Here is a 40,621-nt window from a genome sequence, read left to right on the forward strand (position 1 = left end):
CCGAGATAGCCGCTCTGGAGTCCATGAGCGCCAATGCTGCTGCGACCTTCTCACGGGTCAACAACAGGTGCCCGTCCAACCCCACGACAGCATCACCTCTCAGCCTCCGTAGCCGGTTGGACTGCACACGCTGTGCAACGTCCGGGGGAAGGGTCATCACAAGCGGGGAAATCCCGTTGTGTGCCCTCGCACCAGCGGGCAAGCGGATAGCGGTCTGTCCGGGGTCACCGGGTGGGGAGTCAGGCGCGCCGGGGTCACTCACCGGCAACCACAACACCCGCTGTGGGGTGCCACCATCCGCGTCACGGAGAAGTCCACCGGCCCGGCGAGGCTGTATCCCCATCACGACACACAGCCGGTAGGTGTGAGCCTCAACGTTGCGTGTCGTCGCCGAGGTCGCGCCGGTATGGCCTAACGGCTCGCCCATGAACGCCTGCCGAAGGGTGGGCAGAACTGTTGCCTCTCGCCGTGACGCTGCCGCGCTCAGCGAGTCAATCTCAGGCACCCGGAACAACACCCGGTCTGGTGTAGGGGTCACTGTTTCTCCGTCGCCGGGGAAGTCGCGCCGGGTGAACAGTTCGGCGATACCTTCACCGGAACCGAGGGGAAGTTCTGGAACCTCTACGGGGTTGCCCCGGTCGTCCTCGACGGTGAACAGGCTGTGAGCGATGGCCTCAGCGGTGCCCTTGCCGCCGCCGGGGTCACCGACCAGCCCCACCAGTAGGTTCAACGACATGTGCCCACCGACCAGTGGGGGAAGTTGGACATGGGGGCCTGTTGCCGCGAGGGTGCGGGCGATAACGCAACCGAGGACGGCCCACGGCGAACCGAGCCTCGACCTCGCCGCCTGCCATACCTTCCGGGTAGTGGGGGAGTGAGTGAACACGATCTTCTCCGGCCCGTCCGGTAGATCGTCCGGGGTGCTTGCCCGGCGCGTTGCCGCTACCGCTTCGGCAACCGGGGTGTCCGGCCCGTGGGATGCTCTGACGCTCTCACGGGTGCCACGGGGTGCCGGGGTGTTGTCCAACCGCTCAGATGGACGCTCAGCGCCGAGGGTTTCGGGGGTGTCCATGAACTCCAGTTGATCTAGGTCGCTCATGCCGTCCTCCGTTCATCGTCGCCGTCAACACCGAGGTCCGCCGCCGCTGCCAACCGGGGTAGGTGTTCCAACCGGCGTAGCGACTCTGCGAACCGCGAAGGGTCCCGCGTCTCCGCCGTGCCGATCAGGTCACGGCCTGCCGAGTCCAGCGCCCGGAACAGTCGGGCACGTTTCACCGCCTGCCACAAGTCAGGGATGGTCCATGTGTTCGCTCCGTAGGGTGTCGTCCGGCGAATCTCCGCTAGCGCCTCTAGCATCTCCGGCCCGTCGTAGTCCATGACTTCCGCGTTTACCGAGTGGTGAGCAACGGTATCGTCTCCGTGCCCGTCCTCGACTTCTCGCCGGGAAACTGTCACCAGTGCTCGCAGTGCCACCCGCCGAGGTTCGGCGTACAGCGCGCGGGGGTCCTGGTCCTCGCAAAAGTGGAGTACATCGGCGTACCTGCAGTGCATGAGGCACCACAGCAACGCCCTCTCATTGTGAGCGTCCATCTGTGACCACTGCTCAGCAGTGGGAACGTCCGATGTGGGGGTGATATAGTCAGGCTCAGACGGCCCCCCCGTCTGCCCTGTTAGACCCCCACTCGCTGCCCTGCTGGTGGGGGTTTCATCGTGTCGGGGGAACATTCACGCCACCACCTTCACGCGGTGGCCTGCAAGCATTGCGTCAATGTCGTTCAGGTCAACGCGTAGGAACCGGGGGCCGTACCCGTAGCCGTTGATCTTCCCCTGCTGCACCCACCGCCTCACGGTGTTGGTGCTGGTGGACGCGTATTCTGCAGCGCCCTTTATGGTGGCGTAGCGCCGTTCAATATGCCGAGGCATGGAAAACTAGCCCTTTCGGGTCGTCGTTTTCCGGGCCGCGACTCCGCGTGTTCGCCTGCCTAGGCGCGCGCTGATTATGGTGACTAGCGTACCCCATATGTGTGATGTGGGCACATGTGGCACCGGCTACAGCGATAAGGTGACGCGCTTAGACCTCGCCCGCCGCAAACGCCTAGCATCATCCTTGACCTGCTGTTTCGTGACCGTCCACCCTGTATGGTGCTCACAGTTCGCATGGATACGGTGACCGTCCGGCCAATCAGCGAACCTCTCACACTCCCACCCGCCCTGTACCGGCTCAGGGGTTAACTGTGCGGACTCTCTCAGACTCTCCGGTCTGTAGCCCGGTGCTGGCACTTTGCCCTCGTCCAGCCACCGGCGGCGAGGAACAGGAGGCTCCCCATGCTCGGGACGTGTGCATGGCTCGTCTAGCCATCGGTCTACAGTCGCAATCGCACGCGCTGCGGCGTCCACGTTTACGCCGTCCGGGACTGCTCCAGCACTCCAATCCTGCAGGTCGTCACTGTCTACCACCGCGATAGCACGGTGTTGCCGCCACATGAAGTAAAACGTGCCCTCGACCTTCACCAGCGCCGCTAGAAGATCCTTGTGCCTACACCGGTACTCCGCCAGCGCCGCATTTCTGAGGCGCCTACTGTCCAGCAACCAACCGCCGCGTATCCACTCCCCTACCTCCTGCTGCCGCCGTAGGCTCTCCAGCCACGCTTCATCTTTACTGGTCATCGTCGCTGCCCTTCCCGTTGTCCTGGTCGCCGTCCTGCTCCGTTGTGCCGGGTGTCCCTGCCATCGCCAGCGCCGATACCGCCGCCGCCAACAACTCTGGTCTGTTCGCCGCCGTGTGCTGGTACATCATCGCCACCTGAGGTGTCTTATGCCCCATGAGGTCCATTGTCTCCCTCACGGTCGCACCCGCCTGCGCATACGCCGTGCCCCCGAAATGCCGCAACGAATGAGGTGAAGCCTTCTCGCACCCCGCCAACTCCGCACGCAACTTGAACGCGTTGTAGTACTTCTGCCGCGTCAACTGCTCACCCCTCTCGTTTGGGAACAGCAACCCGTCCCGGCCCGGCTGTGAGAACCGGCGTAACTGGTCGTCCAGCACTGCCACAAGGTGCCCCGGCATGAGCACCCGGCGCGTCTTCCCGCCCTTTGGCAACGTCACAACCCACTCGCTGCCCTTCCGGTGCGCCTGCCTATCAACGTGCAGCACCACCCGATCAGGTTGTGCTACCCCGTCTATCGCTGGTTGTGGGTGACGCTCAACGTCCCGCCGTCGAAGCTCTTGCCACTCCGCAGGACGCAGGCCGCACCATGCCGCGACCTGTGTGCCTGCCCTCATGTGCTCTGGCATGTTCGCTACGATCACGTGCAACTGCTGCAGGGTGGGGACCGCCTTCTCCGCTGGTTTCGGTACCTGAGTAGCGCCCTTGACCTGGCACGGGTTCACATCCAGCGTGCCCTGGTCTACCTGAGCCTGAAGCGCCGCGTGTAGCAACTTGTACGCGTCACTATTGCGCTTTTTCCTGCCGCCGTGGCCCCGGCGAATATCGTCAACCCACTTGAACGCGTGAGACCGGGTGAACTCCGACAGGGGAACTTCCGACAGGTACGGCTCAATGCGGTTGCGCCGGAGCGACTGGTACAAGACGCGGGATGACTCCGCTAAATGCCCCGCGTCCCGTATCCAGCGGTCTACCGCCTCATTGACGGAGATGTTCACCGCCGCGTCTTTAGCTTCTCGCTCCGCCGGTGGTGACCAGTCCCCCCGATCAATCAGCCGTTCCTCGTTGTCTAGCCAACCCTCAGCCCTGCCCTGAGAAAGGAACGTGCGCGGGGAAGTCCACCGACGGCCACGGTAGGTGTACCTTGCCCGGTACTTTCCTGACTTCAGTTGCTCCGTCGCGCCGAACCGTCGCTTCTTCGGCTTGCCCTTCGGTCTGCCCACTTGCCGCCCTGCCCTTGTGCCCTGTCGTCCTCTGCCCACCGTGCCCTGAATCCGTGGGCAATACGTGGGCAATGAGTTTGGATATGTGGGTACTTGTGTACCTCTATAGGGCACCGTACCATGGGTAGTGACCTGCCATAACAACGGAAACAGCAAGGTAGCGACGGTGGGGGCAATTCCCGAAATGCGGAATCCCCTCGTCTCCGCCAGAGTTTCATTCATGCTCTACGTTTGGTGCAGTGGGGAAGGGATAACCGTTCCCCACTGCACCCAGAGCGCCTCGAGTCAACCGTATCCACGTAGCCGGCAGCCGTGCTGATGCTCTCGATGAACTGTGCATTGTCGAGGCGGTACACCGGCTCGGAATGCGGACACGGGTCCCGCACGCCGTTGAGATAGTCCATTGCCGCATACAGCTCACCGCGGTCACGCTTGCTGCGTACCCTCCCGGTGAACCCACCTGCCGCACCGTGGCCTGATACTGGGTGCTCAGTAGGAACCGTCAGATACCGTACATGAGTTCTGCTACGATTTTTCCACCGGGAGTATCTGGCCCGCCGGCGGCGGATACCGCCTTTTCGAGGTTTCTGATCATCTGCCGGTTGTTCCCCGGAGAGCCACATGGCGTCGGCCGAACGCGTCCGGTATCTGTGCAGTCCCTCGGGCGAGATCCATACCTCCAACTGGTCTGCAGTGATCCGGTTCATCTGAGGGACGGTAGCACCGTGAGGTTGACACAGTGGGAGAGGTCGGGGCACTACACTAAGTGAAAGCTCCGGGACGATCCCTGGTTTGACTGGACTGCACGGTCTGGAATACGAACTAGACTGCCGGGCGAATGAATCTTCTAGGGGCAGGTCACCAGTAGTGGAGGAGTGGCTCCGGTAGGCGCTGCCTCCAGTATGGTCTTGATGCCGAAGAAACAGAGTGCGGGACATCCAAAATCCTCAGTGCCAGTGATACTGGTCAGAGATATCGGGCATACGGCCAGTGGTGTTGGAGAAGGAAACTTGTAAAGTCCGCCGTGCGGCCGCAACAGTGCCATTGCGTCTGCACACTTCAGACCCTGCGGGTGGACCGTAACAGTGGATTTGTTCTGAAAGCTACGGCAACGCGCTCGATGGCCTGTCGGGGGCCTAGTTCGGTCCTGGCCATGACCCGTACTGCACAGACGGTCAGCAGTACGGCTTCATCGGCAGCCATAAGAGTCTCGTCGTGATCTTCCGGTAGGTCCAGCGATTGAGCAAACGTGGGCCATAGTAGATGCGGTAAGTCCTCATTGGACTCCAACCACACCCGGCGCAGTGCGGGAACGGTCAGGATGAGCTGTAAGAGGTGGTGGCCCCAGGCGAAGCTTGTCGACGTCATCGTCTCATCGAATCCCCCGACTATGGCACCCAAGTAGTCAGACGTTCCCTGCTCGAGGCGCAGGGAAAGAGCGTTGGCGAAACTCAGGTTGCCCGCGTTCAGAAGCGGGCGCAAGCTTTCTTCCTTCGTCGGGAAGTACCGGAAGAAAGTGCGTTCGGACAACCCGGATGCCGCGACCAGTGCGCCTGTGGGCGCATCACCGTCGTGGTCATAGAAGGATTGAGCGCATCGCAACGAGATTTCCAGGAGCGATTCATCGGATAGACGTGCGCGTGCCATGCCGCCCAGTATAGGTGACAGAAATGCTTGACGTTAGCGCTGGTTACTGTCACTATGGTGATGCAAGCCCGACGTGCGACCCCTCCGAGAAGACGCGCGATCACTGGCCCGATCAAAGGGGAACGTCCCATGCTCACTACTGACACCCGCATAGACTCCTTCAAGGATGTTGACGTTAAGAACCCTCAGAGTCTTCATCTGCGGCTAGTGCTTCGACAAGCCCGACGACATCTGGCAAAGACTACAGGTGGCGTCGTCGAAGCTGGGGCAGCGTCTGTGGTCGCATTTGCCGCCGATCAGAACGTATCGTTCACGCTCACGATCGACGCGGCTCAGGCGGAGAGGTTTCAGACTTCGCACACCAGGTACGTTCTGCCCGTTGACTGTACGAAACTTGTCGATTGGCAGGCAGCGAGTGAGTAAAGGACTTGGCACCGATGCACCGTATTTGGTGGGACTGTTCGCGCTGACAGCGGCCACCGGTGTCGTAGATGCTGTGAGTTACTTGGCCCTGGATCACGTATTTACCGGAAACATGACGGGCAATGTGTTGTTCGTCGGCTTTGGTCTGGCAGAGGCGGGGAGTGTTCCCCTGTTGAACAACGCGATTGCACTGCTTGGATTTCTCGTAGGTTCTGTACTCGCAGGCAGAGTCGTGCGGGGCCGGAGCCATCACACACGCCTCCCGACGGTGCACTTAGCGCTGTTGGCGGGGATATCTACAGTGATTCTCTTACTCGGACTTGCTTGGCTATTGCTGGGGTCGCTCGCCAACTTGTGGCTAGTGGCCTTGACTGCGGTGCTTGCCATGGCCATGGGGATCCAGGCGGTCGCTGCTCGGGGTGCGCGAATCTCGGACGTCACGACGGTCGTCATTACGAGCACGCTGGTGAACTTTGCGTTGGACTCGCCAGTGGCTGGCGGGAGTGCGGAGAAGTGGGGACGCCGCGTCGGAGCGATAGCGTCTATGTGTGCCGGTGGAGCTTTGGGGGCGCTGCTCGTCACAGCCTGGTCAGGAGCTGGAGCACTCCTGGTTGGTGGTGTGTGTATGGCTGCTGGCGCATTGGTATTGGCCTGGGCGAGAAACAAAGAATCCGCAACGATGAAGAACGATCAAGGAGGAAACTAATGAGTGAAGTACAAGTAGCAGTAGTAACAGGCGCTGCCCGAGGAATTGGACGTGCGACGGCCGTCGCTTTCGCGAAGGCAGGATATCGGGTCGCGGGCGTTGATATTGCGGCTCTGGCCAGCAGTGCGATGGACTATGCACCAGCGACCCCCGAAGACCTAGAGGAGACGGGTCGTCTCGTGAAGGCGGCCGGTGCGCAATGGATGCCCGTGATCTTCGATCAGCGGGACAAGGACGCAGTGCGCGATGGATTCAATGGGATCGTTGAGCATTTTGGTGGGGTAGACGTCGTATTCGCGAATGCCGGTATTCAGGGATTCGCCTCGCTGTTGGAGATGAGTGATGAACTGTGGGATGACCAGATTGACATCAATCTAACGGGTACTGCCAATGTCCTTCGAGTCGTTGCCCCACTACTGATTAAACGGGGTGGGGGACGGATCATCATTACGTCCTCCACCCAGGGGCAGCACGGCACTCTCGACGGTACTGGTTATTCTGCCTCCAAATGGGGGTTGATCGGACTGATGAAGTCTGCAGCATTGGATCTTGGAAAGTACGGAATCACAGTTAACGCGGTGATCCCTGGGCTGATCAACACAGCACTCACTCGGCATGAGGATCGATACGCCCAGATCATTCGCGCCGGCGGGCATGAACCCAGCGGCAAACTCAGTGATGATGAAAAAACTGCAGCAGATGCTCAACTTGGCAAGCTCCCGCTCGGTGTGCCATGGGTTGAACCCGAGGACGTCGCGCCGTTAGTGGTCTTTCTCGCTTCTGAGGAAGCGAGGATGGTTTCCGGTACGAGCTTCGCGGCGACTGGCGGTGACAGTGCCAATATTACCGCCTGAGCACGCCCTTATCGGGCGTGACGGTCTTCGGACATATTCTGAACCCGCGTCATAGTTACATAGACAGGAGACCCACTCGCGAGTGGGGGTGGTGGCATTTTCCGAGGAGGTGATTGATGGTGTTTCTTCTGCGGGACGCCGAGTAGGGTGAGGAGCTATGGATTCTTACCCTGGTAGCTTGTCGAATCCGGTATGCGCGTAAACGTCAGACGGGTAGCGATAGTGGGGCAACGGCAAGGGGGAGAGAAGAAGTCGGAGAGCATCGACGGGTACACCGTCAAGTACCACGCCAATGGCACCACCCGCTGGTTCAAGGGGAAGACCACCGATGGTGAACCTTGAGGGGTACTGGGAATGGTACCGGCTCGATGGGACATTGAAACGGTCAGGACACTTCCGCAGGGGCGTGGCAGGGGGGGGGAATGGATCACCTATGACAAAAACGGCAACGGGTACAAAGCAGGCGACCGAGGCGACGACGACCTCGTGTCCTGAGTCAAACTGGGTCCGTCGCTGCAGGTTCAGTACACGGTGTTGAGCTTCTGTCGTGGTGCGGAGCAGCCTCTCCGCGATAGTGACAGCAGCCCGCGAAAACCAGTTCTAACCCCCGCCTCCTTGCATGGGCGAGCAGACTTACAGCGGAGCCTGCGATAAGCTGTCGAGGTGAGGTCTCGGTACGTCGCCTACATCGATGAGTCATCAGGACCACGCTCACCAACGCAGCACGAATACTTGGTGTGCGTACGCATCACCGACACCGACAAGCTGGGCGTCGTACGCGACGCACTTCATCCCTGCACTTACCCGGGCAGTTCGTACTGCGCTGGACCGACGAAAGCCATAAACGGCGGCAGCAGATGATCGGCCCCGTCTGCTCCATCGGCGCGATGCAGGCCGTCACCGCGCACCGCAGGAAACTCAACAGGAAGACAGAACGCTACCGCAGAAAGTGCCTGGGACAGCTCCACTTCGAGCGCACCGAGACGGGAGTCCAGGACATCACCCTGGAAGCCCAACAATCCACGCAGAACCGTCGCCGTACTCGAGCGCACCGGACATTGTGGTCGGCTGCTTCTCGCGCCTGCTGAGCCATCAGGATGGGCGAGTTGACCGGGGGCATCTGGGCCCGTTCTTGCTGCCTGAACTGACCGAATAGTTGCCGGTGAAGTTACAGGCTGCCGCTTTAGCAGAGTGAGCCGTTCGGGAGCAGGGATACTGAGCACACATTCTGTCCTTCTCTCAAACCATGGTGAGGCATGCCTACGCCACGACATCCACCACGTCGCCGACCTGCAGGGTGTTGAAGAAGGCGACGGCGTCGTCGTGCAGCAGGTGGATGCACCCGTGGGAGAGCACGCCGGGGTCGCCCTCATGGAAGGCGATGCCGATGTCATTGGGGTAGGACGTTCCCGCCGAGAAGAACACCGAGAACGGCATCGGGGCATCGTAGGCGCTGGACCACCAGTCGGCGTCCTTCCTGGTGACCTTGGTCGTGCCGGCGGGGGTCTCGTAGCCGGCACGTCCGGTGCTGGCGGGTACGGGGCCGCGGGTGATGGTGCCCGCACCGTCCTGCAGCCAGGCCGTCTGGTTCCCGAGACTGATGCAGGCCTTCGCCTCCACCGCGCAGGGTGCGTTCCGGGGCTGTGGTGTCGCAGGCGGCTGACCCGGAGTCTGACCCGGAGTCTGACCCGGTGACGGTACGACTCCGTCGGGGAGCAGGTCATCTGCCCAGTCCGGCAGGTCCGGCATGTCGGGCAGGCTCACGTCAGGTCCCGGCACCTCCGGAAGGTTCAGCGTGGGGCGGCGTTCGCGGGTGAGGCGAAAGCCAGGGCCAGCGCCGCAGAGCCGGCGAACAACGTCAGGATTCGGCCGATGCTCTTCATCGGGACGCACCTCCAGAAGTAGGTCAGTGTGACCCAGGTTACCCTTGCGCGGTGCGCAGGGATGCCACGGATTACGCTCCGGTGTGTCGCGCGCTACTCCAGCACCGTGACCTGCTCGACGACCGGAAGTCGCATTCTGCCGCCGTTCGGCCGGTCGACGACCAGCTCCGTCCCCACGGACGCCGACGCCAGCCGGGTCCAGGGCACCCGGTCGCGCTGCACCTCGCGCCGTGAGACGTCGAAGATCCACAGCGCGTGGTCCACCAGCACGGTCGTTCCGGCGTGCTCGTCCCCGGCCAGGCGGAGCAGGTACACATGGCCGTCCAGCTCGTCATGCCTCAGTCCGTCCAGGTCCGGGGCGTCGGTGATTGAATCCACCGTCGTCGTCAGGACGGTGATCCGGTTGACCAGGCCGAAGCGGTGCACGGTTCCCGCGGCGGACAGGACGCTGAGTGGTTGGCCGACCGCACACCGTCGGATTCCACCGTGTCGCCACACCACAGGTTGCGGCGCGTCCGTCTCCGGGCCACGGCGGGCGGGACGCACCGCCGCCCACCACGGGTCCAGGGTGACACGGTAGGACGGTTGCTCGGTCTCGACGAGATACCGGCCCGGGGAATCGGCGGTGAGAAGCGACGGGCGTTCCGCCGTCAGTGCCGAGAGCGTGTCCAGCACTTCCTCGTCGGTGGAGTTCCAGCCGATGCCCCGTGATTCCAGCACTCCGTAGAGCTGGGGCAGCGTCAGGTCGGGTTGGCTCTCCCATGCCCGGGCCAGTGCCTCCAGGACGTGGGGGATTCTCAGAGGGTCTTTCACTCTTTTCATGGTAGCTGTCCGTGTCCGTGTGGCGATGCGCGTATTACAGACGGATTGCGGCGCGGTACAGACGTACGCAGGCGTACACAGGCGGGAAACTGGCCTGAAACCCGTTTGTAATAATTGTCCCATTTAGTGGGAAACATGCGGGCGCATGATGGGAATGCGCAGCTGTATCGATATGGGACCCCTGGGGGGATAAGATACAAAGACAACCACAGATCGAGACGGATCCCGATACGACGATAAAACGTGTCCTGCATCACATGACCTCGCCGGCACCAGCGTCTCTAAGCCAAGCCTAATTTTGTGCCACCTCCGCAGGACCGTATCAGTAGGGCAAAAGCACCCCTACCGACGAAAGGCCACCACCCCTGGCCACGGAGAACCGCACTGCACGACCCGACGACCGGAGGATGACCACCCCGTGAACAACCAGCTGAAGAACTACCCGGCGCCCCAGGGGCTCTACCACCCGGCCCACGAGCACGATGCCTGTGGCGTCGCCTTCGTTGCCGACATGCACGGCCGGGCCACGCACGACATCGTCGAGAAGGGCATCCAGGCCCTGGTCAACCTCGACCACCGTGGTGCCGCGGGGGCCGAGAAGAACACCGGTGACGGCGCCGGCATCCTGATGCAGGTCCCGGACCGTTTCTACCGCGAGGTGCTCGCACACCAGGGCATCGACCTGCCCGCTCCCGGCGCCTATGCCACGGGTATCGCCTTCCTCCCGGCCGCCCGCATGGCCGCATTGGACGCGATGCGTGCCGTCGAGTCGATCATCCAGGAAGAGAACCTCGACCTGCTCGCCTGGCGGGAGGTCCCCGTCGACGATTCCGCCCTCGGCGCCATGGCCCGGGACGCCGAACCGATCTTCTACCAGTTGTTCATCGCCGGACGGGACACAGAGGGCAATGAGCTCTCCGGTATCGAGCTGGACCGCCGCGTGTGGTTCGTGCGCAAGCGCGCCGAGCGCGAACTCGGCTCGAAGGGGCCGGGCGAGGGTGCCGGTTCGGACACGGTCTACTTCCCGTCGCTGTCCTCACGGACCATCGTCTTCAAGGGCATGCTCACCACCCCTCAGCTGCGGGACTTCTACCTTGACCTGCAGGACGACCGGGTCGAGTCGGCCCTGGCGATCGTCCACTCCCGGTTCTCCACGAACACCTTCCCCTCCTGGCCACTGGCCCACCCGTTCCGCCTGCTCGCACACAACGGCGAGATCAACACGGTGCGCGGCAACGAGAACTGGATGCGTGCCCGCGAGTCCCAGATCCGCTCGGAGACCCTCGGCGACATCGAGCGTGTCCTGCCGGTCTGTGACCCCTCGGGCTCGGACACCGGACGGTTCGACGAGGCGCTGGAGCTGCTCCACCTCGCCGGCCGTTCGCTCCCACACGCCGTGATGATGATGGTTCCCCAGGCATGGGAACGTAACCCCTCCGTCGACCCGGACGTCCGCGCGTTCTACGAGTACCACTCCTCCCTGATGGAGGCGTGGGACGGCCCGGCCGCCTTGGTGTTCACCGACGGCACCGTCATCGGCTCGGTCCTGGACCGCAACGGTCTCCGCCCCGGGCGTATCTGGGTGACCAAGGACGGGCTGGTCATCGGTGGGTCCGAGGCCGGGCTGCTGCCCGTCCCGCCGGAGGACATCGTCCAGCGTCGGCGCATCGAACCCGGCCGTATGTTCCTCGTCGACACGGCGCAGGGGCGCATCATCCCCGATGACGAGGTCAAGTCGCGGTTGGCCGACAAGCCCTACCGCCAGTGGGTCGACAACAACATCGTTCGCTTCGCCGACCTGCCCCCGGTCGAGTACGAGGCGATGAGCCACGAACGGGTCGTCCTGCGCCAGCGTGTCTTCGGCATGACGGAGGAGGACGTCGACGTCCTCATCCAGCCGCTCGCGGTCACCGGCGCCGAACAGCTGGGCTCCATGGGCACCGACACACCCATCGCCGCCCTGTCGGACCGCCCCCGCATGCTCTTCGACTTCTTCGCCCAGCGCTTCGCGCAGGTCACCAACCCGCCGTTGGACTCCATCCGCGAGAAGATGGTGACCAGCATGTTCACCCAGCTGGGACGCCAGGTCGACGTCACCACCGAGGTTCCCGAGGCCGCACACCGCATCCACCTGGAGACCCCGGTCCTGCTCAACTCCACGCTGGCCACGTTGCGCCAGGCCGGTGAGCATGAGGGATTCGAGGACTTCCGCTCCGCCGTGGTCTCCGGGCTCTACCCGGTCGCCCACGGGGGTCGCGGTATGCGGCAGGCCATCGAGCGCATCCGGCGTGAGACCTCCCGTGCCATCGAGGACGGCGCGACCCTGATCATCCTCTCTGACCGCGAGTCCGACGAGCGGATGGCGCCGATCCCCTCACTGCTGCTCACCAGCGCGGTGCACCAGCACCTCGTCGCCGAGCGCACCCGTACCCGGGCCTCGCTGATCATCGAGGCCGGGGACGCCCGCGAGGTCCACCACCTCGCGATGCTGCTCACCTTCGGCGCTGACGCGATCAACCCCTACATGGCGTTCGAGACCATCGACGAACTCTCCAAGCGCGGCCAGCTCGGCTCGCTGACCACCGACGAAGGCTGCCAGAACTTCATCGACGGTGCCTCTGCCAGCGTGCAGAAGATCATGTCGAAGATGGGCATCGCGACCGTCGCCTCCTACCGTGGCGCGCAGCTGGCGGACGTCACCGGCCTGCACCAGCAGCTCCTGGACGACTACTTCACCGGCTGCCTCAGCCCCATCTCCGGCATCGGACTGGACGAGCTCGCCGCCGACGTGGCCGTGCGGCACCGTTTCGCCTTCCTCCCCCGACCCGAGGAAGCCGCGCACCGCGAACTCGAGATCGGCGGCGAGTACAAGTGGCGCCGTGAGGGCGAGTACCACCTGTTCAACCCAGAGACCGTGTTCAAGCTGCAGCACGCCACCCGCACCGGGCAGTACCGCATCTTCAAGGAGTACTCCGACAAGGTCGACAACCAGTCGAAGCGGCTGGCGACCCTGCGTGGACTGTTCGAGCTGCACAGTGACCGTCCGTCGATCCCCGTCGACGAGGTCGAGCCCGTCTCCGCGATCGTCAAACGCTTCTCCACCGGCGCGATGAGCTACGGCTCGATCTCCGCCGAGGCCCACGAGACCCTCGCCATCGCCATGAACCGGCTCAAGGGCATGTCGAACTCCGGTGAGGGCGGCGAGGACCCCGACCGTTTCGAGCCCGAGGCGGACGGCACCTGGCGCCGGTCGGCGATCAAGCAGGTCGCGTCCGGACGTTTCGGCGTGACCAGCCACTACCTGAACAACTGCACCGACATCCAGATCAAGATGGCCCAGGGGGCCAAGCCCGGCGAGGGCGGCCAGCTGCCCCCGCACAAGGTCTACCCCTGGATCGCCGAGGTCCGTGTGACGACCCCCGGCGTCGGGCTGATCTCCCCGCCCCCTCACCACGACATCTACTCCATCGAGGATCTCGCCCAGCTGATCCACGACCTGAAGAACGCCAACCCGGACGCCCGCATCCACGTCAAGCTCGTCGCCGAGCAGGGCGTGGGCACGGTCGCCGCCGGTGTGTCCAAGGCTCACGCCGACGTCGTCCTGATCTCCGGGCACGACGGCGGCACCGGCGCGTCCCCGCTGAACTCGCTGAAGCACGCCGGTGGGCCCTGGGAGCTCGGCCTGGCCGAAACCCAGCAGACCCTGCTGATGAACGGACTGCGTGACCGCATCACCGTGCAGTGCGACGGCCAGATGAAGACCGGACGCGACGTCATGGTCGCCGCCCTGCTCGGCGCCGAGGAGTTCGGTTTCGCCACCGCGCCACTGGTCGTCGAGGGCTGCATCATGATGCGCGTCTGCCACCTGGACACCTGCCCGGTGGGCGTGGCGACCCAGAACCCCGACCTGCGCAAGAAGTTCACCGGCCAGGCCGACCACGTCGTCAACTTCTTCACCTTCATCGCCCAGGAGGTCCGCGAGTACCTCGCCGAACTCGGTTTCCGCACCCTCGAGGAGGCCGTGGGCCATTCCGAGTGCCTGCGCGCCGGTGCAGTCGACCCTGGGCACAAGACCGCCGGGTCGCTCGACCTTTCGCCGATCTTCGCCCGTCCCGACAGCCCGTTCATGCACCAGGACCTGTACAAGACCAAGAACCAGGACCACAGCCTGGACGCGGCCCTCGACAACCGCATCCGTGAGGACGCCGAGGAGACCATCCGTCGCGCCGCCGCAGGCGAAGGCACCGCCATCGAGCTGAGCTACCCGATCACCAACGTCAACCGTTCGGTCGGTACGATGACCGGCTCCCTGGTCAGCCGGGTCGCCGGACGCGACGGTCTGCCCGACGGCACCGTGAACCTCACCTTCACCGGCTCCGCCGGAAACTCCTTCGGCGCCTTCGTCCCGAAGGGCATGACCCTGACCCTCGTCGGCGACGCCAACGACTACGTCGCCAAGGGCCTGTCCGGTGGCACCATCGCCATCCGGCCCCACGACCGCGACGGCGCGGTCGGCGAACACCAGACCATCGCCGGCAACGTCCTGGGCTTCGGTGGCGTCTCCGGCGAGATGTTCATCCGCGGTGCCGTCGGCGAACGCTTCTGCGTGCGCAACTCCGGTGTCACCGCCGTCGTCGAGGGGATGGGGAACCACGGCTGCGAGTACATGACCGGCGGGCGCGTGATCAACCTCGGCCCCGTCGGCGAGAACTTCGGTGCCGGCATGTCCGGCGGCATCGCATACCTCATGGATGACGGCAGCGGCGTCGACGGCATGGCACGGCGCATCAACCCCGGCCTCGTCGACGTCGAGGAGGTCGCCGACGACGAGCTCGACTGGCTCGTCGACACCATCGAGCGCCACCGGCGCCTCACCGGATCCACCGTCGACGTGGACCCCCGGTCACTGATCAAGGTCATGCCGCGCGACTATCGGCGCGTCCTGCAGACCATCGAACAGGCCCGCGACGCGGGACTCGACGCGGACGGCATCGCCGCCGCCATCATGGAGGGAGTCAAGTAATGGCTGATCCGCACGGATTCATGAAATACCCCCGCGAGGAAGCGGCCCACCGCCCCGTCCCGCTGCGCCTGCTCGACTGGAAGGAGGTCTACGAACCCTTCGCCGACTCGAAGGTGCAGACCCAGGCCGCCCGCTGCATGGACTGCGGCATTCCCTTCTGCCACGACGGCTGCCCACTGGGCAACATCATCCCCGAGTGGAATGACCTGGTCCGCCAGGGACGGTGGAAGGAGGCCTACGACCGCCTGCACGCCACGAACAACTTCCCCGAGTTCACCGGGCGCATCTGCCCCGCCCCCTGCGAGGGCGCCTGCGTGCTGGGCATCGAAGGAATCGGCGCCGGTGCCGGAGTCGGCGACCCGGTGGCGATCAAGACCGTCGAACTGCAGATCGTCGAGCACGCCTTCGAGGAAGGCTGGGTGCGACCGGTGAAGGCCAGTTTCTCCACCGGCCAGTCTGTCGCCGTCGTCGGGTCCGGCCCCGCCGGCCTGGCTGCCGCCCAGCAGCTCACCCGCGCCGGGCACGACGTCACCGTCTTCGAACGCGACGACCGGATCGGCGGCCTGCTGCGCTACGGGGTGCCGGACTACAAGCTGGAGAACCGCTGGATCGACCGGCGTCTGGCCCAGATGGAGGCCGAGGGCACGACATTCCGCACCAACATCTCGCCGTCCGCCTCCGACCTCGCCGGATTCGACGCCGTCGTGCTGGCCGTCGGGGCGACGGTCCCCCGGGACGTCTCCATCCCGGGCCGCGACCTGGAGGGCGTCCACCAGGCGATGGAGTACCTTCCGATGGCTAACCGCGTTGTCGCCGGCGACATTGACACCCCTCAGATCGACGCGAAAGGCAAGAATGTCGTGATCATCGGTGGCGGCGACACCGGCACCGACTGCTTCGGCACCGCCCTGCGTCAGGGCGCGGCCTCCGTCCGCCAGTTCGACTACAACCCGGCACCGGACCCGTACCGCACCGAGGACAACCCCTGGCCGGTGTGGCCGAAGATCTGGCGCGTGGCGTCCGCTCACGAGGAAGGCGAGTACCGCATCAGCGGCAACGAGTCCGCCGACGAGATCGTCGCACTCGGCCTCGCCGAGCGTGAGGTCGGCAGCACGCTGGGCCACCGCGACCACCGCATCAACACCGTGGAGCTCACCGGCACCGACGGCCACGTCACCGCACTGCGCGCGGCAACGTGTGAACGTACCCCGGAAGGCATGGTCAATCTCCCTGACACGGAGGTCGACATGGACGCCGACCTCGTCCTGCTGGCCGTCGGCTTCTCCTCCGTCGACACCGAGGGCATCGTCTCGGAACTGGGCCTCCCGGTCGACGGACGCGGGCGCCTCAAGCGCGACGACGACTACCGCACCTGGTGGGCCGAGTCCTCCACCGTGCGTGACACCGGGTTCGACGCCCCGGTGTTCGCCACCGGGGACGCCGGCCGTGGCGCCTCACTGATCGTCTGGGCGATCTCCGAGGGACGCGCCTGTGCGGCCGCCGTCGACCGTGCACTGATGGGTGAGAGTGCCCTCCCACGGCCCGTCGCCCCGTCGGACATGCCGTTGAGTGTGTGAGTGTGCTGGGAGAGTACATTGAAGCCCCATGACCGGCGGCGCTCTCCTCAGTATCCTTGTCGCGTGGCTGCTCGCCATCGCCTCGCCCGGCCCGGATCTGGTGCAGATCCTGCGGCTCGGCGCCGTCCGGCGTAACGGTGTCGCCTGCGCCCTCGGCATCATGAGCGGCAACACCCTGTGGATCGTCGCCAGCATGGTCGGCCTGTCCGCACTCATCGACGCCGTCCCCTGGGTCCTCACGGCCCTGTTCCTCGTCGGTGGCGTCTTCCTGGCGTGGATGGGCCAGGCCGCGCTGCGCGGTGGCCTGGCGGAACGCCGCTCCGCCGGCACCGCCGTGTCGGCCACCACCGCCGAACGGGTCTCCACGTTCGGCGCCTGGCGCCTCGGCCTGATGACGAACCTGGCGAACCCCAAGGCCCTGGTGTTCTTCGGCGCGGTGTTCGCCGGTTTCGTCCCGCCGGACACCGGGTGGGGCACGCGACTGCTGATTCTGGCCGTCATGCTGGTCACCGGCATCGCCTGGTTCGTGGCTGTGGCCGTGATGGTGTCCGTGCCCGCACTGTCGCGTCGGCTGCAGGCGGCAGGGCCGTGGATCGACATCGTCGCCGGGGTGGTGTTCCTCGTCCTCGGTGTGATTCTGGTGGGGGAGGGACTGCTGGAGTTGTGACGCCGTCAGGTGTCCGTCGACTCCGCTTCCGGATCGCGGCCCCACCGCCGTCGATGTGGCACGGCAGAGGCGTATAAAGATCGCAGCGTGACCTCCGCCGACCAGTAATATCCGGCCGGTCGGGAGGGGGACTTCCCTGGCACCGTCCGGAGTCGTAGGATGGTCGGCATGCCTGAGCGAGAAGAGCACAAGGTACCGGCGCAGGATGTCCCCGTGCGCGGGGACGACATCCGACTGGGCCAGTTCATCAAACTGGCGAACCTGGTTGATTCCGGCGGCGCAGCCAAAGAGGCTGTCGCCGCCGGTCGTGTGACGGTCAACGGTGAGGCTGACACCCGCCGTGGCCGGCACCTGCGTTCCGGGGATGAGGTGGTCGTCTTTGACGAGGACGGCCCCGACGCCACTCCGGTCGCCGCCGCCCGGGTCGTCACCGAGGGTGACGGCGGCGACGGTGCTAGTGACGATGACGACTTCTTCGACGAAGCAACTGCCGATGACGATTTCGACCCCGACAAGTGGAGGAACCTCTGATGCCCGCTCTCGTAGCGGAGCCAGGAATGCCGATCTGGATCGACCTGGCTACCACTGACCTGGAGAAGGCGAAGACCTTCTACACCGAGCTCCTTGACTGGGAGTTCGACACACAGTGCGACGGCTATCTCGTCGCCAAGAAGAACGGAATGCCCGTCGCGGGTCTCGGCGAGGTCCCCGACGACAAGTCGTCGCTGTGGGGCATGCTGCTCTACGCCCCCGACATCGACCACGTCCATGACGAGGCCGTCAAGGCCGGGGCTACCAGCATCCTGTCGCCGCGGGACGTCGGACGCCGTGGACGGATGGCCGTCATCGTCGATCCGTCCGGCGCGACGGTGGGGCTCAAGCAGCCGTCGGGTGACGAGCCCTTCTTCGCCGCCGGTGAGCCGGGTACCCCGGTGTGGCACGAGCTACTCGTCGGCGAGGAATTCGACGCGACGATGAAGTTCTACCACGACCTTGCCGGATGGGACATCCGTCAGCACAGCGACACGGACAAGTTCCGCTACGCCACCGGCGAGTACAACGGTGCACCGTTGTGCGGCATGTGGGACACCAGCGAACTGGATGAGAACCCGTCCATGTGGACGCTCTACCTCGGCTGCGTCGACGTGGACCGTGCGGCGAAGAAGGTCAAGAAGCTCGGCGGCAAGCTGGTCCGTGCCCCGTGGAACTCTGAACTGGGCCGGCTGTGCACCCTCGTCGATCCGACGGGCGCACTGGTGAACCTCTGTGAGATCGCCGAGCCGACGCCGGAGAGCCTCGAAGACATCCACGAGCCCGACCTCATGGCCCCGGGGGCTCCGCAGCCCTGAGTTGCAGCCCTGAGTCGCAGCCCTGGCCGGACGCCACGGTCGGCGGCATGTCCCCCGATGACGCCGCAACACGAGAGCGCCCTGACCTGGTTCAGTAAAAGTCCAGGTCAGGGCGTTCTCTTATGCTGTCAGTGAGTCTTCGGGAAGGTCAGAGCTGTGCGGCGAGCATCGGTGCTGCGCCGACCGGGTCGATGCCGGCCTCTTCCAGGGCACGCAGTGCACCCTCGGGGTCGGAGGCGAACCGGGACGCCGTCTCGTGGTCGACACCCAGCTTCTCGGCGGCCGCCACGGTCGCGGAGGGGTCGGCGGCGAGTTTGGCGGCGGTCTCCGCATCGACACCCGCGGCCTCGAGGGTCGTACGCAGCGCCTCCGGATCGGCGGCGGGGGCCTCTGCCGGAGCTTCTTCCTCAGGTGCGGAGTTCTCGGCCGGTGTACCGGCGTCCTGCGACTTCACCTGTGCGAGCAGGGCATCGGTGTCGACGGTGCCGTTGGCGACCTGCGCGGCGTAATCGGTGGCGCCGAAGGCGGTCATCAGTCGCAGGATGCTGTCGAGGGAGACGTCGCCGCCACCGATCAACCCGGCGAGCTGCGAGATGTCGATTCCGCCGTCGGCGGGCGCGCCCTGTTCATCGACGAGCGATCCGACGAGGTCGCCGACCTGGTTGGCGATGTCACCGCCGTCGGCGCCGAGGCCGAGGGCGCCCAGCACCAGTGCGGCGATGGCGGCGATCGGCATGGTCTGGTCGGCGTCGCGTGCCTCGATACCGGAGGACGCGAGGACGGAGCCCAGGGCCTCACCGAGGCCCGACTCCTGCGCAGCGGCGAGGACGGCGTCAGGACCGACGGCGCCTCCCACCAGACCGAGCAGGCTGACCAGGAGATCCGTGCTCAGCGGCTGGTCGAGACCCGGCTCGCCACCGGCGGCCTGCTGGTGCTCGGTGTCGTTGGCGTTCTCGGCCTGGCCGAGGGCGGCGTCGGTGATGGGCTTCAGGGCGTCGACGATGTTGCCGGCCGCGCTACCGTCCGACGGCGCGCCGGTGAGTGCCTGCAGCTGCTCGTCGGTGCCGTAGTAGGTGTTCATGTCGACGTTGGTGTAGATGCCGTCGACCTGGCCCTCGGAGGAGTACTGCCAGAAGGTGACCTCGTTCCAGCCGCCGGGGATCTCGTTCGGCAGGGTCGGGTTGTAGTAGGCCAGCCAGAGCGGATATTCGGAGAACTCCGTGGTGTTGGCCATGTCGTTGATCCAGAAGTTCTGGTACGTGTAGATGATCGGGTCACGACCGGTCTGGATCTTGATCTCGTCGATCCAGTCGCGGACCCAGTTCTGGAGTTCCTCCGGGCCGAGTCCGCCGGACTCCTCGAGGTCGAGTGTCGGGGGCAGGGACGGCTGGACGCCGGTGGCCAGGGTCGCCGCGTAGTGCTGCGCCTCGGAGCGGGGGTCGGTGGAGCCCGGCTTGGCGTAGTGGTAGCTCCCGGGGGTCACGCCGGCCGCGGAGGCCTTGGCCGAGTCCGAGGTGAAGTAGGGGTTCACGTAGCCGGTACCTTCGCTGGCCTTGATGAAGGCGAAGCTCTGGCCGGACGCGGCGACGCTCTGCCAGTCGATGGCGGAGCCACCGGGGTGCTGGTGGCTTGCCACGTCGACGCCGTCGAGTGCCCAGGTGGGCACGGGCAGGACATCGGTGGCGACCAGAGCGGCGACCGTTGCGGCTGAACCGAAGAGGGTTACTGCGGTGAGTCGGGCGGGGACGGTGGTGCGCGCGGAGCGACGCCAGGGGAGAGACAGCATGCGCAACACGATACACACTATTCACAACAATCACACGAGTAACACGCGCACCGCGTGTCGCACCTTTTGACTTTTTCCGCTGTATCGGTATCGCGGAAACCCGGTGGCGTGGCAGGGACAGGACCGGGCGGGACGGACACCTGAGGGTGGCGCAGACCCGGAAAAACACCCAGAGGTTTCTGTCCCGGCACCCGGTGACGTCTGCTCTGACACGAAAGAATCCCTCCCCGCACCTGGTGCGGGGAGGGGTGGGTGGGACGAGGACTACAGGTTGGCGGCGAGGACGTTCGCGGCCCACGCCGGGTTGATCCCGGCGGCACGGGCCATGCCCAGGGCCTGTTCCGGATTGTTCGCAGCCCAGACTGCAGTGTCCCGCGGGACACCGAGACGCTCACCGGCGGCAATGGTGGCCTCCGGGTTGGCCAGGAGACGGGCGACCACGGCGGGATTAACGCCGGCTGCGGTGGCGACGGCGGCGGTCCGACCGGGATCGGCGATGGCGGCCTTCTGTGCGCCGGGCTGGCTGGCACTGCTGGTCAACGCCGGGGCCGAGGACCCGGTGGCGGCCCCGGCGGTGGGTGCGGCGATCGCGGTGAGGACTCCTGCGGACAGGGCGATCGTGGCCGCCATCGCGCTGGCACGACGGAAGTGGGTGGGGCGGGAGGTCCCGCCGGTAGAGGATGTGCTGGGATGACTGGAGAGAATGGTCATGGCGCCGATGATAGCCGGAACCATCCCATGAGCAACTGCTACCGTCCGTGCGGATCCCGCCCGGGGTTCCCCGGGTGGTGGTTGGACGGCGGCACCGGCGGGGGCATCGGTACCACCGGCGGGGTGACAGGACGCGGCGTCGGGATGCGCTGGTAGATCGACACGGCAGGGTAGCGCCCGACGGCGGCGAGCGCCCGGGCCTCCTTCGTCGAGATGATGATCGCGATGACCAGCAGCGCCGCCCCCAGTCCCCAGGAGCCCACGAGGTGGACGACGGTGGCGGCCGTGGAGTCCAGCTGGAGGTTCCATCCGGCATGGACGAAAAACCCGGCGAGCCCGGAGGCCAGGATCCAGCTCAGTCGTCGCTTCCAGGTCAGCCCGGCGGCGTAGACGGCCATACCGATGCCGAAGCCCACCAAGCCGGTGCAGATGGCGTGCAGCAACGGGCCCGCGACCAGGCGGATCAGCCACATCCAGGACACACCCGCCAGGTCCGAGGTCGGGTGGTAGACGCCCAGCATGACGGCGTACCCGGCATTCTCGAACGCCTCGAAACCGAAGCCCACCAACATACCGGCGACGAGTCCGTGCCAGGGCCGGTTCCACCAGGCCCGTCCCACGTGCAGCAGGAGCCAGACCCCGAGGGCCTTGGCGAGCTCCTCGGGGTATGCCCCGCCCAGCGACAGCGCCAGTTCGTCGATCCCCCAGCTGTAGGACAGGTCGATGAGCTGCTGGCTGACGGTGAAAGCACCGATGGCGAACGACCCGGACATTCCCCACAGGACCGCGGCTCCCGCGAGCAACCAGGGAGTCCCCCGGTAGATCAGCAGCCGGGACAGGATGAACCAGGCCACCGCCACGAATACCACCGCGTACAGTGAGGCGAGCGCGACGGGGCCGGGGCCCGGGAAGAGCATGAAGACCGCCGGTGTCAGGGCGGACACGACGAGACTGATCACCGTGATGAGCAGGAACGACCATCCGAAGACGTCCCAGGTGGGGCGCAGTCGTGGACGCTGGTTCGGCGGGTAGGAGTCATGATGGGCCCGCGGGACGTCGAGGACACGCCATCCCTGGTCCGGACGGGAGCGGTGGTCATGCGGCACGGACGGCACCCCACAGTTGTCGGGCGGTCACGGTCACGGATGCTTCATCCGCTCCGGTCACGGCGACGGTGTAGAGCACACCGTCGGGACCGTCGATCGTGAAGGACGCGGCGACGGTGTAGACCCCCGGCGAGGTCCCCGGGGTCCCCGAGGTCCCCGGGGGCCCCGGGACTTCCGGGGGGATGTCGCCGTACTGCACGGACTGGGTCTCACCGGGCATCCCGGGCTCCCGGAGATCGGGCAGGTCGGGGAGGTCCGCGAACGGCGAACTCAGCTCGATGACCGGGGACATGAGGAACTCGCCGGTCCGTGCCGACAACGACGGATGCAGGACGTCCTCCGCGGACGCAGGACGGAACGGGACGTCGGACACGTCGGAGGCGAGGATGGCACGTAGCCCGCGTCCGGCCGACAGCGGCGCGTCCTCTACCCCGGCCATCGACACGATGTCGAGGTCCACGGGGCCCGTACCGTAACCGCTGGTGCACTCGGCCTCCAGAGTCCCGGGAAGCAGCGCCTCGCCGGTGGCCACACACCGCTGGTCCAGGCTGGCCAGGTCAAGCGGGCTGGCCTCCCAGGTGGTGAGGGTGTCCGCGGCGGCGTCATTGAGCAGGTAGCGTCCCGTGTCGTCCGCATCGTTCATCGGGACGGCGAGCGGAGCGACCAGCAGTACCAGGGCGACGCCGACCAGGATGAACCACCGTGCGGTTCGGTGACCTCCGACTGCCGCGGGACGGTACACGCCGTCCGGGTCGGCGTCGGGCGGCATCGAGGACGGGGGCCCGGGCGTCGGACGTCCCCACCCCTCGGCGCCCGGGTCCGGGGTGATCGGTGCTACCGGCATTCCCGGGACGTTACCAGACCCACCAGACCTACCGGGTCTACCAGATGGTCACGCGCTGCTCCTCAGGCAGCCACATCCCGTTGTCGGAGGAGACGTCGAAGGCCTCGTAGAACTCGGCGACGTTCGACGCGACGACGTTGCAGCGGAACTCGCCGGGGGAGTGCGGGTCGATCGCCACGTACTGTGCGGCCATCTGCGGACGGATAGCGGTCCGCCACACCGTGGCCCACCGCAGGAAGAAACGTTGCAGGACGGTGAACTCCGTCGCGTCCCCGTCATCGCCGTCGATCCCCTCCACCGGTGCGGTGGGCGCGGAGTCCACCGTCTCCCCACGGTCGGCGAGCCACTTCTTCAGCGCGACCACGGCAATACCGAGACCGCCGAGATCACCGATGTTCTCGCCGAGGGTGAAGGACCCGTTGACCTTGTGGTCGGTCTGGCCGCGCTGGGCCAGGCCGGTCGGCACGAGTCCGTCGTACTGGGTGACCAGCTTGTCGGTGAGTGCGGTGAATGCGGCACGGTCATCCTCGGTCCACCAGGAGTTGAGGTTGCCGTCGCCGTCGAACTTCGAACCCTGGTCGTCGAAACCGTGGCCGATCTCGTGCCCGATGACCGCGCCGATCGCCCCGAAGTTGCCGGCCATGTCGGCCTCCGGGTCGAAGAAGGGGGGACGCAGGATCGCCGCGGGGAAAGTGATGTCGTTGCGCACCGGATTGTAGAAGGCGTTCACGGTCTGCGGGGTGGTGAACCACAGGTCACCGTCGCTGGGCTTACCGAGCTTGGCGACCTCGAACTCGTGGTTGAAGTCCGAAGCGGCCCGGTAGTTCGCCAGCAGGTTCTCACCGTGGTGGGCGTTGCCGCCGAAGGACAGGCCGGAGAAGTCGCGCCAGACGTCGGGATAGCCGATCCGCGCCCGGAAAGTGCCCAGTTTCTCCAACGCGCGCTCCCGGGTCTCCGGCGTCATCCACGACAGCTCGCTGATCCGGTCCCGGTAGGCGGCGAGCAGGTAGTCCACGAGTTCCAGCATCAGCTTCTTGTACTCCGGCGGGAAGTGCTCGGCCACGAACTCCTGGCCGACCTCCTCGCCGACGGCGCCCTCGACCATCATCACCGCGCGCTTCCACCGGTCGCGCTGCTCGGTGGATCCGGAGAGCGTGCGCCCGTAGAAGTCGAAGTTCGCCTCCGAGAACGCCCGCGGCAGCTTGCCGGCACGGCCGGTGAGGACCCGCCAGTACGCCCACAGCTTCCACTCGTCCAGATCGCGTCCGTTGGCCGCGCCGGGCACCAGGGCGGCGACATGCTCCAGATAGGACGGCTGGCTGACGATCACCTGTGGGGCGACGTCGGGCGTGACGCCCACCCCGTGGAGCCAGGCTGCGAAGGGGAAACCGGACGGCAGGTCGTCCTGCGCCGTGGGGTTGTGGGTCTTCTCCGCGTCGCGGGAGGCGACGGTGTCCCAGTGCCCCTTCGCCAGGGCGGTCTCGAACTCCATGAGCGCATCGGCGGCGGTTGCGGCATCCACGTCCGCGAAACGCCCTGGCCGGGGCTGTTCCCCGGTCTCCTCGACGAGTGTCAGGAACCGTTCGATGAACGCCCGGTACTCCCTGCGGATCTCCGCGTGCTGGTCTTCGCGGTAGTAGGCCTCGTCCGGCAGACCGAGACCCGTCTGGACCAGGTAGGCGACCTCGTCACCGCTGCCGCCGGCGTCCTTCTCCGTCCAGAAGCCGACCACCCCGCCGACACCGTGACGGTCCAGCTGTGCCAGCGTGGCGACCAGGGCATCCAGGTCGGTGGCGTCCCGCACGGGGTCGAGGTCCGGCGAGAGGACGGAGAGCCCCGCCTGCTCGATGCCGTGCTCACCGTCCTCGTCCATGTAGGAGCTGAACAGCGCACCGATGCGGGTGGACGGGTCCGCCGCCTCGACGATGGCCTTGACGTCCAGTTCCGCGCGGTCGCGCAGTTCGTGGAACTTGCCGTCGACCGCGCGGTCGGCCGGGATCTCGTGGGACCCCAGCCACGCGCCGCTCACGTACCGGTAGAGATCGTCCGCCCCGGCGGGGACGGCGCCGGAGGAGTGCTCGGTGATGTTGTCGGGGATTGCCGTGTCGGTCGTGTCAGTCGTTTCAGCCATGGCCACCACTGTAGGCATCCGTCAGCGGAGGTGCGGGTGGAAGTCCCACACGGCCAGGTCCGGGTAGCCGGGTATGGTCGACCACCGCCGATTGAGCCGGCTCACGACAACGTCGCGGAGCTGCGCGACGATACGGGCGTCCACACCACCGGGACCGACACAGAAGTCCGTGTACCGGAACAGCGCCCACCCCCACTGTGTCGCCGCATTGCCTTTCCATCGGTCGCGGATGAAACCACGGGTGTCGGCGGTGTCGGTGACTGCATGGTAGTGGAAGCTGTCGATCTCGATGAGCACCCGTGCCTCGGGAATGACCACGTCGAACCGGTAGGGGCCGACGAGGACGTTCGTCAGTACCGTGACCGGCAGGCCGTCGACCGCCTGGTGCACCAGGTGCAGCGCCGTCCGTTCCAGATTGCTGGCGGTGCCGGTCGGCAGCCCGTCGAGCAGGTTCTCGGCGTGGGCCTTGCCGGGCGTCAGGCCGGCGAGATCCTCGGCGAGGATGTCATTCCCCTTTGTACCGCTGTACATCCTGGTCAGGAACCGTCTCAGTTCGTCGTCGCTGGAGGTCGGTGCAGACGAACGGCGGACGTCGACGGCCGCCTGCAGTGGTGTGGAGACCCTGACACCGTGCTGGTGGCGATGGCGGCGGAGATCACGGACGCGGAGCAGGAGACGATCACGTCGACCGGCACGTCCGTCCCGAGACACGAGGCCCCGCGCCGGCCACACCATCGGCTTTTCGTCGTAGAGAAACAGGGCGGTCGGACCGGTGTAGACAACCGCCGGGACGAGGTGCGCCAGCGCCTGCAGTGTCAACAGGTCGTCCGGCGCTGACGAGGTGTACACGCCTCTGCTGATCCTGTGCAGCTCTCCGCGATGGACCGCAGCCCGGATCTGCGCTTCGGTGTAACCGACCTCGATGAGTTCAGCGGTCAACCAGACCGGTCGTGACGACAGTGATTCGGCCCCCATGTGGATATCCCTCCGGGGACGACTGTAGTCGTTGGCGGGCGGTCCCGGAGACACAACGACGGTTTCTGTCCGGATCCGGGAGCGAAGTGCGTACTTCGTCGTCGAACTCAGACAGAAACCGTCGTTACCGGGTGTACGACCCTCAGCTCAGGCGCATCGGCCCCGGCGACCACAGCCCGGACCGGTTCTCGGTCTCGATGTCGAGGTCGACCGTCTTGGGCTCCTCGCCGGTGCTGGAGGCGAACGGGGTGAGCTTGGTGACCACGCCCCAGTCGCGCTGCCAGTCGTTGTCGAGGTAGGTCGACATCTCGGTGCCGTGGGTGACCATCTGGGTCAGCCCACCGGCACCGCCGCCGTAGTAGTCCATCACGGGGGCATGGGCCTTCTTCGCGTCGTGCTCCGGGGAGATCTGGTACTCCGGAACCTCGGCGACGCCGGCGTAGTGGCTGAACGGCCGTTGCGCCGGGAACTGCAGCGGCACGGACCAGTCGAGCAGTGTCGGTGCGTCACCGATGACGTCGTCCAGCGGCGCCAGGGTGGGGACACGCGGCGGCGTGAAGGCCAGCCACTGGTCCGGGGTGACGTTCAGGTCGGCGGCGTGGATGCGGACGACGTCGGCGTCCTCCGGGATCTGGTCCATGGGGAAGCGCAGGTTGCGCCACTGCGGCGCGGTGCCGATGTCGAGGGGCTCGAGTTCGCCCATGACCTCGAAGTCATCGGAGCCGGAACCCTCTCCGGTGCTGCGTCCGTACTGCAGTTTCAGCTCCTGGCCGTACTGGCGTACCCCGTTCATGTCGAGGTGAGACACCTCACCGGCGGCGGAGATGATCAGCAGTGGCGAATCGTCGCTGCGTTCCGGCAGCGTGTACCAGGACGTGGTGGTCTCGGCCTGGAGCTGCAGACCGTCGGTGTAGGAGCCGATGACGGGGACCTGGTTGCGGTCGATGTCGAACGGCAGCTGGGCGTAGGAGCCGTTGGCGCCCTCGCGGGCGTTCAGTCCGCCGCCGGGGCCGGTGTCGGTGATGTCCTCGTCCTCGTTCGAGCCGTAGGCGTTGGTGTCGACGGCCGAGGTCTGCGGCGAGGATCCGGAGTCGGAGCTGTCGGAGCTCTCCTGGATGCGGTTGGGGATGTTGTTCTCCCCGAATCCGCGGGAGTTGTCGCCGACCAGGGAGTCGGCGAAGTCGGTGCCGTCGGCGGTCTGCAGGAAGGACTCGTTGGTGTCGGACTCGACGAGGGCGTCCCCGGCCATGCCGCTGGTGTTCCCGGCCAGTGCCGTCAGGTTGCCCTTGCCGACGGAGTAGGACGGCCACTGGGAGATGAAGCCCTTACCCAACGACGCCAGGTTGAACAGCACGACGATGGCGGTGAGTACCGCGATCGGTGCGGCGGCCACGCCGGTGAAGCGCTGCGCCTGCGCGGCCTCGCGGCGGTCGACTTCCTTGAGTTCTGCGTCGGTGGTGGCGTTGGCCTCACGGATGTCGTTGAGGAAGCCGATGACCACGCCGATGAACATCACGATGACGGCGAGCACCATCATGCCGGTGGAGATCTCGAAGCCGGCGACCTGGATGGGCTTGTCGTACCAGGGCACGCCGAAGCTGGAGATGTACCACCAGCCGTTGGTTCCGGCGAGGGTGAAGGCGAACAGCAGCAGACATGCACCGAGGAAGACGATGCGGTTACGCGCGGAGCGCATGGCCATGGTCGACGCGGCGACGGCCGCCAGGGCCGCGAGACCGGCGGCGATACCGGCGTACACACCGAAGTGGTGGGTCCACTTGGTCGGTGTGAAGGTCATGAAGAACATGGTGCCGACGACCACGAGGGTCATGCGCAGTGCCGGGCCGTGGGCGGTGCCGGGGACGCGGCGGTTGCGCAGCATCGAGGCGATGACGACGGCCAGGCACAGCAGCATCATCAGCACTGAGAACCGGCGGGGGAAGGACCCGTCGACGGTCTGCTTCAGCAGCTCGGTGTAGCGCTGCGGCTCCTCGTACCACGACAGGGACGGGCCGACGGGGCCGCGTACGCCGATGGACTCCATCACGGTACTCAGCGTCTGGTCGCCGAAGACGCAGATCAGTACGGCGGTGCCGGCGGCGAAGAACGGCATGATCTGGGCGACGACGGCGCCCGTGACCCTCTTCTTCGAGCTGCCGCGTCCGGCGTTGAGCAGCGGCAGTCGTCGGATGACGATCCGGACGAGTCCCGACAACGCGACGAGGATCGAGGCGACGGCCATCAGGCCGGTGGGGCCGGCGGCGAGCGACAGGGAGGCGACGATGACGCCGATCGCGGCCGGCAGGAGACGTCCGGTGGCGATCGCACGCTCCATGCAGACCCAGGTCAGCAGGGCGCCGAGGGCGATGACCGGCTCAGGACGCAGACCGTTGTTGAAGGTCATCGCGAAGACGAGGAACACCGCTGCCGCGGTCCAGTGCGCCACCTGACGCTGGGCGATCTTCGCGCCCAGGCGCGGCAGCACCTCCCGTGAGAGGAGCATCCACGTCAACAGGCTGGCGATCAGGACGGGAAGCCGCATCCACACCGAGGCGGTGGAGACGTGCGTCATCAACGCCAGCAGGTCGTAGTAGGGGGCGCCGAACGGGGACTCCGGGACACCGAACCACCGGTAGTAGTTCGCCATGTATCCGGATTCCTGGCTGGCACGGGCCATGGTCAGCAGGTATCCGTCGTCGGCGGTGTTCGCACCGATGAAGTACCAGACCACGAGGATGCCGCCGACGACGCCGTCGAGCCAGCGTGGTCGCCACCAGTTGGCGGGCAGGAACCGACGCCGGGTGCGTGTGCGCCCGTCGAGGATGTCCATGCGGTGCAGTGCCCACAGGGAGACGACCATGAACAGCACACCGAGGACCATCGCGGCGATCTTGATGCCGCTGGGGGTGGAGGTGTACCGCGAGTCGACGGTGACGTCCACCCGCAGGCCGGCGTCGATGGCGGCCTGGGTGTTCTCGGGGGTGTCGGTCATCTCGGTGAAGATGCCGGTGAGCATGGGGCGGATGTCGTCCCCGAACCCGCCCTCCAGCGGGTTACCGTCCTCGTCGGTGGCGTCCGGGATCCAGGCGCGTGTTCCCTCGTAGTCGGAGGTGATCCGCAGCTGGGCGCCGTCCGGGAGGCTCTCGAGGGTGTCGGTGTCGACCGACAGTGCCACCGAGTTGCGCACCACGACGTCCAGGCCGGCCGGGGTGGAACGGACGAACATGCCGCGCAGCGTCGCCTCCTCCGCGCCCTCGGGCACGGTGGACAGGACGGTGGTCTGATTGCCGTTGAGGTCGCGGACCTCGGACAACGGCAGGGTGATGTCCAGGTTCTCCGGATGGTAGGACATCAGCGGCGCGTCGACGCTACGGAGGTCACCACCCTGGGGCCAGGAGAAGCTGGACTGTTCCTGCTTGACCGGGAGCAGCGGGGTCAGGCAGAACAGGATGAGTGCCGCGATGCCCGACAGGACGGCGATCGCCTTGAGCCGGTCGACACCGGCCGCTTTCGTGCGATCAGGGTTCGTCTCAGGGGCCTGTTCGGACACCTCGTCGGTGGCATCGTGTTCGACTCGTGACATAGCAGCACATGTTACGGCAGGAGTCTGGTGAGGACTAAGCCGTGGCAGGCTGTGTCGGTCACAGCCGGTCACAGTCGGTCCCGGCTGGTTTTACGACCGGTCGCGCACCGTCGGTCTCTACCGTTGGCGCACCGCCACGACGAAGGGGCCGATCTGTTCCAGGTCCCACCCCTCCGAGAAGGCCGACGCGTGGAAGGACATCGTGGTGAATCGTACATTCGGGTCATTCGGGTAGATGTCCTCGGACAGGCGGTAGGAGAACCGGCCGTCCGGATCGCCGTCCCCACCCTCTCCGCCGGTGGCGTCGGCGACGTGGCCGCGCAGGACCAGGGCGTCCGGTCCTTCCCACCCCTGCTCATCGGACGCCGCGTCCATCGCGTCGGTGAGCTCTGCGGGATCGGTGATTCCCGTCCACTTCTCGATCTCGGCGTTACGGTCCTCGAACCGTCCGAGCGGGTTGGCGTAGTGCGCGGTCATCGCCTGGTAGGAGTGGTACGGGTAGTAGGCCATGAAGCTCTGTTCGTCGGTGAGGACGACGGTGCCGGCGCGCTGCCCCCCGAGGCCCAGGGTCTCGTCGATGTAGGAGTCGACGTCGGCGTAGTAGACGGTGGAGTCCGCGGGGAAGAGGTCACCGCGCTGGGCCTCGCCATCGGTGTCGGTGTAGGCGAGGTCGATGTGCTGGCGCAGGTGCAGCGGGATGTTGATGACGTGGGTTGCGGCGGCGAAGGTCAGCAGGATCGCCAGGACGGCGGTCACCTTCGGTGCGGCGTCCGGCCCGACGAACTGCGGGTAGGCGCGGCGGATGCCGTTGATGCGCAGGTCGTTGAGGGCCATCATCCCGCCGGTGACCAGGAGCAGCGAGATCGGCAGTTCCATGCGGAAGCCCAGCAGCGTCGTGCCCGTCAGGGTCGTCAGCATGGACGCGAGTACCCAGAGGTAGCAGACCACCAGCCCGGCGAGCAGCGCCCTGACCTGGCTACGCTTCCACCGCAGCACCATCCACACGATGCACAGGAGACCCAGTGCGCCGACGAGGTTCACGTGGAAGAAGGGGACGGGGACTTCCGTGCCGGACTGCGGCAGGTAGTGCTGGGCGCGCCCACTGGCACCGCTCTCCGAGGTGAGCAGCGCCAGGCCGTACGGCGCCCATCCGACCAGTGCGATGACGATGGACCCCACCCCGATCACGGTCAGTCGGATCAGCGGCTGGATCGCGCGGGTGCGCCAGGCGACGACGACGGCGATGACGACGACGGTCAGCGCGGAGATACCGGTGTAGAGCGTGTACAGGTTCGCCGACAGGCCGAGGAAGACCACCAGACCGGCGATGCCGAGCCGGGAACCACGGACGGCGCGACCGGCCAGCACGACGGCGGCAGGCATGCCGAAGGCCACGATGGCGGCGTAGGGCTCCTCCGGGGCGGTGTAGAGGACGACGGCCGTGGTCACCATCGCGATGACCGTTCCCAGGGGCAGTGAGCCGGTGAGTCGCCGCCAGACCGGGACCAGCACCGATCCGGTCGCGGCGAGGGTGATCAACGACCAGGGTTGGAACGCGGCCCACCCGGCGAGGCCGAGGACGTTGGCGAAGAGACCTCCGGTGAGGAACCACAGGCGGGGGTAGAAGCTCGGCTCGCCGAGGTAGGCCATGTCCTCGAAGCCCGGCTGTTCGGTCATCCGGGTGAAGAACTGGGTGCGGAACGCCTGGTCGACGCTGATGCCGTCGAGGTAGAGACGGGTCGCCGCCAGGGGTATGGCAAGGGCGGCGATGACGAGGCCGGCCGGGGCGAGCCAGCACAGCACGGTGGTTCCGGCCCGACGCCACCGCGGCCAGTCGGTGAAAGGGGTCCGGGAGTGCAGGACCGCGTAGAGCACCAGAGCCACGACGACGAGGACGATCACTCCACCGGCGCTGGCCAGGGCCTTCGTCACGTTCGACGATGCATAGGCCGGCAGGTTCGTGCGTGACAGGATGAACCACGCCGCGAGTGTGACGACGGCGGCGAGGACACCGGAGCCCACGACCTGCCCACAGAAGGAGAGGAACCCGCGACCGGAACGGTCGGGGTGGGATGCGGCGTCGGTACCGGTGAGGCCGGTGGAGGGGGCGGTCATGACGGCATTTTCTCACAGTCGGCGTGAATACCGGGTGAAGGGTGACTGGGAGGTGGCTGGCCGGGTGCCGACCCCGCTGGTACGGGGTGGCCGCAGTTAGCGGTTGAGCAGGATGCCACGGATCCCGGAGTGGAAGCCGTCGCGGAGGTTCACGCGCTGGTACTCCGTCAGCGTGTACTCGTGGAGCGTCTCGCAGGCGAACTGGAGCAACGGACGGTCCACCTCGGGCGGCAGGCCACCGCCGCAGAGGACATGGGCCCCGTCCTGCTGTTCCGTGGTGGCGGCGTGCTGGAACCACCAGACGGCGTACTGTTCCCCGATGTCGAACGGGTTCTGCTGGCCGCCGGACTGCCACACCTCGGTGGGAAGCGGGACGTAACGGCTGCGGAGACGTCGCCGGGGCGCCATCATCGCCGGGGTGGGGCGGGACGCGGCGAGGTCGGCCGGCGAGGCGGGTGGTGCGGAGGCATCGGAACCGCCGGTGGTTGCGGCGTCCCCGGCATCCCCGGCGTTCTCGTCATCGTCGTCACCGTCTGCGGCAGGTGAGACGGGGTTCTCGTGGGAGACTGCGGCCGGGGCGTGGTCGGTGATCTGGGAGAGTGACGGGTCGCGGTTCGGCATGGAAGCGGGGGACGGCGCTGCGTCGGTCGTGCTGTCGGTGCCCGTGTCGCTGTCGGTGTCACCCTGGTTGCCGGTGGCCCCCGCGGCAGGGGCGGCGGGCCGACGGCGGACGTCCGGGACAGCACACGTCCCGGAGAGATCTTCGACGGGCTCCGCGTCCCCGATGGGTTTGTGCTGGGCTCCGGCTGCCCCGGTCTTCAGGGGTCCTTCGAGGATCTGCAGGCGCATGCAGTCGGCGAAGTCCTCCCGAGGATCGAGAATGGTGGTCGAGTCGCAGGAGTAGCGCAGGTTGGCCGACATCGAGTCCCAACCGAAGCCGTAGAGATGTACCCGGACCCCGCGGGAGACGGCCTCCTCCACCCCGGGAAGCATGTCGGCGTCGCCGGAGACCAGGACGATGTCGGTGACCTCGCGGGACATCGCGCTGATGACCATGTCGGCGACGAGACGGGTGTCGACCGCTTTCTGGGTACGACGGTCGCCCCATTCGATGAGTTGGCCGGAGCGGAGCTGGACGCCGTTGCAGGACCGCAGGGCACGTTGGTAGCGGTGCGGGCCGGAATCGGGGAGACCGTCGTACCAGTTCTGCCGGTAGACGGGTTGTCTCAGTTGGTCGACGACGCGGCTCTCCAGCACATTGACGACTTCGGGCAGATCAATCTCGAGTTGTGCGCGGGCGCCGGTCTCCCAGGCGTTGTAGAAGCTGGCGAGCAGGTAAGAGGTGTCGACGTAGATCAGGGTTCGTTCGAGCATCGGAGAGTCCTCACTAAAAGTTTGTCGGTTGTTCCCCCTAGTGTGCATCAGGTGTGCGGCCCGTGGGGAGGTGTGCTGGTCATTCGGTGGGCTGGTGGCGGCGGGTCGCGGTGCCCTTGTCAGAAAAACCGGACTGTGCGATGGTTGGTTACAGGAGTAACTAACCAGTAAACCTAGGTACGGGAAGAAGGTGGGTCGTGGACGAGACGACGTCACCGTTGTTCCGGCAGATCGCCGAACTCGTCGAGGACTCCGTCGTCGACGGATCCCTTCGGGAGGGCGACCGCGCTCCCTCGACCAATGAGCTCGCCGCCTTCCACGGCATCAACCCCGCCACCGCGCGGAAAGGGCTGACGCTGCTCGCCGAGCGTGGCGTGCTGGCCAAGAGACGCGGCCTGGGCATGTTCGTCGAGGACGGGGCCCGGGCACGGATCACGGCGCGACGCCGGGAGGCCTTCGCCGCCGATTTCCTTGCACCCCTGGTGGACGAGGCGATCAAACTCGACCTGCCCCGGGACGACGTCCACCGGCTGATCGACCAGGTCGCAGAAAGCAGAGGACTGTACTCATGACCATCACCCTCACCGACGCAGAAATGTCCTACCCGTGGGTCACCGCCGGAGAAGCAGGTCGCCGACGAACACCACCGGTGGTGGGACCGGTCACGCTGGAACTCGGCGACGGCGTCGTCGGCCTGGTCGGACGTAACGGCGCCGGCAAGACCACCCTGCTCGGACTGCTCGCCGGCCAGCTCAAACCGTCCGTCGGGACGGTCACCAGTGGTGGACGCGACGCCTTCGACGATGCCGTCGTCCTGGAGAACACCAGCTTCACCGGAGTCGACATCGACTACGCACCGTCCTGGACGGTGCAGGGGATCCTCGACATCTTCGCCCGGAGATACCCGCACTGGAACGCGGACGAGGCGGCCCGCCTACGCGACGCCTTCGGACTGGTGGAGACATCCACTTACGGCGTACTCTCCCGCGGTCAGCGCACCGCGGTCGGCATCATCGTCGGCCTCGCCTCGCACACGCCGGTCACGTTGTTCGACGAACCCTACGTAGGGCTGGACGCACAGTCACGGCGGCTGTTCTACCGCGAGTTGATGGACTCGGTGGAGGCCGATCCTCGTCTTGTGGTGATCTCGACCCACCACCTGCCTGACCTGGAACGCATCGTCGACCGGGTGCTGGTGCTTGAGCGGGGACAACTGATCCACGACATCGACGCCGACGACCTGTCCGGCCGCTTCTACCGGATCACCGGCTCGCAGGCCCGGGTGGACGCCCTGGTCTCCGACGCGCCGGGCCTCACTGTGCTCGAACGGCGTGACATGGCCGGCGCAAGCCGGGCAGTCGTGGATCTGGGGAGCGACCGCACTGGTGGCGACGTTCTCCCTCGACAGCTGTCCGACCTCGCCGCCGAGCCGGTTGACCTGGAGGAGGCCGTGGTCCAGCTGACGGGAGGGGAGACGCCGTGAGCCACCCGCCCCTGACCTCCACGACGATGCGCTCACCGTGGGAGCGTCTGCGTGCTGACCGTCCGCCGAGCACCACACTGGTCTTCCTGCTGCTCATCGTGGTGTTGGCGTTCCTGACGTCATCCACGCTGGTGCAGTTCCACCACGGGTGGCAGCCGTGGCCGGCCGTGACAGGAGGGATCTTCTTCCCTGCGTTGTCGGTCCTCATGCTGCTGCCCAACCCGGCACGGTACCGCGTGGTGGGGCTGTCCATGCGGCAGTGGGTGGTCGACCACGGCATGCTCATCGCCCTTGTGGCGGTCATCCATCTCGCCTGGCCGGTGTGGGCCGTGGCCCGACCGGTGGGCGACGCGGAACAGGTCCCGGTGTGGGTGCCGGTCCTGCCCGCGGTGGCCATCCTCGGTGTGGTGGTCCTGGTGCTCCGGCACCACCGCCACGTGCTGTCTGGACGGGCGGTCGGCACCGGGGCGCGCTTCGCAGGTACACCACTGCACTACCGCGTGTTCCTCGCTCGGCGTGGGCCCGTCGCCTGGCGGGTGGTGTACCAGCCGGTGGGGCTGACAGCACTGGTGACAGTACTTGCGATGCTGATCTGGATAACCTACGACGAGGGCAGCCCAGCTCCGGAAGCTGTCGCGAGTTCCTTCCTGTTCGCCGCACTGATCACAGCCCCGGTTGTCGCCGCCAGTCGTACGACAGCGATGGCTGTCGGCTTGCCTCGGCGGGTGTGGGTACTGCACAGCCTCGTCGCGATCGTCGTACCGCAGGTAGCGCTTGGGTTGCCATCCGCCTATCTGCTGGCAGAGACGAATCCCCATCTGTCCACCGAGCCCCTCCGTCTCGTCATCTACGCCGGTGTCGTCCTGACCACTGCAGTGGCAGCAGCGGCCTTCGCTGTCAGCGTGTCGTACGAAGACTGGGGCACCGCGATCGCCTGGCTGATCGGATTCGGATTCGTCTTCATGGTCGTCGGTGGCTTCGGTTTCAATGCGTCGGACAGCTTGTGGCCGAACCTTAGTGCGCTGATAGGGAACGTTCTTCTTGCCTGGTGTCTTGTGTCCTACGCCAGGGGAAAAGCAATCCTCGGACAACCGGACTGGACCATGACCAGCATCATCGGCGGGCCACGGAAGCAACGCAACCGACTCGGAAACTGACCAGGAAGCTGACCAAAAAACTGACAGGGAGACACCACCATGAAGACACCACACGGAACCACCCTCCCGGACCCGCTCGTCCGGGTGGACAACCTCGACCGGTCCTTCGGCAGTCGCCACGTCCTCCGGGGACTCACAGTCGACCTGCCGCGGGAAGGCATCGTCGGGCTCGTCGGACGCAACGGCGTCGGGAAGACCACCCTGATGGGGATCCTCGCGGGGCAACTCCGCGAGACCGGCGGGACGGCCACTGTTGCCGACGGAGCACCGTTCGACAATGCCGCCGCCATGAACCAGGTGTGTTTCACCGGCGTCGATGTCCTCTACCCGCCCCAATGGTCTGTCGACACGGTGTTCTCCGTCGCAGCCGCGCGGTACCCGTACTGGGATGACGGTCTGGCCACTGATCTGCAAGGACGGTTCGGGGTGACACGGTTCGGCAGGATGTCGTCATTGTCGACCGGGCAGCGGTCGCTGGTGAGCATCATCGTCGGGCTGGCGTCCCGCGCCCCGTTGACCCTGCTGGACGAACCGTACTCGGGGTTGGACGTGCAGAACCGTCGCCTCTTCTACGAGGTGCTCGCCGAGGTCCAGGAGGATGACCCCCGCTGTCTCGTCCTGTCGACCCATCAGCTCGCGGATGCCGGACGGATCGTCGACCGGCTGCTCATCCTCGGCACCGGCGGCTACCTCACCCATGACATCGACGGCGCCGATCTCGGCGACCGGGTCGTCCGCCTCACCGGGAGCACCTCGAGAATGACCGACGTGCTGGACGAGGTGAGGGGCATGCCCGACATACGCCTGACCGCGATGCGGAACGTCGCCGGCAGCATGTCTGTGGACGTCGACCTGAACGGCGGGACGCTGCCCCACTGGGACGGGGTCACCCGAGAACGTCTTGGCACGGAGGACGCTGTGATCGCCTTGACCGGGGAGCCGGAATCATGACCGGTGTGGCGTTCAGCACTCGTCTGCAGATGTATCCGAAAGCGGATCAACTCCTGATTATCCTCATGCTACTGGTGGAGATGCCGATACTTCAGCTCGATGGCGGAATAGCAGCAGTGGGATTCACCGCTTTTTTCAGCGGAATCGCTCTGTGGGTGGCTGTGCCATCTATCTCCAGGTACCGCGCTTTCGGGATACCGACCCGTCTCTGGATTATCGACACATTAGTTGCGGTCCATGTTGTCGTCCTCCTTTTCCTCGGACTATGGACTTCCACCGGGGCCGGACCTTGGGGGCTGGTCGGCATCTTGATCGCCGACCTTGCTGTTCTGCTTCGTCTATCTATCACTGTATGGCCTGTGGTGCGCGGCGACGACATGGCAGGTAGAGGCGGTTTTCGTAGACCGGCCCCGTCATTTCAGTTGCCGCGTGTCCCGGGGCCATTGGCATTGCGATTGGGTTATTTCCCGGTGTCAGTGCTGGCGCTTTCAGTGTCAGTGGTGATTCTTCTGCTGGCCTGGTTTACAAGCATATTCTTCGAAGACATTACTGTGATAGGCTCGGCTTTCGCGGTAACTGCCATGACGGTTCCGATTGCATTGAACGTTCTCTCCAGTGGGTATCGTGGATGGACGACTGTCGGAGCTCCGGCTTTCCGCTGGTTAACTCACGCACATGTCTGCGCGGTACTCCTTGTCGCTGTGATCGCCGTTACATGGGTCCTGACGACGACTTTCACCGGGCTGGACAGCGGATGGCATGAGACTTCAGCACCAGGAAATCGCGCCGTACTTGTCGCCGCCATGCTGCTCTTGTTGGCTGCACTTATCGTTCGGGGAAGTATGGCGGGAAACGGCGGCGTTGTCGGCCTGGTGTTCATGCCGTTGTTTGGGTTCTCCTGGTTGGCCCGGCCTGAGCTCGCTGAATCGCCCCGGCAGGTGTTGCTGGTTGTTTCAGGACTCCTTGTGCTTACAGTCGTTACGCTGTGGAGCAGTTGCAGGAAAGCGAGGAAGGGGGACGTTCTACACCGACCGGGACCGTTCATTGGACGAGACGGTATCTACTACCAACGACAAGGAGCACTGTGATGGCCACATTCTCGCTATGTGACGTACAGAAACGCTACGGCACGTCCGTCGTACTCACCGATGTGACCTGCGAACTTCCGCAGGGGCGGGTGCACGGGCTGGTCGGTCCCAACGGTGCCGGCAAGACAACGCTGCTGCGTGCCCTGGCCGGACAGATTCCCGTCGAAGGTGAAGTCAGGTTGGGAGGTGAACCGGTCCGGGACAACCAACCCGTCCTCGACCGGATCATCCTCGCCGGAGCGGACGTCCCCTACCCTGGTCAGATGAAAGTCAGGACCCTGCTGGACCTTGCCGCAGCACGGTGGGGCACCTGGGACAGTGCCTATGCACGCCGCCTGCAGCACATCTTCCGACTTGACCTCGAGGCACGGTTCGACGCCCTCTCGCGTGGCCAGAAGACACTGGTGGGAGTGGTCATGGGACTGGCGGCGCGGTCCGAGGTGACGTTGCTTGACGAGCCCTACCTGGGGCTGGACGTCCAGAACCGGGATATTCTCTACCGCGAACTCCTCGACGAGATCGACCGGGACACCGAGGGGGCGCGGACGTTCATCATCTCCACCCACCAGGTGGAGGATGCGTCGTTACTCCTCGATTCGGTGATCTTCATCGATGAAGGACGAATAACCGAGGTCATCGATGTCGACGACCTGGTGTCATCCACCGTGGTGGCCACCGGGACGACAAGTGCCGTCGAAGAGCTTCTCGCAGACATGACGTGTTCTGTCCTGCGGGACGAATCAGTGGCAGGCTCCCGTCGTGTCGTTCTGGGGCTCGGATCAGACACATCCGAGGTCTTTCGGTCGGCAGACGGGCTGGACGTCCAGATCCGGAATGCCGATCTACCCGAGACGGTGCTCGTGCGGGGGCGCCGCCATGAGTGAGGGAACCGGAGCGTCACGCATCGGCGGGGTCTCAGCACGCACCCATCTCGCACTGTGCCTGGCTCAGTTCAGGACCGAGGCAGCCAGCCGATGGATTCCAGTGGGGCTGTTGCTGATCGTGCACACGGTGATCGTCGACGACATGAGCGGAACCCGGCAGACCGTCATGGCGGTTCTGTTCGGCCTTGTCGGTGCGCCGACGACCTCGGCATTCACGATGCCCAGTACTCAACTTCGAGCTCTGGGGCTGGGGCAGAGAGCTCAGCAGGTGCATGTCATCGCGTCGATCGTTGCAGGAACGGTTCTCTATCTGGTGTGTATAGCCGTGATGTTGGGCGTGTGGCGGCTGCGTGGCGTCGACGTCGGCCCCCGGTACTGGTTGACTGGCGGAATCGTCGTGATCATGTCGCTCATCAGCATCCTGGTGGGCCTCGGGAAGATCCGACGGGGTGGGGTGGAAGGACCGCAATGGCTGGTTGCTAACGACGAATGGGCCAGGCTGGCACATCGGCCCCGTGGTCATCTGCTGGTGATGCAGCATATGGCGCGGCGCGGAACTGTCAGTACCATCGTGGCCTTCTTCCTGGTGATGGTGCCGGGCCAGCTGATCGCACGAGCGCTCTTCGACATCGACCCAGGAACAATCGGCATCGTCCTGACGATCGTCCTCGTTTTGACGACGGTCTTCTCCCGGGTGGTGCACGCTGAGAGAGCGGCCGAGGTGTGGACGGTGTACGGCGGCGCACCGAAGACCTGGCAGCGCGCGGTGATGCAGAATATGTGGGCCCTTCCGGTCGCCTACCTGGCGGTGTATCAGGTGGCCTGGCTTATTGAACATGGACTCGACACGATCGGGTGGGGACGTCAGATGCCGATGCTGCAGCCCACCGGAGGTGGGGACTGGGTGAGGGTAGTAGCAATCGTCGTTTCGTACGGACTGATGACGGTAGCGATGACAACGAGTGTCCTTTCCATCACAGTGACGAAACGATTCGCAGGGAAACGGATGGTCGCATCGGGGGTCCTGGTGGTCAATGCCGCACTACTGGTGTGGCTCACCTTCAGCTTCGGCGCAGTGCGACACGGCTGGATCGTGACGCTCTGTTCCCTTGCGGTGATCATGTGGACGGCCGGTGCAGTGGCGGTGTTCTATCGGTCCCGGAGTGCGATGGAAGTTGGTCAGCAGACCGGAGTGGAGAACTACTTCGGACTCAGTGTGCGTCGGTGACGTTGTGACCTGGTGTTTTGTGTCGTGTGTGTGGGGTGTGTAGATTAATGCGAGTCAGAGCGACCGACACCGCACAGAGTGCGGCAGGAGAACGGCGCTGGCGGACTACTTGAGCTTCGTTGCTTCCTGAGGGCGCGAGGGGCGCGGGATCGGATTTGCGAATCTGGTTGGGTCGTCGTAGGATTCAGGGCCTGCCATGCAAGAGATGTGCTGACCGGGTTGGTCGGTGTGTTCGTTGTGTGTGCGTGTGTTGTTTGAGAACTCAATAGCGTAACAAACCAAGTATTTTTTGTCGCACCGGTTGTGTGGCGCGGTGGTTTGGGATGGTACCGGCAAGCGTGATTGCTTGTTAAATATTGTTCTTT

Annotated in this window: 31 protein-coding genes; 15 read left to right on the forward strand and 16 right to left on the reverse strand. The window is 65.6% G+C overall.

The window, feature by feature from the left end; genetic code table 11:
• The 5 genes from BJF89_RS04455 to BJF89_RS04480 form a co-directional block, all read right to left on the reverse strand.
• A partial coding sequence (locus BJF89_RS04455) for a hypothetical protein (protein ID WP_075812631.1) occupies positions 1-1,099 on the reverse strand: 1,099 nt, incomplete at its 3' end.
• Positions 1,096-1,590 (reverse strand): hypothetical protein, encoded by a 495-nt coding sequence (locus BJF89_RS04460; RefSeq protein ID WP_139311874.1) that lies wholly within the window; start codon positions 1,588-1,590, stop codon positions 1,096-1,098. The genes BJF89_RS04460 and BJF89_RS04455, both read right to left, overlap by 4 nt.
• Before the next feature lie 135 nt (positions 1,591-1,725).
• Entirely contained in the window at positions 1,726-1,923 is a 198-nt protein-coding gene (locus BJF89_RS04465) for a helix-turn-helix domain-containing protein (protein WP_075812635.1), read from the reverse strand.
• Positions 1,924-2,656: 733 nt separating this feature from the next.
• Positions 2,657-3,889, reverse strand: coding sequence for a site-specific integrase (locus BJF89_RS04475; protein WP_075812639.1), 1,233 nt, complete (start codon positions 3,887-3,889; stop codon positions 2,657-2,659).
• A 1,059-nt stretch (positions 3,890-4,948) separates the two neighbouring features.
• Positions 4,949-5,536, reverse strand: coding sequence for a hypothetical protein (locus tag BJF89_RS04480; protein WP_075812641.1), 588 nt, complete (start codon positions 5,534-5,536; stop codon positions 4,949-4,951).
• A gap of 451 nt (positions 5,537-5,987) precedes the next feature.
• Here BJF89_RS04480 and BJF89_RS04490 point away from each other — a divergent pair, with 451 nt between their 5' ends.
• The 3 genes from BJF89_RS04490 to BJF89_RS18435 all read left to right on the forward strand — a co-directional run bounded on the left by BJF89_RS04490 (position 5,988) and on the right by BJF89_RS18435 (position 8,607).
• Positions 5,988-6,665, forward strand: coding sequence for a YoaK family protein (locus BJF89_RS04490; protein ID WP_158026035.1), 678 nt, complete (start codon positions 5,988-5,990; stop codon positions 6,663-6,665).
• Positions 6,665-7,519, forward strand: a complete 855-nt coding sequence (locus BJF89_RS04495; RefSeq protein ID WP_075812647.1) for an SDR family NAD(P)-dependent oxidoreductase — start codon at positions 6,665-6,667, stop codon at positions 7,517-7,519. Before BJF89_RS04490 ends, BJF89_RS04495 begins: the two co-directional genes overlap by 1 nt.
• Positions 7,520-8,376: 857 nt before the next feature.
• Positions 8,377-8,607 carry a hypothetical protein gene (locus tag BJF89_RS18435; RefSeq protein ID WP_139311875.1) on the forward strand — a complete coding sequence of 77 codons (231 nt, stop codon included), beginning with the start codon at positions 8,377-8,379 and terminating at the stop codon, positions 8,605-8,607.
• A 172-nt stretch (positions 8,608-8,779) separates the two neighbouring features.
• On the opposite strand, the gene BJF89_RS04510 is transcribed toward BJF89_RS18435, so the two are convergent.
• Both BJF89_RS04510 and BJF89_RS04515 read right to left on the reverse strand, forming a co-directional pair.
• A complete protein-coding gene (locus BJF89_RS04510) occupies positions 8,780-9,283 on the reverse strand; it encodes a L,D-transpeptidase (protein WP_255372488.1) in 504 nt (167 codons plus the stop codon).
• 212 nt (positions 9,284-9,495) lie between these two features.
• Complete coding sequence (locus BJF89_RS04515; RefSeq protein ID WP_075812651.1) at positions 9,496-10,215, reverse strand: hypothetical protein; 720 nt, start codon at positions 10,213-10,215, stop codon at positions 9,496-9,498.
• 439 nt (positions 10,216-10,654) lie between these two features.
• Here BJF89_RS04515 and gltB point away from each other — a divergent pair, with 439 nt between their 5' ends.
• The 5 genes from gltB to BJF89_RS04540 all read left to right on the forward strand — a co-directional run bounded on the left by gltB (position 10,655) and on the right by BJF89_RS04540 (position 18,840).
• The gene (gltB, locus tag BJF89_RS04520; RefSeq protein WP_075812685.1) at positions 10,655-15,247 is read left to right on the forward strand and encodes a glutamate synthase large subunit; all 4,593 of its coding nucleotides are present in this window, start codon (positions 10,655-10,657) and stop codon (positions 15,245-15,247) included.
• Positions 15,247-16,824: a glutamate synthase subunit beta gene (locus tag BJF89_RS04525; protein ID WP_075812653.1), complete on the forward strand. Its 1,578-nt coding sequence runs from the start codon at positions 15,247-15,249 to the stop codon at positions 16,822-16,824. Before gltB ends, BJF89_RS04525 begins: the two co-directional genes overlap by 1 nt.
• 28 nt (positions 16,825-16,852) lie before the next feature.
• Positions 16,853-17,491 carry a LysE family transporter gene (locus tag BJF89_RS04530; protein WP_075812655.1) on the forward strand — a complete coding sequence of 213 codons (639 nt, stop codon included), beginning with the start codon at positions 16,853-16,855 and terminating at the stop codon, positions 17,489-17,491.
• 168 nt (positions 17,492-17,659) lie between these two features.
• The gene (locus BJF89_RS04535) at positions 17,660-18,022 is read left to right on the forward strand and encodes an RNA-binding S4 domain-containing protein (RefSeq protein WP_075812687.1); all 363 of its coding nucleotides are present in this window, start codon (positions 17,660-17,662) and stop codon (positions 18,020-18,022) included.
• Positions 18,022-18,840, forward strand: a complete 819-nt coding sequence (locus tag BJF89_RS04540; RefSeq protein ID WP_075812657.1) for a VOC family protein — start codon at positions 18,022-18,024, stop codon at positions 18,838-18,840. Before BJF89_RS04535 ends, BJF89_RS04540 begins: the two co-directional genes overlap by 1 nt.
• 148 nt (positions 18,841-18,988) lie before the next feature.
• On the opposite strand, the gene BJF89_RS04545 is transcribed toward BJF89_RS04540, so the two are convergent.
• The 9 genes from BJF89_RS04545 to BJF89_RS04585 form a co-directional block, all read right to left on the reverse strand.
• A complete protein-coding gene (locus BJF89_RS04545) occupies positions 18,989-20,626 on the reverse strand; it encodes a glycoside hydrolase family 25 protein (RefSeq protein ID WP_075812659.1) in 1,638 nt (545 codons plus the stop codon).
• Between the two features lie 264 nt (positions 20,627-20,890).
• A complete protein-coding gene (locus BJF89_RS04550; protein ID WP_139311876.1) occupies positions 20,891-21,337 on the reverse strand; it encodes a hypothetical protein in 447 nt (148 codons plus the stop codon).
• 38 nt (positions 21,338-21,375) lie between these two features.
• Entirely contained in the window at positions 21,376-22,443 is a 1,068-nt protein-coding gene (locus tag BJF89_RS04555; protein ID WP_139311877.1) for a PrsW family intramembrane metalloprotease, read from the reverse strand.
• On the reverse strand, positions 22,433-23,287 hold the full coding sequence (locus tag BJF89_RS04560) for a hypothetical protein (protein WP_075812665.1): 855 nt from the start codon (positions 23,285-23,287) through the stop codon (positions 22,433-22,435). The genes BJF89_RS04555 and BJF89_RS04560 overlap by 11 nt, the downstream gene beginning before the upstream one ends.
• A gap of 37 nt (positions 23,288-23,324) precedes the next feature.
• Entirely contained in the window at positions 23,325-25,418 is a 2,094-nt protein-coding gene (locus BJF89_RS04565; RefSeq protein WP_075812689.1) for a M13 family metallopeptidase, read from the reverse strand.
• Between the two features lie 21 nt (positions 25,419-25,439).
• Positions 25,440-26,393: a type IV toxin-antitoxin system AbiEi family antitoxin domain-containing protein gene (locus BJF89_RS04570; RefSeq protein ID WP_075812667.1), complete on the reverse strand. Its 954-nt coding sequence runs from the start codon at positions 26,391-26,393 to the stop codon at positions 25,440-25,442.
• Positions 26,394-26,535: 142 nt separating this feature from the next.
• A complete protein-coding gene (locus BJF89_RS04575; RefSeq protein WP_083650493.1) occupies positions 26,536-29,976 on the reverse strand; it encodes an arabinosyltransferase domain-containing protein in 3,441 nt (1,146 codons plus the stop codon).
• Between the two features lie 117 nt (positions 29,977-30,093).
• On the reverse strand, positions 30,094-32,091 hold the full coding sequence (locus BJF89_RS04580; RefSeq protein WP_083650494.1) for a galactan 5-O-arabinofuranosyltransferase: 1,998 nt from the start codon (positions 32,089-32,091) through the stop codon (positions 30,094-30,096).
• Between the two features lie 96 nt (positions 32,092-32,187).
• A complete protein-coding gene (locus BJF89_RS04585) occupies positions 32,188-33,465 on the reverse strand; it encodes an NYN domain-containing protein (protein WP_075812669.1) in 1,278 nt (425 codons plus the stop codon).
• A 197-nt stretch (positions 33,466-33,662) separates the two neighbouring features.
• Between BJF89_RS04585 and BJF89_RS04590 the strand changes: the two genes are divergently transcribed.
• Genes BJF89_RS04590 through BJF89_RS04620 form a run of 7 tightly spaced genes read left to right on the forward strand, consistent with a single transcriptional unit; the run spans position 33,663 to position 40,256 of the window.
• A complete protein-coding gene (locus BJF89_RS04590; protein WP_075812671.1) occupies positions 33,663-34,037 on the forward strand; it encodes a GntR family transcriptional regulator in 375 nt (124 codons plus the stop codon).
• A complete protein-coding gene (locus BJF89_RS04595) occupies positions 34,034-34,948 on the forward strand; it encodes an ABC transporter ATP-binding protein (RefSeq protein ID WP_075812673.1) in 915 nt (304 codons plus the stop codon). The genes BJF89_RS04590 and BJF89_RS04595 overlap by 4 nt, the downstream gene beginning before the upstream one ends.
• Positions 34,945-36,105, forward strand: coding sequence for a hypothetical protein (locus tag BJF89_RS18835; RefSeq protein ID WP_075812675.1), 1,161 nt, complete (start codon positions 34,945-34,947; stop codon positions 36,103-36,105). The genes BJF89_RS04595 and BJF89_RS18835 overlap by 4 nt, the downstream gene beginning before the upstream one ends.
• A 39-nt stretch (positions 36,106-36,144) precedes the next feature.
• Entirely contained in the window at positions 36,145-37,056 is a 912-nt protein-coding gene (locus tag BJF89_RS04605; protein ID WP_075812677.1) for an ABC transporter ATP-binding protein, read from the forward strand.
• The gene (locus tag BJF89_RS04610) at positions 37,053-38,144 is read left to right on the forward strand and encodes a hypothetical protein (RefSeq protein WP_075812679.1); all 1,092 of its coding nucleotides are present in this window, start codon (positions 37,053-37,055) and stop codon (positions 38,142-38,144) included. The genes BJF89_RS04605 and BJF89_RS04610 overlap by 4 nt, the downstream gene beginning before the upstream one ends.
• Positions 38,144-39,028 (forward strand): ABC transporter ATP-binding protein, encoded by an 885-nt coding sequence (locus tag BJF89_RS04615; protein ID WP_075812681.1) that lies wholly within the window; start codon positions 38,144-38,146, stop codon positions 39,026-39,028. Before BJF89_RS04610 ends, BJF89_RS04615 begins: the two co-directional genes overlap by 1 nt.
• On the forward strand, positions 39,021-40,256 hold the full coding sequence (locus BJF89_RS04620; protein WP_075812683.1) for a hypothetical protein: 1,236 nt from the start codon (positions 39,021-39,023) through the stop codon (positions 40,254-40,256). Before BJF89_RS04615 ends, BJF89_RS04620 begins: the two co-directional genes overlap by 8 nt.
• Positions 40,257-40,621 lie beyond the last annotated feature (365 nt).

Origin of the sequence: Corynebacterium sp. CNJ-954 (genome assembly GCF_001942345.1) — a bacterium.
Classification (GTDB): Bacteria; Actinomycetota; Actinomycetes; order Mycobacteriales; family Mycobacteriaceae; genus Corynebacterium.

Coding starts and splice junctions, on each gene's coding strand:
- BJF89_RS04565 (WP_075812689.1), bottom strand. CDS start 25,418: ATGGCTGAAACGACTGACACGACCGACACGGCAATCCCCGACAACATC.
- BJF89_RS04530 (WP_075812655.1), top strand. CDS start 16,853: ATGACCGGCGGCGCTCTCCTCAGTATCCTTGTCGCGTGGCTGCTCGCC.
- BJF89_RS04595 (WP_075812673.1), top strand. CDS start 34,034: ATGACCATCACCCTCACCGACGCAGAAATGTCCTACCCGTGGGTCACC.
- BJF89_RS04580 (WP_083650494.1), bottom strand. CDS start 32,091: ATGACCGCCCCCTCCACCGGCCTCACCGGTACCGACGCCGCATCCCAC.
- BJF89_RS04575 (WP_083650493.1), bottom strand. CDS start 29,976: ATGTCACGAGTCGAACACGATGCCACCGACGAGGTGTCCGAACAGGCC.
- BJF89_RS04465 (WP_075812635.1), bottom strand. CDS start 1,923: ATGCCTCGGCATATTGAACGGCGCTACGCCACCATAAAGGGCGCTGCA.
- BJF89_RS04615 (WP_075812681.1), top strand. CDS start 38,144: ATGGCCACATTCTCGCTATGTGACGTACAGAAACGCTACGGCACGTCC.
- BJF89_RS04605 (WP_075812677.1), top strand. CDS start 36,145: ATGAAGACACCACACGGAACCACCCTCCCGGACCCGCTCGTCCGGGTG.
- BJF89_RS04550 (WP_139311876.1), bottom strand. CDS start 21,337: ATGACCATTCTCTCCAGTCATCCCAGCACATCCTCTACCGGCGGGACC.
- BJF89_RS04480 (WP_075812641.1), bottom strand. CDS start 5,536: ATGGCACGCGCACGTCTATCCGATGAATCGCTCCTGGAAATCTCGTTG.
- BJF89_RS18435 (WP_139311875.1), top strand. CDS start 8,377: ATGATCGGCCCCGTCTGCTCCATCGGCGCGATGCAGGCCGTCACCGCG.
- BJF89_RS04585 (WP_075812669.1), bottom strand. CDS start 33,465: ATGCTCGAACGAACCCTGATCTACGTCGACACCTCTTACCTGCTCGCC.
- BJF89_RS04495 (WP_075812647.1), top strand. CDS start 6,665: ATGAGTGAAGTACAAGTAGCAGTAGTAACAGGCGCTGCCCGAGGAATT.
- BJF89_RS04460 (WP_139311874.1), bottom strand. CDS start 1,590: ATGGACGCTCACAATGAGAGGGCGTTGCTGTGGTGCCTCATGCACTGC.
- BJF89_RS04540 (WP_075812657.1), top strand. CDS start 18,022: ATGCCCGCTCTCGTAGCGGAGCCAGGAATGCCGATCTGGATCGACCTG.
- BJF89_RS04535 (WP_075812687.1), top strand. CDS start 17,660: ATGCCTGAGCGAGAAGAGCACAAGGTACCGGCGCAGGATGTCCCCGTG.
- BJF89_RS04620 (WP_075812683.1), top strand. CDS start 39,021: ATGAGTGAGGGAACCGGAGCGTCACGCATCGGCGGGGTCTCAGCACGC.
- BJF89_RS04560 (WP_075812665.1), bottom strand. CDS start 23,287: ATGCCGGTAGCACCGATCACCCCGGACCCGGGCGCCGAGGGGTGGGGA.
- BJF89_RS04545 (WP_075812659.1), bottom strand. CDS start 20,626: ATGCTGTCTCTCCCCTGGCGTCGCTCCGCGCGCACCACCGTCCCCGCC.
- BJF89_RS04525 (WP_075812653.1), top strand. CDS start 15,247: ATGGCTGATCCGCACGGATTCATGAAATACCCCCGCGAGGAAGCGGCC.
- BJF89_RS04610 (WP_075812679.1), top strand. CDS start 37,053: ATGACCGGTGTGGCGTTCAGCACTCGTCTGCAGATGTATCCGAAAGCG.
- BJF89_RS04570 (WP_075812667.1), bottom strand. CDS start 26,393: ATGGGGGCCGAATCACTGTCGTCACGACCGGTCTGGTTGACCGCTGAA.